Source organism: Bacillus sp. P4_E1 (genome assembly GCF_056401715.1).
On sequence record NZ_JBFUIV010000008.1, the window covers coordinates 57,672 to 115,342 of the forward strand.

Sequence of the window (57,671 nt, forward strand, 5' to 3'; positions counted from 1 at the left end):
GAATTAGTATATGGACAAACATCATAAATAAAGTAATACTCTTTATAAATCCATTTATAATGAAATACTCCCCTTCATTAAACTTATATATATTATGCAAAATAACATATACTAATCCATGTAAAATAATAATAAGGACAGGGATAAATAATACGACCACTTGTTTACTCATAAACTCGTTCGCTCCACCATTCTCGTTCCAATGCACTGCCATACGAGTTGGTAAATATGGATAAACACATAGAGTAAGTAAAAGACAAGCGAAAAATATCCCTAGCATATATTTATATTTGTTCAAATAATTCTCACCTCTCTTTTCTCTTAACGGCTTCGCCTCTTTTAGAGAAATCCCTGCAAAAATCTACCTTTTTCAACTTTAAACTTACACTTTACCTATTTTCTCTTTCAAGTTTTTTCATTGTATCGTTTAAATTTGTAGGGAAAGGTACGTCAACAACGATCTCTTCTTTCGTAATCGGATGCAAAAAATTAATCTTCATCGCATGTAACGCTTGCCCGGACATATATGTTGTTTGCCCACCATATAATACATCCCCAACTAATGGATTTCCATTATAGCTCATATGAACGCGAATTTGATGTGTTCTACCGGTTTCTAACTGTAACGTTACGAGTGTCGCATTTTGTTTTTTAAAATATTTCTCTACTTTATAGTACGTTATAGCTTGGTCTCCCTTTGGAGAAACACGGCGCCTTGTAGCATGATGTCGATCTCTTCCGATGGCCGCGTCAATTGTCCCTTGCTTCTTTTTTACTTTTCCTTCAACAAGTGCCGCATACGTTCTTTTAATTTTCCGTTCCATTAATAAACGATCCATAATTGCACCCGCAATTCTATGTTTTGCGAATACAACACCACCTGTCGTATCTTTATCTAATCTATGGATATGCCGAACCTTCGTCTCTAAACCTTGCATTTGAAAATGAAAAGCAACAAGATTGGCAAGTGTTCCCGTCCCATTTTTTTCAGAAGGATGTGTATCCATTTGCCCCTGCTTATTTACAATGAGTACGTGATCGTCTTCAAACACTACATTTAATTCACCATATTCCGGCTCTACGCCGTACTCCTCCTCCATAAACATATGAACTTGTAACTTATCTCCTTCTTTTAAAAGTTCATTCCATCTCCTTTGTTCTCCGTTAACCGTAACACCTTTTTCCATACGAAGCTGATGTAATAACTTTTTTGGTACTTCCCATTCTACTTTTAACAACGACTCAATACTTATACCATTCCACGTCGCTGGAACCGTAATTTCGCACCATTCGCCCTTTTTCTTTGTTTCCATACTATAATCACCTTATTTCTATTGATTCTCTCATTGTAACGGAAAACATAATTTGATGCACCGTCAAAAATAGAGGACAGCCTTATACTCGACTGTCCCCTCACGCTCTAAGCCTTTTCATTTCCTGCAACACTTCTTCAGCTTTTTGTTCATACAATAAATCTTTAAAGAAATCCGCCAATCGTTTATAGTCGTTGTACGTATCTAATAAGTCGTCTATTTTCTCTCCTTTCATAACTTGTTGCTTTTGCTTCATTTTTACTGGATAGCGATACCCCGATACTTCTTGTATTTTGTAATACTCATCCTCTACTTGAATGACTTTTACAAGTTCCTCTTCTTCCGCATCCATCGTATACCCGTCAAAGTCTCTAAGCAGTTCATAAATAATATGAGTCCATTCATCTTTTGGGTAAAACCCTTTTTCCAACCGATAACCGACAATGCGATACATATGCCCATCGTTTTCAGCAAACTGTACTGTATCATTTAGCTTAAACTTAAAATAACGAAACATTGCCTTCACCTACTTGTATGTAATGTTCTTATCACATACTATGCGCAAAATATGGGCCCTGCTATTCATAAAAAAAACTCATCTATAAGATGAGTTTTTTTTACGATGATTTTTCTCTTTTCTTTCGAAATGGTAGCCACCAGTTCCAATCCCCAAACAATTTCATTAAACTTGGTACGAGCATAAGACGGATAATTGTTGCATCAAGAAATATTGCTAGTGCAACCCCAAGCCCCATCTGCTTTACTGGTAAAATATCAGTAAAGGCGAACGCACCGGTAACAACAATCATAATTAAAGCGGCGGACGTAATAATTCTACTTGTCGAAACAAGTCCTTCTAACGTTGCTTGATCGTTATCTCCTGTTTCTTCATAAAGCTCATGAATACGTGAAATAAGAAATACTTCATAATCCATGCTAAGCCCAAATACGAGGCCGAAAATAAAGATTGGTAATACAAATAAAACTGAACTCTCTTCTAATCCGAAATGACCACCTTCAAATAACCAAATAACAATTCCAATTGTTGCACTTAAACTAAGTACGTTCATAATAATAGCTTTAATTGGAATGAGTATAGAGCGGAATGCGAATAATAAAATGACAAAGGTTGATCCAAATATAACAGACATACCAATTGCAACTTTATCTTTAATTTCATCTTCTAACTCTTGCTGGAACGTCGTCATACCGCCCAAATAATAAGTAACATCATTTTCTTTATAATTCTTTTTGAAATCACGAACCCATTGTTTTGCGGTTTCTGTACTTGGCTTAGTATCCAAAAAGACTTCCATTGTTGTTTTATTCCCTTTCGTATACGCTTCAAATACAGGAGCTATTTTCGCAGCTTCTGGCGACTGTAACATTCCAGCAACTTGATCTGCTTTCATTCCATTTAGCCCGTCATATACACTTTTCACCTTATATACTTGCTTATCGTCTTTTAACTTTTGAACAACAGCTTCTATCTTTTGTAAACTTTCTTTTTCTGTTATATCTTTCTTCGTCTCTACTACTAATGTAACATCAGCGTGTGTTTGGACAGTTTTATTAAAGGCTTCTTCATACTTCTCAAATGCAACTCTCGTATCACTCTTTTCAGGTAACGCTTCAACACCAGGAAACTGCAAGTTAGCTGTACGCAGCGGTAATAAACAAATAACAATAAATGTTGTAACAACAATAATCATGACGATTGGATGTTTCATTACAAACTGTGCAAATTTACGCCATACATTTGATGGCGTAGGCGCCGCCTGATTCTTTTTTAATATCCTTTTACCAATTAAAGATAATAGCGCCGGAAGAAGTGTTAGCGAAAACAAAATGCTCATAATAACGACAATCATCCCGCTAATAGCAACAGACTGAATATAATCTATCTTAAAGAAAAATAAGCCTGATAAACCGACGAATACACATAACCCTGAAAATACGATAGCACGCCCTGCCGTTTGATACGTAATCGCTATCGCTTCTTTCACTGTTCTCTTCGCAACTTCCTCTCGAAAACGATTTACAAATAACAGTGCGAAATCAATTGATAATGCGAGTCCAATCATCGGTGCAACATTTAACACGAAAATAGATAGCTCTTTATCACTACCTATAAAATATAAAATCCCCATCGTACTAATGACACTAAGCGCGCCATTTACAATCGGTAAAATAGACGCAATCAGACTACCAAATGAGAATAATAGTACGAGAAAAGCAATAGGTAATCCAATCATCTCTGCTACTTTTAAATCATTTTGCGTTCTTTCATTAATCTCTTGATTAATTTTCGGATATCCTGTCGGTGTTACTTTTAATACGCTATTACTTTCCTTCTCGATTTTCCCGGCAAATTGTAATGTCTTTTCCATTCGTTCTTTATTTGTTTTCCCGGAAAATAAAATCGTCGCATAACCGATATCATCTTGTAACATCTCTTTATTTTGCATTGGATGATGGAAAGATTCGTATTTTTCTTTCTCTTCAATTTGATTTATTATCCCCTCTATACGCTTTTGGAACTCCTCATGCGAAGTATCCTTTTCCTTCTCAAAAACGAGTAAAAGTGTATCTTGAGACTGCTTAAAATCTTTATCTAAAATTTCTTTCGTCTTTTGATAATCCCCTTCTGTTTGGAAACCATCACCGCCCAATACTCCTGGAAGTTTTGGAGCAAAAATACCGAGCACTATCGCAAGTAGTAGTAATGCTACAATTACTGTATAACGAAATTGATACAAAAAAGTTCCTAACTTCCCCCACTTATCAATTTTATGTACATTTGTCTTCACACAGTTTCACCTACTTTATATAATTCACTTGTCATTTATACTTTATCACATCTCCCCATAAACAAAAAACGTCTAGAAAAACTATAATACTAGTTTTTCTAGACGTTTTTTTATCTCTCGTTATTAAGTCCCAATCTCTCGGTAAGTAAACGATGACAATAAATTGCGATGATTAACAAAATGCCACCTGCGCAGTAACCAGCTAAAATATCAGTCGGGTAATGAACATTTAAAATAACTCTACTTAATCCAATCAATATAATTAATATGCCCATCGAAATCGTAATACCACATTTTCCAGCTATGCTTTTCAAATTGGCAGCAATGATATAGGCAAGAAAACCGAATGTTATAATAGATAGCATTGCATGTCCGCTTGGGAAGCTATACCCAAGTGCGTCAAGTGCCTCATTTAATGATGGGCGGTCTCTTTTTGCAATTTCTTTTATCCCTTTATTAACAAGGTGTGTCGTTAATATAGCCATTGGATACACAATCATAGCAGCATAATAACGCTTTTTCCAAAAAACGAGCAAACTTATAATTAGTGTCGTTATAACTCCAATTGCAGATCCTAACTTTGTAAAATATGTGAAGAATGTAATTGAGCTTTCTATTTGTAATCCTTTTACCATATCACGTACGTATGTATCCATCATTGTAACACCACCTACATGTACCCTCCAAGCGATGATGCTAAATAGAACAAACAATAAAATGATACACATTAACTCATACTGATGTAACTTTTTCTTCAATCGATTTCCTCCTACTATGAAAAAATGCGATTTCTACTTTAGAAACCGCATTTTCTTACTTATTTACCTTTTGTTTTCAGCTCTGTCCAGTAGCGATCGTAGTCTTTTAACTTATCGTCTACATCAACAAGCCATTCTGTACGATCTAATTCTTCTTTTGTTAAGAAGATCATGTGATTATCACGATATTCTTTACTATGAAGAGGATGAGCTTTTTCATTTGGATTACTGTAACCAATTGACTCGTAGTTTTTCACACTTACTTTTTCATCTAATAAGTAGTTCATAAACTTCTCTGCAAGTTCTTTATTTTTCGCACCTTTTGGAATAGCTAACGTATCAGCCCAAATTGTGCCACCTTCTTTTGGTACAACGTATCCTACATCTTTATTGTCTTTCGCAATGAATGCTGCGTCTCCAGACCAAACTGTCCCGATCCAAGCATCTTCTGTAATGAATTTTTGTTTAATATTATCTGTATCGAATGCTAATAAGTTTGGAAGTAGCTTCTGCAAATCAGCAGACGCTGTCTTTAACTGTGCATCCTCTTTCGTGCTATTAGAGAAACCGTTTTTCTTAAGTCCCATTCCTAATACTTCACGAGAATCGTTTAATAAAGTAACATGTCCTTTATATTTCTCGTTCCATAAATCATTCCAGCTTGTAGGTGTTTCTTTCACATACTTTTTATTGTATGCAATTCCTGTTACACCCCAAGTATATACTAGAGAATACTTATTCTCTGGATCAAACGCAGGTGTTTTAAAGTTAGAAACAAGGTTCTCGATGTTCGGGATATTCTTCTTATCTAAAGGCGCTAATAAGTCCATCTTCGCCATCGTTTTCACCATGTAATCAGATGGCTGAATTAAATCATATGTCGCGCCACCAGCTTGTAATTTCGCAAGCATTTCTTCATTACTTGCATATTTATCGTAGTTAATTTTCACGTTATATTTCTTTTCAAAATCTTTTAAAACTTGCTCATCAAAATTGTCAGCCCAGCTATAAATGTTTAATTCTTCTTTTTTCTCACCACAACCAGCAAGTACACCTGCAGCAAGACTGAAGCTAATTGCTATACCAGCTAATCTCTTCACTAATTTCATCGGTTTATTACCTCCTCGTTCTTTCTATATCATTCGTATTATAAAGGAAGGTGTCCTCCAGAGTTCTCTTCACCGTCTGCACCTTTATTACGGAAGATTTCCGATAGCACCATTAATCCTACAATTACAACAATTAATATTGTAGAAAGAGCATTAATTTCAGGCGATACTCCACGCTTAACCATACTATAAATGTATAATGGCAATGTTGTTGATCCTGGTCCTGATACGAAGAAACTAATTACAAAATCATCAATCGATAATGTGAATGTTAATAATGCGGCTGAAATAACTCCTGGTGCAATTGCTGGAAACGTTACATAACGAAACGTTTGCCACGGCGTTGCTCCTAAATCGTTTGCAGCCTCTTCTAAATCACGTCCCATACCAGAAAGACGTGCCGCTAAAATAACAACAACAAATGAAATACTGAATGTAATGTGTGCAATAATAATTGTTGTTTTTCCAAGTTCCATACCTAATTGACTAAATAGGATAAGTAAAGATAATCCCATTAAAATATCAGGAATTAAAATTGGTAAATATACAAGACCGTTAATGGCCCCTTCAAAACGATATTTGTAACGGTGTAATGCAATAGCAAAAATCACACCAAGAACTGTCGTCACAATTGTCGTTATAACAGCAATCGTCATACTATTTACAAACGCATCAATAACATCTTGTTTTTGAAATAAATCTGTATACCAATGGAGTGTAAAGCCCTCCCATTCCGCATTAATGCGAGAATCGTTGAAGGAATATACCATTAAAACCATCATTGGAAAATACAAAAACAATAAGATTAACCAAGAATAAGAAACTAAAAACTTCTTCATTTTTGCCTATTCCCCTCCGTTTCCATCATATTTATATACTTTCGTTGCACGATAATATAAGTAAATTAACAGAACAGAGAATAGAACAACAATCATAGATAACGCGGAACCAAACGGCCAGTCACGTGAACCTAAGAATTGGTTTTGAATTACGTTTCCGATTAATGCTACTTTCGATCCACCCATAACGTCTGATACAACAAACATTCCGATAGAAGAAACGAATACTAAAATAGAACCAGTTGTAATCCCTGACATCGTCATCGGTACTGTTACATTCCAAAATGCCTTTACTGGTGTTGCTCCTAAATCATAAGCCGCCTCTAGCTTACGCTTATCAAGCTGCTCAATTGCTGCATACACTGGTAAAATCATAAATGGTAATAAAGAATATACCATTCCGAGTATTACAGAAGGCGTATTATATAGCAGATTTAAAGGTTCACTAATAATACCTAGTTTCAATAGCAATGTGTTTACAAGTCCTTGTGAACGTAAAATAACAATCCATGCGTATGAACGAACAAGAAAGTTAATCCAAAACGGAATCGTTGCCAATAATAGAAGGATAGAACGATATTTACGATCAACAATTGTAATTGTATAGGCGAATGGATAACCGATTAATAAACATAGTACTGTCGTAATAACAGCTATCTTCACTGTTTCCCATAACGTCCCCATATATAATGGATCAAACACACGTGCTATGTTATCTAATGTAAATTTCATTTCCACTGTCCCGTATGCTCCGCGCTGCATGAAGGCAAATGCTAATACGAACAGAAGTGGAATTAGGAAGAAGAGTAACAGCCATACGACTGTAGGTAATGCGAGTAATTTCCCTTTCTTCAATTTAAGGTCACCTCGTCCTCTTGCTCCCAGCCTACATATACATTATCTCCAATGCTCCACTGCGTTGCTTCTTCAGCAGTTTGGTATGCCATTAGTAATTCCGCTGTTTTCTCCTCACGTACATATAGCTTTTCCATATTTCCAACAAATTCAATATCTTCAATATGTCCAAGATGGTATTCTTTTAAAATTGGCTCTTCAACCGAGCGAACTTTTACATTTTCAGGGCGAACTGCTACGTAGTTTTCCCCATTTTTCACGATATTATTTTCACCGATGAACGTCGCAACAAACAATGTTTTCGGCTTATTGTAAATTTCCTTAGGCGTGCCGACTTGTTCGATATGCCCTTTATTCATAACGACAATACGATCACTCATACTCATCGCTTCTTCTTGATCGTGCGTTACATATATGAACGTAATTCCTAAATTACGTTGTAAGTTTTTCAATTCACGTTGCAAATCTTTTCTTAACTTAAAGTCAAGCGCTCCAAGTGGCTCATCTAATAGTAATACACGTGGGTTGTTTACAATTGCTCTTGCAATTGCTACACGCTGCTGCTGTCCACCAGAAAGCTTCGAAGGTTTACGATTACGGAACTCAAGTAACTGCGTTAAACGCATTGCCTCTTCCGCACGTTCTTTCTGCTTTGCTGCTGATACTTTTTGCATTTTCATACCGAAACAAATATTTTTTTCAACATTCATATGTGGGAATAGTGCGTAATGTTGGAACACTAAATTCATATGACGCTTGTATGGCGGCAAATCGTTAATCTTTTCATCATCTAATAAAAGATTCCCTTTAGTTGGGGTTTCAAATCCTGCGATCATACGAAGTAAAGTCGTTTTCCCGCAACCACTCGGTCCTAAAATTGTTAAAAATTCTCCTTCTTTAATATCTAAAGAAAGAGGGGGGATAATCACTTGATTTCCAAAATGTTTTTCTACTGCTTCAACTTTAATAATCTTTTTCATTTTCCCGTCCTATCTACCTTAAATTTTAATTTTTATATTCATGAATAAATATTTATGTTCTATAGACTATTTTTTTGTTTCGATCCAAACAAAAATGGTTGTTTAGCAGCGTTCTCTTCTATTCTTTATGTAGTATGTTTGATTCATTTTCGCATGATACATATGTCGAACAGAAAAACCCCTTCAGTTGCGAAGGGGTTTTTATCATACGGCTACGCCTACTGATAAACACCATCATCATTTTAACAACTTTCGTATGAATTTTAAAGCACTTTTTGTAGAAGAGTAACGAATTTTCATGTCGAATGCTGTAGATTGGGACAAAATGCTTTTATAATGGGAAAAAGTCCGAAAACTTTGTTCACCATGATAGCTGCCTAATCCACTACTTCCAACGCCCCCAAAAGGTAAATATGGCGTTGCAAGATGATATACGACATCATTTATACATCCTCCGCCATATGAAATATTACTCGTCACTTTCTCTTGCACTTTTCTATCTTCAGAAAATACATATAGTGCTAACGGCTTTGGATGGTGCTGAATCGTTTCAATTACCTCTTCTATTTTGTCATATTCTATAATTGGTAAAATAGGTCCAAAAATTTCATCTTCCATAACAGCACTTTGCCATGTAACATTCGTTAATACTGTCGGCTCGATGTGTAATGTTTCTTTCGTATAATTCCCGCCAATCACAGGTTTACCGTCTTGTAAAAATGTACATAGACGTTCAAAATGACGCTCACTTACAATTCGCACATAATTGTCATTTTGCAAAGCATCTTTTCCATATTGCTCTGCGATTTCATGTCGTAATACCTCGATTAACTGCTCTTTCACTGAAGAATGAACGTATATATAATCAGGCGCTACACACGTCTGCCCAGCATTCAAAAACTTGCCCCAAACGATACGTCTTGCGGTTACATCTAGCTTTGCATCTTTATGTACAATACATGGGCTTTTCCCGCCAAGCTCTAACGTAAGAGGCGTTAATTTTTTCGCCGCTGCTTCCATCACAACTTTTCCAACACCAACACTACCTGTAAAGAAAATATAGTCAAACGGTTCCTTTAAAAGTGCAGTGCTTTCCTGAGCGCCGCCTTCTACTACCGATACAAGCTCTTCTGGGAATAATTCACCTAACATTCTCGTAAGCACTTTTGAAACGTTTGGCGTTAACTCTGACGGCTTTAAAACGACTGTATTGCCAGCTGCCAATGCTCCTACGAGTGGCGCAATTGCTAATTGAAACGGATAGTTCCACGGTGCGATAATAAGCGTCACACCATACGGTTCTGGCACCACTTTCCCCTTCGATCCAAAATGAGTAAGAGCTGTGCGAACACGCTTTGGTTTACTCCAAGATGAAATATGCTTCATTTGAAAAGAAATCTCTTTTAGTACATATCCAATTTCTGTTGTAAATGATTCGTGAACTGATTTATTCAAATCTAATTTCAACGCTTGAAAAATCTCACCTTCAAAACGCTGAATTCCTTCATAAAGCTTCTGCAAATTCTTCTTTCTCGTCTCTAGACTTCTCGTATGTCCTTTGTGAAAATATTCCTTTTGTTTATTTACAATAGAGGAAATACTCATGCACTCACCTTCTCCCACTATTTTTATCCAATTATTTCATTATTTATATAGACTTCATATGTAACAAATTTCTATTCTTAAAGTTACATTATATATAACTTTTCCCTTTATATAAAATTCATTGCTCACAAAAAACTACCGAAAGAAAATCTCCCGGTAGTTTTACTGTATTAACGGTATAAACGAACAGCACCTGCAGAATTATCATCAGCTTGTCCTACTACTTCAAACTTCAGACCAAGCTTCGGTAAAATACGTCCTGCATCTGGAATCTGTTGATTAATATACGTTTTCGAATCATCAAACTTCGGTACACCAGCTAAGCCATTATACGTATACGTTCCACGCGTTGGAGATACAACTTTCCAAGCTGGCGTTTTGTCGAATGAGAACGCCGCATCAGCAATCTGGAATCGTGTACTACTGTCAATTGTCGGCTTACCATTTAAAGTTCCTACAATTGCTTCTGGATGAGAATCAACTACACCAAGGAAACCGTGTCCTGGATGTAAACCAACCCAGTTATCTGAGTAAGCTGAGTCTGCATACCATACAACCATACCTGAGTTATATTCTGGACCACGAGCAAATTTCAATGCGCTATCTGATCCAGTATGGTTTCTCCACTCTACATAGTAGTTATGTTTTTTCTTCTCTGTTCCGCTAGAAACAACGAAACCATCTAATTTAAATTGTGATGTACCTTCTGCATCATCTGAGAATGCAACTTTACCATCTACTGTTAATGACGCATTATCAAGTAGGAAACCATTTAATGCTAAACCACCATCTGTAATGTACTCAAATGTTAATTTTACTTTCTTACCTTTGAATTGACTTAAATCATATGATTTGTCAATCCATTTCCCATTTGTCGTAGCTGCATTTCCACTATTTGCTTTCTCACCAATTCTTTCAATTAACGTTTGTTGACCATCTTCTGTTACAGCRTGTACTTCAAGGAAATCATACTCAGCTTCAATCTCATATAATGATTTGAAATCGAATTTCGCATTCGTTGCATTTGTCAAATCAAACAGTGGTGTTTCCATTTTTGTGTGAAGATTGTCACCTTTTGTGCTGTAGTAATACTGTTTACCAAATGCTGGCTGAATTCCTTTTACATCTTTATCTGGTAAGTTAACACGAATCATACCTGGTCGGCTAGATTTCGTAACACTTTGGTCTAAATATGTTGCTAGACCGACACCTTTATTTAATTTCTCGTAATCTACTTCTACGATATTTGCCCAGTTACCACCGATTGTTTTTTGGAAAAACTCTTTATTTTGTGGTGAGAAACTTGTTGGCGTTGTTCCTGCGATCTTACCAGCCCAGCTTCCGCCACTCATAACAGACCAAGCTTGAATTGGTTCACCATGACCGGTATAGTCTGTATCATACTCATCTGGAAGACCTAAATCATGACCATATTCATGTGCGAATACACCAACCGCGCCATCTTCTGGTTCAATTGTGTAGTCGAATGCTGCCATATTTCCGCCCCAATATGGAACTTTCGCTTGTGTACCTTCAATTGCGAATGGTTTTGGTCCAACTGTCCAGCGATGTGACCAAATTGCATCATCACCTAATTTACCACCGCCAGCTTCTTGTCCAACACCCGCATGAATAATCATTAAGTGATCGATTAAACCGTCCGGTTGATTTTGATTTCCATCACCATTTACATCGTATTGATCGAACTGATCAAACTGTGATAAATCAAGACCGCTATCTACAGCTGCTTTTAATGCATCTTTTACTAGATCACGTGGTCCTTTTGGCCCTTTATTATCATGACCTGTTGCAGCATCAGCACCGTAATCAGCAGCTTTACCAGGAACTGTTAACCATTTTGTAACTGTTCCATCAACAGTGTAACTACCACCAGATTGCTCTTCGTAATATTGTTTAAACGTTTCGATTTTGCTTCCATCATCTAACGCGAATGGCTCATTACCGAATAACATTTTTTCATAGTGTTCTTTGTTAAAATCGTTAGAATACATGTAGCCAGGTTCTTTATCAATATTGTTATGCTTGAAATCAGCATACTCTACAAGTAAAACGAGTACTTTATCCTTTCGAACTTCACCGTTATATTCTTTTTGCTTTGCTGGAGAAGTTGGTACTTTACCATTTAGACCGCCTTTAACTGGGCCTGTCGCTGCAGGTGTCCCTGTTGCCGGTTTGTCTAACTTTTCTTTCGTTTCTGCTTTCGCATCTTTCACTTTCTTTAAAAAGTCAGATGCATCTTTCGTAAGTTGGTCCCCATTTGTCGCTTCTTTCCCAGGATTTTCACCCTTCTTCTTCTCTACATACTTTTCGACAGCTTTCTTTGTTTCTGTCTCTGAAGCTGACGAATCAATTACCCCACGATTTTTTAGCGCATTTGCTAATCTCTCTTCTGGGATTAAGTGATCATCAACTGGACTTGTAGCTGTCTTGTTCTCCGGCGTTTCAGCGTATACAGACTGGCTTCCAGCACCAAACGACAAGCCTAGAACAGCTGTCAAAGCAATTGATGATAACACTTTAAATGGTTTCTTTTTCATCCCTTATTGCCTCCCCTAATATAAAATATGTATTACATACTTTATATTATTAAAAATTCAATATATTTTCAATATTTAGTTATATTATGTAATTTTTTTAATATATTTGTAAAAATTTCATAGTTAGTATACGAATATATCACAATTCAACAATGTTTTCAGAAAATATTGAAAATATTTGTCAGAAACTTTATAATCGCCATAGAGGGAATTTAATGGGGATTTTATCTTTGTTTCATCTACAAAATATTTGATAATTCACTATATAAAATACAAAATCCGATTGCATTATCATATATTCTGTAGCAGCAATTATGACCACTAATTAGGGAGGAATTACATTTGTACAAAGATAAGGCTGACTCACTAGATCAAGAATGGATTGATTTAATACTTGAAGCTCTAGATGCTGGCATTGCCCTGCAAGATATTGAACACTTTTTTCAACGTATGAAGCATACGAGCCAGGCTCAATAGCCTCGTTCTTTTTAACGAAGTTTATGTTATAATAATCACATCATAAGACGACTACATATTGATAGAAAGGTGCGCAAATATGATAGGAGAACGTATAAAACGCCTTCGTTTACAAAAAGGCATTTCATTAACAGAACTCGCCGAAAAAGCTGGTGTCGCTAAATCTTACATTAGTTCTATAGAACGGAATTTACAAAAAAACCCTTCTATTCAGTTTCTTGAAAAAATTGCAGCTGTTCTACAAATTCCAGTTGATACTTTACTTCACGATGAAACAACAACGGAAAGTCATCTAGACTCCGAATGGACACAGCTCGTTAAAGATGCGATGAGCTCTGGTGTCTCAAAAGAACAGTTTCGTGAATTTCTCGAATTTACACAATGGAAGAAAAATCAACAATAATACATATAAAAGAGTGCTTAAAACGGGCACTTCTTTTTTTCTTTATAAAAAAAAGCGGGGAATCCCCCGCTTTTTTTATTTATTATTTTTCTTCTCCATCTGTTTGGTTAGCATTGAATGTCCACTCTAAATTCAATGAATCACCTTGGAAAATATTTTGATCTTTTTCATTGTCTACGAATTCAAACTGTACCCATAGGTAATCCTCTGTGCCAGCCTCTAATCCACCCTTTTCTCCCCACTCAGGAGCAAAGATGTCTTTAGCTAAAAGATCTGGATCCACATTTTGTAAATCCGCTAAAGTTGTTTCATATACAGGCTCACTTTGCTTATCCCAGTTCCAAAGGAATTTCACTTTAATATGCTTACCGAAGTCTTCACCAGCATTATCACCTTTTGCATCTTTCACAGTATACTTTGTCGCTAATTTAACATCTTTAATTGCTAAAGTACCGTCGTTCTTTAATAAGAACTCTTTCTTAACAGAATCCCCTGGTTTTAAATCTTTAATATCTACAAGCGTTTTAGGGTTTAATGTAAGGTCTAACGTCCCAGCTGCAAATGTATTGTTTGATACTTCTTTATCGCTAAAGTAAGCGAATGTTCCTCCACCAATTAAAGATAACCCCAATGCTGCTGATGCAACTCCCATACCTAATTTCTTTTTCAGACTCACAATCAATTCCCCCTAGCTGTTTTTTGTATTTTTATCTCTTATTTCAAAATAAGAGGTGTAACTAAAACTATATTAGCTTAGCTAATATTTGTTCTTTTTTTAAAACCTTAAGTTCATTATAACGAACAAGACTATATAAATACAATATATATTTTGATTATTTTTATTTCTCAACATTTTTTCCTTTTTTTCAGAAAAGTATTGAGAAATAAAGTGAAACTTTAATCAGTGTTTTTCTGTTCATCCCCACTGATCATTAACCTTCACCAAGCGGTGCTGCCAACTAACTTCCTCGCATTCGTTAAATTTTCAGGTGAAGACCTTATACCCACGAATAGTGAAATAAGAAAAACAAAGCAAATAGATGAGTCGTAGGGCTCTCTCGCCTATTTGTCTTATCATTGTATTTATTCCTTCCGAAATGCTGCTGTATTTTACTTACTATTCCTTCTTTTCTTCTTGCTTCTTACTCTCTTCTAGTTTTTTCGCCTCTTCCTGCTTCTTACTCTCTTCTAGTTTTTTCGCCTCTTCCTGCTTCTTACTCTCTTCTAGTTTTTTCGCCTCTTCTTGTTTCTTACTCTCTTCTAGCTTTTTCGCCTCTTCTTGTTTCTTGCTCTCTTCTAACTTTTTCGCCTCTTCTTGTTTCTTGCTCTCTTCTAGCTTTTTCGCTTCTTCTTGCTTCTTACTCTCTTCTAATTTCTTTTGCTTCTCAGCCTCACTCACTTGTTTTGCTGTTTCATCTACTAATAATTTTTCAAAAGCTTGAATTTGTTTATCAATCACCTGTAAATTAACCTCTTTATCAACATACTCACAGTGCTCTTTAACTATATGAAAACCAGCATTCACATACGAGAATACTTGCTTATTAGATTCACTTTTATTTCCCTTTAACTCTTCTTTCACTTTGTTATAAGGATTTTCTATTGATGCATATACCTTTTGTAACAGTTCCCTCTCAGTAACAATTTTCTCACGTCCTTGCTTCCACATAACAAGCGCCTGTTCTAATTCTTGAGTGGAAGTGAAAGTTACTTTCGATTTCATCTCTTCATACTCATGCAAAATTACTTCCTTATGTTGCTTAGCTTGTTCTGTCAACTGATCAACTGTTTTTGGAAAAATACTTGCTGTAGAAATAGTAGCCTGCACTTTCGTCTCATGAATGAAAGCTGCCTCTGTATAAGTCATCATTTGAGAACCTAAATAAAAAGTAATAGAGCACAAACATGGCAATATAAGCATCTTTTTGAATTTGCGAGGTGCCTTCAGCATTTTAATCTCTCCTATCGAACAACTTGTTCTTTATCAAGAACTATACCTTTATTATAATAAAGTGAATTACAAAATGATATAAAAATTATGTTTCTTTTTACATTTCTCTTTTAACACAAAAAGAGACTACCACTTTTGATAGTCTCTTTTTGTTGTCATTATTATTTCGTTTCACCATCGCCTTGCTGTGCATCAAACGTCCAAGTTAATTGTAACTTATCGCCTTGGAATTCATTTTGGTCTTTTTTATTATCAACGAATTCAAATTTCACTTTGAATTTATCAGATTTACCTGCAGAAATACCTTTTTCATCCCAGAACCAAGCAGCTAAATCATTATTAACTGCTGTAAGTGTATCACCCTTCAATTTATCTAATGTAGTTTCTTTCACAATCGTCTCATGCTTATCTACATTTTTTAAGAATGTTACTTTAATATGTTTACCAAAATCATCTTTATTATCTTTCTTCGTATCTTCTACACTATAGTCTGTTTTTAATAGAACCTTTTTAATATCTAAAGAGCCTTTATTTTCTAGTTTAAATTCTTTTTCAATTGTATCACCAGGTTTTAAATTCGATACATTAACAACTGTTGATGGATTTAATGATAAATCAAGCGTACCAGCCGCAAATGTATTATTTGACACTTCTTTATCGCTAAAGAATGCAAATGTTCCTCCACCAACTAATGCTGCTCCTAATACTGCTGATGCGATACCCATTCCTAATTTTTTCTTTAAAGTCATGTCCATATCCCCTTAATATATATATATATTTGTTAACTTCCTAAACGGAAAGTATAACCAAACGAACTAGACGGATTGTTCTACTTTTTTATCTTTCTTTTCTCCGTCAATGCTACGAATAGCGCCAAAAATAGAAATTGCGGAATAGCCAAGTAAAAAGACTCCAGGAATAATGAGAAGTAATGCTGCTCCCGCTTTTGAACTCGCATAATTCAGTCCATAACCAACGTATGGAACTGTAATATCTGCATACTTTCCAATTACATTCTCTGCAAGTACTGGTGCTAAATCTGGTCCGTTGTTGTTATCCCCTTTTGTTTCATACATTACTTTTCCATTTGTATCTTTCACACCGATAATACGGTGAGTGATAATTTTGTCATCTTTCTCTTTAAACGTAATAACATCACCTTTTTTATATTTAGAACCATCTTTCGTTGGCTCTATCGCAATGATTGATCCTGTTAAAAATGTTGGTTCCATCGATCCTGAAAGAACGCTCTTAAATTGATATCCCATCACTGTTGGATCCCCGCCACTCGCTTTTGAAGAAATAACTACAAAAGCTAAACAAACCATTACCGCAAATAAAACAAATGAGATAACGTTGCTAATCACCTTCCAAATTAATTTCATCGTCTCTCTCCCTCTCCGTTGTTTTATGTTATTTGAAGTATACAATATTCATTTCCGTTCTTTAACAAGAACACAAGTAAATAATATAACGAACGATACGGAAATGCAATAAGAAAATTTACAATTATTAGTTAAATCATTTTTGAAATGCATACAAAAAAGACCGTGACAAAATCTCATCACGGTCTACTAGCAATTTATTTTTCTTCTGATTTCATCCCTTGGTTATTTCGGCGCAGCACTACATATAAAATCGCTCCAAATAATAAAATCGCACCTATTCCAACACTTATCACTTTCACATTCGATTCCTTTACTTCAGGTGCAACTGTATCTTTTTTAGGCATCGCAAAAGTAACATCTTCTTTTGAAAGAACATTTATAGTCGCAATCGTTTGATTATTCTTTATAATATCTACCGCACCAACTACTTCACCGCGATGAATTCCTTTTTGATACAAAGATTCTTTATCCACTGAATTAACCCGAAAAGCCGTTTTTATATTTTTCCCTTCATCTTTCTTTAGCATAAGCTCTGCACTTTTTTCCAGCTCAGAATCAACATCTTTATTTAAATACTTTGCCTTTTGGTGCCAACTATGTTTATCTAGTACAGTTTGCTTCGTAAATTGCCCAAAAGAATATTCCGCCATCTGCTTCAAATCTTCATAAATTTCAGGTCTTTGAGAAGCCATTACTACATTTATAATACGATTACCATCCTTCTCATTTAATAAAACGAGCGTATTGCGTGCTTCATTCGTAAATCCTGTCTTACCACCAATGCTATATGGATTTTCAAAATAAGTAGACTTATTAAAAATAGAAACTGTTTGCGTAGATGTCGTAACCGTCGTTCTTTTCGTATTCATCGCTTGTAAAATTTCAGGATACTTTTGCACACCTCTCGTAATCATGGCCATATCATATGGCGTCGTATAATGATTTGGATCATGCAATCCATTTGGCGTTACAAAATGACTATCTTTAGCCCCTAATTGCTTCGCCCTTTCATTCATCATATTGGCGAAGTTTTCAACACTTCCTCCAATACGCTCCGCAATCGCATAGGATACATCATTCGCACTCAGCACCATTAAAATCATAAGTGCAGTATTTCTATTAATAGTCTCACCAGGTTGAAACTCAATTTGATAATTACTCTTCTCTTGATCTAATGCTAATTGTGAAAACGTAAATTGATCCTCTGGCTTCGTATGCTCCATCAGTAAAATCGCCGTTAACACTTTCGTCATACTAGCAGGGAACGCACGATGATGTGCATTTTTGTCGTACAACATATCTCCTGTTTTCGCATCAATCGTAGTCGCAAACTGACTAAAAACATTCGGCCCTTCCGCAGGTGGAGGTGCCACTTGCTCCGGATTTACTCCAATATTCGTCTCAGCATATAACGTCATAGGTGTCAAAAAAAATAAACAAATAACCATAACAAAAACCGAAATTTCCTTAAAATTTACCATATGACTCTCCCTTTTCCCTTTACTTTCACATTCTATAAAATACCTCTACCAACCTATATGTAATTTGTATTAATTTGGAAGAATATTCACTTTTTTTACTATATCACACTTTTACGATTAGGAACATAAATATACAACAAAAAATAAGAAGGAATTACTCTTTCTTATCCTTCTCATCAATCAATGAGTCTATTAAATTTTGACTAGCTTCCTCAGGTGTAATCTCATCTGTCATCCCCATAAACGACCAACCTTTAGAATCGACCCACTCAACGAACTCTTGTAAAAACTCATCATGCGTCACATCCACATCAAGAATCGAACCATCAATCGAAATCGTTCTATTTCTAGACACACGCATCTTAAACGTTTTTCTTACCATTACAATTATTCTCCCTCTACTCCTGAATATTTATAAATATCTTGTACTTCTTTTATACATGATTTCTTGAAAATTGTAAAAAGGATATATTGGCCAATTTGCATATTAAAAATGAAAATCTCTTATTATATAACCCTCACACTACATTCATTTAGTCATAAATTACGGAATACATCCATATAAAAAAACAAACCAACTTATATTCTATCACACTAAATGCACTTGACTTTAGTACAATCAAATGGAATATATTAGAAAACACCTTAAAATGAGGAGGAACTCCATGGCGCGTTGTACATATTGTAAAACGAAGTGGAAAGTAAAAGATGTATGGTCGATACTCGTAACATTTGAAAAAGATTGTCCGTATTGTTTCGGAAGACAATATATGTCTAATGATACCTTTCATCATGCTAACGCCGCTTTACCTTTGCTATTCTTATGTCCTTTACTTGTTGATCTAAGTGACGAAAATCCTTTAGATAACTATCGAAAATAATATAACCGCTACATTCAAAACCTACTTTCTATTCAGTTCTCTCCTTATTAATTCTCCCTTTATTCACTACTAATATACTTGCACATGCTCCCTCTTTAAAAACTTACTATAAAAATATTGTAAAATTTCAGTTAATTATATATAATTGCTTTAGCATAATTATTAAAGATGCTATTACATAAGCATTTTTTAAGATCCCGTAGCTCAGCAGGGAGAGCGCCACCTTGACAGGGTGGAGGTCGCTGGTTCGAGGCCAGTCGGGATCATATGAGAAACCCCTTGATAGTCACGGGGCTTTCTTTATGTAGCAAATCAATATATTATTTTTATAATAAATTTTTATATACTGTTCGAGATTTGATCAATATCTCTCTTTTGGTTAACGATTAATTTTTCATATGAAAATAAACTTATGATTTTAAATCTCTTATTAGATTTGAGTCAATATTTTAGACAAAAAAGCTCACTCTTAGCTAGCTTTATTTTATTTGATTTACTGCTATTTGTAATATCGTTCACCGTGATATAGCAAAGTGCGATTCTAAACTTGTAATATTCAACATGTCTTCAAAAAGCAATAAATATATCCACTTCTTTCAACTTATATTTATTTCGATTGAAACATTGCGTAAGATTCTGTGAAACTTCCAGTTCATCAATCGCTAATATTATATTTATACCATTTCCCCTACTTCTTTTCCTCAATTTTTGAGAAAGACATAAATTATATCACTCATAGCTCTGCGTTGTTCACCAGAACTCAATTCTTCACTCTCTTCTTGGGAACTTTTTAAAGTTTTCTTTAAAAAAATAGCCTAATACAATAATTTATATATAAAAATTATTGTAACAACAAAAAACTACATAGATTAACTATGTAGTCTTTTTAAATATGAATAAGCCAATCTTATTTTTTCCCTAACTTGATTGCCCTTTTGATATTACTAAATGCGCCTTTACCATATAATAATACGCCACCGCGGTAAACACGACTCGTTAAACCAATCATCATACATATTGTTGCAATTAGAATCGCTAATGCAAGCGCAATCTCCCATACTGGGATATTGAGGAATCCAATTCGAACGAGCATAACAATAGGAGTAAAGAAAGGTATATAACTAGTAATGGTAACAACCGTGCTACTTGGATTTGACATTCCATAAAGTGCGATATATAAAGCAGCAATTAACATAAATGTTAACGGCATAACAGCTTGAGAAGATTCCTCTATACGACTAATAATAGAGCCGAGTAGACAAGATAATGAGCCATATAATAAGAATCCTAATGTGAAGAATAGAATCCCATACACCACTAAAGTAGGAGCAATAGAATTAAAATCAATACTGTTTAAAATATCATTTTCCGAATCATTAACTGATGTTTTATACCCAACAGTTACGACCAAACACCAAATTATGATTTGCGTAATACCTGCTGATAATGTTGAAAATAGCTTCGCATATAAATGTTTGGTAGGCGAAATACTTGAAACAACTAACTCCATGACACGAGAAGATTTCTCTGTTGCAACATCTGTAGCTAATTGTGCAGCATACAATAATATCATTAAATAATTTAACATGATAAAGGTATTAATTAAAATCCCTACACCCTCTGTATGTTTTCCATCTTTAACCTTATCTGATATAGTTTTGGTATGAATTTCTACTGGCGTTGTTAGCACCTTTAATTCATCTTGTGATAGATTTAATTGCTGCGCGAAATTAGAAGATTGTATTTGAGATAAAATCGTTTGAACCTTACTAACATCTTGCTGATTTGTATCTGTCTCAGTTATATACGTAGCCTTTAGTTGCTTATTATCCAATTCCTCTACAACGATTGCATATGTATAATCACCATCTTTAACACCTGATTCTGCTTTTTGTTTATCCGTACTATGTTTAACATGTATCTTACTATCGACATTTTTAAACACTTGTTGAATTGTTGTATATAATTCTTCTTTTTCTGTAACAACGACAACTTGCTCTTCCTCGTTACCTACAAAATAGTTATAAATTTTTTCAAAATTCATCATTCCTATAATTAACATAGAAATCATGATTGTAATAACAATATATGATGTAGCTTTTACCTTAGATTTATAGTTTTGTAAAAAAATCGTCCAGAAACTATTCATGCTGTGCACCTACTTTCTCAATAAAGATGTCATTTAATGTAGGTTCCTCTACTGCGAATTTTTTAACAAAACCTAATTTCGTTATCTCTTTAAATAAAACATGCGAAACTTCTTCATATGAAATTTTAAGAGTAACTGCATTTTTACGTTTTTTCATACTTTCTACACCTTTTATTTCTTTCAAATGATCAAAGTCATGATCGCCAACGATTACAACATTCTTTTTACCAAAGTCACTTTTAATTTTGGCAATGTCTCCTTGAACAACAGGTACTCCTTTGTTCATGATACAAATGTGTTGGCATAACTCTTCCACATGTTCCATACGATGTGAACTAAAAAGTATCGACGCCCCTTGTTTTTGCATATCAAGAACAGCTTCTTTTAACATTTCAACATTTACTGGATCTAAACCACTAAATGGTTCATCTAAAATTAATAGTTCAGGCTTATGTATAATCGCTGTTATCAGCTGAATTTTTTGCTGATTCCCTTTTGAAAGTTCTCCTACCTTTTTGTTCAGATACTCAGTAATATTAAAACGCTCCAGCCAATAGTGAAGTTCTTTTTCTGCATCTTTACTTTTCATGTTCTTTAATTTTGCAAAAAAGTTAACTTGTTCTTTGACAGTCATTTTCGCATAAAGCCCACGTTCTTCGGGTAAATACCCAATCTTATCCGTTACATCATAATTTATAGGCTTACCATTCCATGAAATGGTTCCGCTTGATTTCGATAAAAGGCCAAGTATCATTCGAAATGTAGTCGTTTTACCTGCTCCATTCCCGCCCAAGAATCCAAAAATTTCACCTTTTGGTATCTCGATATTCAAATTATTCACTGCAACATGTTCGTCAAATTTCTTTATTAAATCTTTAATTAGTAAACTCATTATCCACACCCTTAATTCCCAAGATGATTTATTTATACAATTGTATATCCATAGTCAACAACAATATTTTGACCTCTAATGGCATCGCTTTTATCAGACATTAAAAATAAGATAACATTTGTAACATCTGAAATTCAAACAATTTCCCTATATGATATTTTTTCAATAACTTATTTCCTTCAAAAATCATTCATTACCAACAAATGTTATATTTTTCATTATAAGGTTAGCATAAGATTTAGAATAACCAATATGCAATTTTGCATATTTTAATATTTTTATAAGGTATTTCTTTGAAAAAATTTTCGTTATGTACTTTAAAACAACTTATAGGCACATTTAAGCTGCTCAATAGATAAATCATTCGTTTCTATTTTTTCAAAAGTTCCTGCTTTCCATCTCATAACGCTCACTACTCTCTATTAAAAATTTGTTTCTTCATTTATATTATAATACTTGCTTTAACATCAGCCTTACTATTCTATATTCGTCACCATAAGGTTCCTTTATGATTAATGGCGAGTAATCATTTTTTTCTTCCTCAATCATTGTGAATACTTCTGTTTTTTCTTTTAATGTATTAGATTCGCTATTGTTAGTAGGCCTTTTGCTTGTTTCAATTTCCTTCGTCACTTCGCCAAGCTTTTGCCCGACTTCTTCTGCTTTGACAGGTTCATTCGTAACGTAGTATTCCTGGCCCTCCCATACTAACATAGGTGGCACTTGTTCTCGTTTGTTACATATTATATAAGTAACAAACGAGAACAAGTAGTAGACATGTTAATAAAAAGAAGATAGCTTTTTTATTCATATACTATTCTCCTTGCCTATCATTTTATTGGATTATATAATACACAGAATAGATAGCAAATGGATTTTATGGTAATTTTTAGTTTTATTTTCAAAAAGAAAAACCTTACAAAAGTAAGGTTCCATTTTTAAATTCTATAGTGACTGATTTATTAAAACGATCATTACGATAATCGCTATAAACATAACAACTAAACAGCCGATCATTTTATAAAATCCTCGTTTCGTTAACGTCCCACCTTGAACGTCTTTACGAATAAATAAGAATACCGCTAAAAATAAAACAAGCCCCATGCCAAAAGCGTACATCATTTGCATATGTTAATCTTCCTTTCTCTTTTACATCTTAATATCTTTTAGATAAAACAACAAACGATATAAAAACTGTACTCATCGTAAGTGCCATTAATATATTCAATAGTTCAACCGCAGATAGCGTAATTACTTTTAAGTTTAAGCCGATAGAGAAAAGAAGATAGTATGCCGTTAGTGCAAAAAAACTGAAGAACATTCCTTTATAACGAATGAGTTTCATTCGCTCATCTTTTTCTTTAAATTGCGGGTGCAAGTAGCTTAGGCAAAAACACATGATCATCATTGCAAGTACTGTATAGGTTGGAATTGGCGGCGCGGAATGTGTCATTATACCTGCTAATATCATAGTTCCACTCATAATTAAAAAGATAATTCCCATAATTACAAAGTACTTTTGTGAATAATTCATCTCTATTCCTCCCCTTCTTTTCCTTCATAAATAAATACATGTTCTATCGTTGTCTGAAATGCTTTTGCAATTTCAAATGCTAACGGAAGTGATGGATCATATTTTCCCTTTTCAATTGAATAGAAGAAACTTTTTCAAATTCAGCACGTCTATTTTGAAATGAAACATGGAACAATGTATATAGCCGTTACTATATCCCCTCTCCGTTTTTATGAAAATTTAATATCTCCATATTTGTTTTATCCTTTTAAAATGTTTCATTCTGCTCTTTATCGGGTGAAATGCGCTATTGTTTTTACGTTGTTTTTCGCCATATTTATAGAAACTAACGGTTTATGAAGCATTTTTTATGTATAGCCACTTTTTTTGTAGAAATCCTTCATTTTCCTTTCGATATTTAACACTATCGAGATAAAGTTTATGGTAAATTCATAATTTTTTATTTTTTATACTATATTCCGTTATATTGTTGTATAATATCAATGAAAGCGCTTATTATTCCAATATACATAATTCGAACTAAACTTTATCAAAACATTCTGATAGTTATACTTATATTTAAATGCAACAATTATAGGTATTAATGTAGGTATACCAAATATATCCACCCCGTTTTCCCGTGAAATTACTTTATAACATGAAAGATTAACTTGGGTGATAAGTTATTGTGAATGTTTTTTTACAAAACAGATAAGTAATAGTGTTTGGTATTATGTAAATTATTGTAATAACATAAGAGTAAAGAAAAACATTTACATTGATTATTGGTTCATCAATTATTGAAAAGAGCAAAATGCACCTTTTTGTATGGAAAAAGGATTATATGCATTGGGAGGTTTAAACAAATGACGAGGAAGAATACAACGACAAACCCTTGGGCCAAGTTCCATGGTCCGAACCTTGGTTATGTTATTGAGCAGTATGATCTTTACGTAACTGGAGCAGGTTCTGTTGATCCGGAATTACAAGAGCTTTTTGAAATTTTTGGAGCTCCTTCGTTTCAAGATGATGTCGTAACAGGGGACAACACAGCAACACATTTTTCTCCTCAAAACACAGGGAACATTGAAAAGATTCTTAAGGTCGTTCAACTTGTTGAACAGATCCGTTCTTTCGGGCATACATTGGCTCACATTAATCCGATGGAAGATGCTGCAAACGGACAATCTCTTATCGAGAAAACAATGAACGAACTGAGCGATGCTGACTTGAAAGCGATTCCAGCAAAAACAGTATGGCAAGATGCACCAGAGGGTATTCACACTGCACTTGATGTAATTCATAGATTAAAAGACGTTTATACAAAATCTTTAGCTTATGAATTCTCACATATACAAGATAGTGAAGAACGCGCGTGGTTGCATCAAATGGTGGAATCAAATTCATTGCGTCAACCATTATCAAATAAAAAACGAACTGCTCTTTTAAAACGTTTAACTGCTGTTGAAGGTTTCGAGCAATTCTTGCATAAAACATTCGTTGGTCAAAAACGTTTCTCAATAGAGGGCGTTGATATGCTTGTACCTGTACTAGATGAAATTGTTTCAGAAGGTGCTAAAGGCGGCGTTGAAGATGTCATGATTGGTATGGCTCACCGTGGTCGTCTAAGCGTACTCGCTCACGTATTAGAAAAGCCATATAATCACATGTTTGCAGAATTCAAACATGCAAAAATAGAAGGTACAGTGGCAAATGCTGGCTGGACTGGCGACGTGAAATACCATTTAGGTAGAGAACAAGTCGTTGGTAATGAAGAAGTTAGCACTCGTGTTACATTAGCAAATAACCCGAGTCATCTTGAGTTCGTTAACCCTGTTGTTGAAGGTTTCGCACGCGCAGCTCAAGAGAATCGTAAAAAATCTGGTCTTCCAGAACAAGATACTACAAAATCATTCGTAATTTTAGTTCATGGTGATGCTGCATTCCCTGGTCAAGGTGTTGTGTCTGAGACACTCAACTTAAGTAGATTGAATGCATACCAAACTGGCGGAACGATCCATGTTATCGCAAATAATGCAGTCGGCTTTACGACTGATAGCTATGATTCTCGTTCTACTAAATATTCAAGCGACCTTGCAAAAGGTTTCGATATTCCGATTGTTCACGTGAATGCTGATGATCCGGAAGCTTGTCTTGCTGCTGCAAACCTTGCGATCCAATATCGTACGCTGTTCAAAAAGGACTTCTTAATCGATTTAATCGGTTACCGCCGATATGGTCATAACGAAATGGATGATCCAGCAGTTACGCAACCACAAGTGTACAAAAAAATTAAAAATCACCCAACTGTAAGAGCAATTTATGCAGATCAATTACAATCTGCTGGCGTTCTGAATGCAGATGAGGTTGAAACAATTACTCAGTTTATACAAGAGGAATTAAAGGCTGAATACGCACAAGTGCCACCAGCTGATACGAGTGCTGCAACAATTCACGTTAAAGTTCCAGAGGTTGTTGCAAAAGGAATTCAACCGATTGACACTGGTGTTTCAATTGAATCACTTCGTGCAATTAATGAAGGACTATTGTCTTGGCCTGAAGGCTTTAACGTATATCCAAAAGTGAAGAAAATTCTTGAGCGCCGTAAAGATGCTCTTGAAGAGAACGGTAAAATTGAATGGGCACTTGCTGAATCGTTAGCATTCGCTTCTATTTTGCAAGAAGGTACGCCAATTCGTTTAACTGGTCAAGATTCACAGCGTGGTACATTCGCGCACCGTCATATCGTATTACACGATACTGATACAAACGAAACATATTCACCATTACACCGTTTACCGAACATTAACGCATCATTCTCTGTTCATAACAGTCCGTTATCAGAAGCTGCTGTTGTTGGTTACGAATATGGTTACAACGTATTTGCTCCAGAAACTCTTGTGATGTGGGAAGCTCAATACGGTGACTTCTCAAATACTGCGCAAGCATTATTTGATCAATATGTTTCAGCAGGAAGAGCAAAATGGGGTCAAAAATCTGGTTTAGTTCTTCTATTACCACACGGTTATGAAGGTCAAGGGCCAGAACACTCTAGTGCACGTCCAGAGCGTTTCTTACAATTAGCTGCTGAGAACAACTGGACAGTTGCAAACTTAACGAGCGCGGCACAATACTTCCATATTTTACGTCGTCAAGCATCTATCTTAGGAACAGAAGCTGTTCGACCGTTAGTGCTTATGACACCAAAGAGTTTATTACGTCATCCACTTACGCTTTCAACTGCTAGTCAGTTAAGCGAAGGACGTTTCCAACCTGCTTTAGAACAAGAAAACCTTGGTGCAAAACCAAACAAAGTAAAACGTCTTGTTTTAAGTACAGGTAAAATGGCAATTGACTTAGCAGCAGAAATCGAAAGTGGTAAGCATGAGTACAGCCTAGATGAAGTTCATATGGTTCGTGTCGAGCAGTTGTACCCATTCCCTGCTGAAAAAGTTCAATCTATTATTAAACGCTTTAAAAACTTAGAAGAAATCATTTGGGTTCAAGAAGAACCTCGTAATATGGGCGCATGGCATTACATGGCTCCAATTCTGTTCGAACTAGCTGGGGATAAAGTGAAAACAGGTTACATTGGACGCCCGGATCGTTCTAGCCCATCTGGTGGCGATCCATTCGCTCACAAAGCTGAGCAAGAATTAATCGTTGCACACGCTTTAGATGTGAAGTACAACTTCCGTCAAGATAAACAAGAAATTGAAGTTTTCAGCAACTGAAAGTAACAATGAGTTTTTCAGGCTTGGCTGTGGCAGATAGTCTGCCTCAGCCAGGCTAACAAATGGAGATTACCGAAGATTAAAGAAGACAAAACACACCGTTAGGCAAATAAGGGGAGGACATTTAAAATGATCGAAATTAAAGTACCTGAGCTTGCAGAATCTATTTCAGAAGGAACTATTTCACAATGGCTTATCAACGTAGGCGACAAAGTTGAGAAAGGTGGCAGCGTTGTTGAGCTTGAGACTGACAAAGTCAATGTAGAAATCATTGCAGAAGATTCAGGTATTGTATCGAAGTTACTAGGCGAACCTGGGGATACAGTTGAAGTTGGCGCTACTATCGCAATTTTAGATGCCAATGGCGCAGCAGCTGCAGTAAGCACACCAGCACCACCTGCTGAGCAACCAAAACAAGAAACTACTGAAGCACCGAAAGCAGCAGCTCCAAGTGCTGAACAAAATAAAGCGTTGCAAGGTTTACCAAATACAAATCGTCCTATCGCATCACCAGCTGCTCGCAAAATGGCTCGTGAATTAGGAATCGATTTAAACGAAGTACGTAGCACAGATCCACTTGGACGTGTGAGACCACATGATGTACAAGCTCACGCTGCAGCGCCAAAAGAAGCACCAGCTGCTCCAAAACAAAGTCCGGCTCCAGTTGCAAAAACTGAATTTGAAAAACCAGTTGAGCGTGTGAAAATGTCCCGCCGCCGTCAAACAATTGCAAAACGTCTTGTAGAAGTTCAACAAACATCTGCAATGTTAACTACATTTAACGAAGTTGATATGAGTGCAATCATGGAATTACGTAAAGAACGCAAAGATGCTTTCGAGAAAAAACATGATGTACGTCTTGGCTTTATGTCATTCTTCACAAAAGCAGTTGTTGCAGCATTAAAACAGTTCCCATTATTAAATGCTGAAATTCAAGGCGATGAGCTTATCATTAAAAAATTCTATGATATCGGTATTGCAGTAGCAGCTCCAGATGGATTAGTTGTTCCAGTTGTACGCGATGCTAACCAATTGAACTTCGCTGAAATTGAAAGCGAGATTCGTAATTTAGGTCTGAAAGCACGCGATAATAAACTTTCATTAAAAGAGCTACAAGGTGGTACATTTACAATTACAAACGGTGGCGTGTTCGGTTCTCTAATGTCGACACCAATCCTAAATAGTCCACAAGTAGGTATTCTAGGGATGCATAAAATCCAAGTACGTCCAGTTGCGATCGATAACGAGCGTATGGAAAACCGTCCAATGATGTACCTTGCACTATCTTACGATCACCGTATTGTTGATGGTAAAGAAGCAGTTAGCTTCCTTGTTGCTGTTAAAGATATGCTTGAAGATCCAAAATCATTATTATTAGAAGGTTGATAGATTATTAATCTATTAAAGGCTGTAGAATGAATCATTCTACAGCCTTTTTTCATTATGTTCATATGGGACAAATCACACTACATATACTAATAATGTATGCCTAAAGCGTAAGGGGGATAAACATGAATAACCTTCCAGTTCATGCAAAACTTAAAGCAAATAAGGATACTTTCTTCCTCCCCGATTCAAACGGGGGTGTTTACTTTCGAAATAATTCCAGTTCATTCCGTATGGATGGTGATGGAATTTATGACTGGATTGAGAAATTAATGCCTATGTTTAACGGTAATCATTCTTTGACAGAAATAACCGATGGTCTCCCTCTCCCCTATCAAAATCGTGTATTTGAAATTGGAGAGATTTTATATGAAAATGGTTTCATTCGTGATGTAAGCCAAGATGCTCCCCACGAATTAAACAGTGCATTACTCGACAGATATGCTTCGCAAATTGAGTTTTTAGAAGCTGATTCCCATTCAGGCGCTTTAAAATTCGAAACGTACCGCGCAGCAAATGTGCTTATAATTGGTTCTGGCGATATGCTTACTTCCCTAGTTTCTTCTTTATTAGAATCTGGTTTACCTACATTTCATTATCTTGTTACAGATCGTGCTGAAACAAACTACAATCGAATTCATGAATTAAGCGAACGTGCATATGCAAATGATGACAATGTACTTATTCAAGAAATAGATATTACAATTGATCGCCCTTTGCATGAAGTATTCGAGCCTTTCGACTGGATTTTATACGTTTCCCAAAATGGAGATATTGAAAGTTTAAGAGCAATCCATACTATTTGTAGAGAGTTTAAGAAAAATTTCATACCAGCTATGTGCTTATCAAGAATTGGTTTAGCTGGACCCGTCGTAACCGCAGACCGTGAAGAATGCTGGGAATCAGCTTGGCATCGTCTACACGAAACTACTTTACAAAGTGAAAATCCACCTGAACCTTTCTCACCAATTGCATCTGCAATGTTAGCAAATGTTATCGTTTTTGAGTTATTTAAACATGTCGCTGAAGATTCACATAGGCAGCCTAATCCTCAATTCTTTTTATTAAACTTGGAAACACTTGAAGGAAAGTGGCACCCTTTCATAAAACATCTTCTCGCAACCGATGAAATCTTTACAATTGATACGGTGCAAAATCTTCAAGAAAACCTTGCCCAACGTTCCGGACAATATACTTCAACTGAACTTTTTCGTTTTTTTGATACGTTAACTTCTAAAGAAGCTGGCATATTCCACATGTGGGATGAACAAGATTTACACCAATTGCCTTTATCACAGTGCAATATTCAAGTTGCAAATCCATTATCAGACGGACCTACCTCTCCCCTTCCTACTATAACTTGCGGTGGATTAACTCATAATGAAGCACGCCGCGAAGCTGGTTTAACAGGGGTTGAAACATATGTAGCTGAAATGATTCATCGTCTTATCCCCGAACATACTGATATCGGTATTGGCGCTGGAGAAACGATGACAGAAGGTGTATACCGAGCACTCCAAAAACATTTAAATAATAAGTTATACGAACGCCAATCACATATGCTAGAAGAGATTACAGAGCTTGATTTAACCGAAATTCATGATAAACATTGTAGGTTTTACTACGATGCTCTCTCTACAATTCATGAAATACCTAAAGTAGGAATGAGTGAGGAGTTACTTGGTTTTCCTGTCGTTTGGATCGGTATTAATGATAGATGGTATGGTGCGGCAAATATTAATATAACACTCGCATTAAGAAATGCTCTGCAACAGGCACTCCTTCATATTCAAAATGAAGAGATTCCTTATAAAGCTAATATGTTACCGGAATCATCCATTGTTTTATATAGTACAGATTCTGTTAGAGTAGCAATACAAGAAGAGGAAGAAATTCCAGGCGTACAGTCTTTACAAGTTGCTTTGCAAAATTTAGCGGAAAACAACTTGTATCCATTCGTTTTTGATTTAGCTATTGAGTCATTTTTAAGAGACAGCTTAGACGGTGTATATGGAGTATTAATTGCAAAGGAGGATGACCAATGACTCAAAACATACTACTTATAGGAGATGGCCTACTCACAGACTATGTACATGAGCAATTGTGTAAGCAATATTCACTCATCCGCCAGCATACAATTACAGAAGCTCTCCCTGAAAACATTCATCTTGCTCTCGTTTTACATGACGGGTCTCCTTCTTCCGTACATCATGATGCTGAGCTTATCTTTCGCTCAAATAATATTCCGTGGCTTCGCGCGTTTACTTCGTTTGGTGAAGGTATTATCGGTCCTTACGTGAAGCCTCTTACAACTGGATGTTCCCACTGCGCTGATGGACGCCGGTTTATAGCTGGCTTTGATCAAAGAGAAATGTGGGAACTACAACGAAAATATGCATTAAAAGCAGATAACGTGACGAGGCGTGATGTACGCGCCACCCAAAATGGAATGCTACAAATGTGCCAGCTCATTCATGCTGAAACAGAGAAAATATTAGCACATGGATATTCTTCTTTAGAAAACGAACTCATTTTACTGGACTTACAAACGTTACAATGTACCCGGAATTCGTTTCTTCCAGACCCTCTCTGTCCGGTATGCAGCAATTTGCCTGACGATACAGCAGATGCAGCGCAAATTTCTTTACAACCAAGTTTGAAAACGAGTACTGAAACGTATCGCTGTCGTTCCATTCATGAGCTAAACACATTTTTAACGAGAGACTATTTAGATTACCGGACTGGTATTTTAAACGGCCAAATGCAACATTCTTTATTACCGTTTGCTGATGTCATTATAAACATGCCGTTACTGTTTGGAAATGAAGGTGTCGCGGGCCGGACTCATTCATTTTCACTTAGTGAAGCAACCGCTATTTTAGAAGGATTAGAACGCTATTGCGGTATGTCGCCTCGTGGGAAAAAAACAAATGTACATGGCAGTTTTCGTGAGCTAGAAGATGTTGCACTGAATCCCCTCACACTTGGTGTACATACAAATGAACATTACAATCGTGATAGTTTTCCATTTAAGCCGTTTGATCCTGATTATGAGCAAAACTGGGTATGGGGATATTCTTTATTACAAAGCAGGCCCCTTCTAGTTCCAGAATCAATCGCTTATTATAGCCTTGGTCATAGAGATGCTTTCGTGTATGAAACATCAAATGGATGTGCCATTGGTGGTAGTTTAGAAGAAGCAATTTTTCACGGCATTTTAGAAATTGTAGAGCGTGACGCCTTTTTGCTCACTTGGTATGCCGAATTACCTCTTCCCCGTCTCGATCTTAGTTCAGCCAATGATACTGAATTGCAACTAATGTTGGAACGCTTACGCACAATTACTGGATATGAATTATACGTTTTCAACGCGACGATGGAACATGGTATTCCGAGCATATGGGTCATTGCGAAAAATACAAGGCAAGATGGTATGAATCTCGTCTGTGCTGGCGGCGCACATATGGAACCAATTCGAGCTATAAAAAATGCAATTCATGAAATAGCGGGCATGTTACTTATAACAGATGAAGAGCTTGAACAAAAAAGAGAGAAATATGAAAACTGTTTACAAGATCCATATCTTGTTTCGCAAATGGAAGACCATAGTATGCTGTATGGATTGAAAGAAGCGGAAGAACGTCTTCACTTCCTTTTACGTGATGATGCTCCGGTGCAAACGTTCCAAGAAATGAATGCATTACAATCATTTGATATGGATTTAACATCTGATCTTCATCAACTTTTAAACAGGTTACATCAATCCGGCCTTGAAGTAATTGTTGTAGATCAAACGGTCCCCCTTATAGAAAAGAACGGCTTACATTGTGTAAAAGTAATTATTCCAGGCATGTTACCGATGACGTTCGGTCACCATCTCACTCGGGTTACAGGACTGGATAGAGTGTATACCGTACCGATGACACTTGGATATTGGGCTGAGCCTTTAACGAATGAAAGTTTAAATCCACATCCGCATCCGTTTCCATAATTCATAGTGAGGGGGAAATTTGATGCAACCTGATACTTTTTTACATCATCTCCATTTTTCTATTAATGAAATTATGTCGTCCGATAAAGAGATTGACTGGGAAGACGCACCACTTCCTTATAAATTATATCGAAATTTACCAGTAATCCCTCTCTCTTTAGAAATCCCATTAACTTTGCGGAATTCTTCTACTAAACCTAACTTAGAGGAAATCGGTCATTATCTTTGGTACTCATTTGGTTTAACACAATTATGTCAGCCTACTACCAACCTAGAAAATAATAAAACAACGACTCTATTTCGAAGATTCATCCCTTCTGGGGGTGCTTTATATCCGAATGAATTATATATGTATTTAAAAATTGATCATTATCCAGACGGCATTTACCATTACGACGCCGCGCATCACCGTCTTATCTTACTTCGCGAAGGAAATTTCGATTCTTATCTTACAGAAGCACTCGGCAATCGTTGTAACGTACATTCTTGTTTTGGTGCTGCATTTGTATCCACTATGTTTTGGAAAAACTTCTTTAAATACAATAACTTTTCGTATCGTCTTCAAGGATTAGATAGCGGTGTTCTAATCGGTCAATTACTTGAATGCGCAAAACAATTTGGTTATACAAATGGTGTATATTTTCAGTTTCTAGATCGGGCAATGAATCATTTACTTGGACTGTCAGAAGGTGAAGAAAGTGTGTATGCTGTTATTCCTTTAAGTACAGAACCGAATACAGATTGGTTTCATGATGATCATCGTAAAAATAAAACTATTACTTCTCATGACTTGTTGCAACAAATCCCGCCGTTAACACATGAGCATTTCGTTCGCTCAAAATATGTAGATGAATATCCGATGATAAAAAAAATAAACGCGGCTTCTATGATTGAATCAACAGAACACTTCCAAACATTTACCTGTGAAGAACGACAACAATATAGTGCACACGCTATGCAGCTACCTAAAGTGGAACGTTTATCATATGATTTTTTACAACTTTGTAAAAAACGATATTCACCTGATTCTGACTTCATTTTAACGAAATGGGATGCAGCCGAGCTCGCTACTTTACTACAAGAAGCGAGCCTCTCCTTCCCTTATTACAACGACCTTGATGGCAAATATTTAAATGAAAACGCACGAGTCTCACTATATGGATGTTTTTATAACGTAAAAGACATAGAAAACGGCGCTTACGCTTATAACAGTAGGACACATTCCATACAGCCAATTCGGTACGGAGACCTTCGTTATTCTCTGCAATCCAGTATGACGATGGATAACGTAAACCTTTTTCAAGTACCACTTTGTCTACATGTAATCGGAAATAAAGATTACTATAAAAACAAATTAGGTTATAGAGGATATCGCATTCATCAAATGGAAGCTGGCATGCTCGTTCATAAACTCGTTTTAGCTGCGACAGCTATGGGGATGGGCGGGCACCCTTTACTTAGTTTTGATACAAATTCATGTGATCAGTTGTACGGGATAGATGCTGGAAATGAAACTTCACTCATTCAAATTCCTGTTGGGGCTTACAGGGCGCGAAATTGGCTAAAAGGGTCCTTGCATAATTAGAAGCACGCCGATTAATGGCGTGCTTTTTTTAAAGGAGTTAAATTATTAAAAGCGAAATAAATACATATTCTTATATAAAAGGAGAGTTTGAATTGAGTATTTTACAAAGATTAATCGAGCAAGCGAAAAATCCTCGCGGGACAATTGGTTCCTCTATGCTTTGCATTATGAATGCTGCGCATACGAGACTAACAAATTGGGCTTTACAAAAAATACATATACGTGAAAATGCAGTTATTTTAGATATTGGTTGTGGGGGTGGTAAAACCATACAGACTCTTTCAAAACAAACTCCGCTTGGGAAAATATACGGGATCGACTACTCCAATCAAGCTGTTGAAAACTCAAAGAAAGCAAATATGAAGGATGTCAAAGCAGCGAAAGTAATTATTCATCAAGCAAGCGTCTCCTCTATTCCATATCATCCGGACTTCTTTGATCTCATTACCGCTTTTCAAACCCACTACTTTTGGCCTGATGTTGAGAATGATATGAAAGAAGTATTTCGCGTCTTAAAACCGAATGGCTCCTTTTTACTAGTCGCTGAAACTTTCAAAATCCAATATCATATGGATAAATTTAAGACGACCGAAGAATTAGTAAACCTTTTTTATGAGACGGGATTTACAAGCGTGAAATGTTACGAAGAAAGAGGGTGCCTTTGTTTAATAGGAAATAAGTAAAAAAACAGACCTTTCAAGGTCTGCTTTTTTACTAGATTACTTTAAAAATACTCTTAATTTGTCTTGCAAATAACCAGTTTTTCGTACCGTAGTTATCATTTAGACTATCTAAATTAATAGCTTTCCCGTTAGAAAACTTTAGTTCTAACGTTGTATTTTTGTCATTTGTTTTTAAGTTGCTATTTGTAATGTCATCATACTTTAATTTTTCAATCTCAATATACTCTTCCTTCTCTTCTCCGATAACGACGTGATCTTGGAAGAAGAAGAATACTTCTACTTTCTTACCGAAACAAAATACGTTTTTCGTATAAATTAATGTCGCGTTATCAAGTCCGACACATACTTCTTTCATCTCTTCAACAACGTTTCCTAAGTCTTCTTCGTTTCTTGCATTTGATTCAGCAATCCATTCTTCGATTGTATTCATGTTAATTGCCATACTGTGCCCCCTGGTTCGTTCATTGCTTTATTAAAAAATAAATACTATATGACAATATAAGCGATACGTACTATGTTTTCAAGGGTGAACGGTATATTCAAAATAAAGTGAAACTTTATTTATTCCCCTTTCACAAAAAAAATAGCACTTAAAAAAGTGCTATTCCGCTCTCCTTGCTGCTTGTTGAATTGGATCCCAAACGCTGTTATATGGTGGTGCGTAACTTAAGTCGACATCTTCTAAATCGTGAATACTCATTTTATTGAAAAGTGCCATCGCGATAACATCAATACGTTTATCTACGCCCTCTTCTCCAATTACTTGACCGCCTAATAATTGTTTCGTATCGGCGTGATATAGTAATTTCAAGTGAAGTGGCGAAGCACTCGGGTAATAGCCCGCCATATTTGTTGAATCTACTTTGACCGTCTTATACGGGATGTTTAGCCCTTTCGCTTCTTTTTCATTTAAGCCTGTTCTTGCGAGCGTCAGATTCATAAATTTAATAATGCCTGTACCTAACGTACCTTTGAATGCTCTGCGTTTATCAACCATGTTGAGTCCGGCAAGTCGCCCTTGTTTATTCGCAGTCGTTCCGAGCGGGATATGGTCATGAATTTCCTTTATAACATGGTAATGTGTTGCACAATCACCAGCAGCATATACGTCTTTCACATTCGTTTGCATATAAGCATTTACTTCAATTGCACCTTTATGGTTTTTACGTATATTTGTCCCCTCAAGAAAATCAGTATTTGACTGTACACCGACAGATACTAAAACGAGATCAGTTTTATACGTCCCTTTATCCGTCTCCAGTTGTTCTACTCTTTCTTTTCCTTTAAACGCTTTTACATTTTCATTCGTTAAAATTTCAATATTATGTTTATCTGCTTCTTTATGTATATATTCCGCCATATCGGCATCATAAATTGTGCCAATATGATCGTTTCGCTCAATCATTCTTACTTTCTTACCAAGTTCGACGAATGTTTCTGCCATCTCTAGTCCAATTGCACCGCCGCCAATAATAGTTACAGCCTCAACTTTATTCGTTTCTAGCGTTTTTAATATGCGCTCAGCATCCGGAATTGTTTTTAAAAGATGAACGCCTTGCAAATCTCGCCCTTCCCATTCTGGCATAACAGGACGCACTCCAGTCGCAATTAATAAACGGTCATACGGAAATTCAAAAACATCTTTCGTCTCCGTATGCTCTGCGTACACCATTTTCTTTTCCGTATCTACTTTCGTTACTTCATGACGTACTTTCGCATCAATTCCATATTTATCACGAAACGTCTTTACATCGCGTGCAATTAACTTTTCAGTAGAAGCAATAACACCACTAATCACATACGGTAATCCGCACTGAGCGTATGAATAGATTTCACCTTTTTCTAACGTTACAACATTTGCAGTTTCATCGTTTCTAACAATTTGCATTGCTGCACTCATACCTGCTGCATCTCCGCCAATAATGACATAGTTCACTTTACCACTCCTTCTTTTTTACATACTCTTTACGATTTCCATATTTTATAGAAATAACACCTACTTCCATTGTAAAGAAATAGAATTCTATCTACAAATTTGGTGCACAAACCTATGCATGAATAGGTATCCGTCGTGTCTTATAAACAAGATGTTTAATATGCTATAACAGTAACTATTGAAAGTAGGTGAAACATACATGTGCGCCGGCCTTCTCGCTCAAACTCCAGAGGAACCGCAAGAACCGAAAGCCGCCATGCCACTTGATCAAGAATTTTCTATTAACGTAACATTATACAGCGCTCGTGCTTGGTTATCTAATGATGAGACTTTCGCACAAACGATTTGGAAAGGCTCTCGCTTTGCTTCAGCATCACACGCTGGCAAGTCCATCTTACCAATCGGTACTGTTAAAATTGTAAACTTATCTGATGATACAATAACAGTTACTGCCTCATCAGAAAAAGATGATACTCTCAAAATAGTCGTACCCCCTCGTTCTGAAGGTGTTTTAACATCTAGTGCATTATCTGATGTGCAAGCAAGTACATCAGGAGGAGCAAGCAAAGTCACATTCCTCTTTCACATCTTTTTCTCAAGGGATCCTGGTCCAGCTAAATAACCATAGAAAAGGTACAGCTATGCACTGTACCTTTTTCACGTGTTTATTCTCTTGATTTGATCAATTCAACATTATAAGTTTCAATATCTGTTAGCTTTCCTGTAAAATACGGATTTTCTCTATACCAAGACTGTTTTGAAAAATACGCTTGCATATCTTTCGTTTGAAAGCAACGTCGTATAATACGTCTTCGCTTTCAATTTATACCGATCAAATAAAAAGAAATACTTCCCGTCTTTCGTTAACGAAAAATCTGTTCTTTCGATTCCGTCCCCTCGTTTTTCACCTTGCCTCAAATATTCTTTCAATTCATTCACTTGAGACTCCCACGACTAAAGTCGCAAGCCCGAATCCTTATGGAATTACGGGTGGGATTCTTGAATGACTAAGCGTTCGCAGTCCATTTCTGTTTTGAACAGCCTTCAAGATGAGGGCATCTCATTGCCCCTCCTAAACCAGACCATATAGGTGCTTAGGCTGATTGACTGTTACCATCAATCACAGTTGCATAGCGAATATTCATCGCCCCAACGATATCACGATGTGTCTCAAATCCACATGGACACTTGTATTTTCTGTCTTGTGCCTTATTCTTTTCAGCACATTTTGGACAGCTTTGACTTGTATAAGCCGGATTCACATATTCAACCTGAATATCAGCTAATATCGCTTTATATTCAATAAATTTTGACAAACGATAGAATGACCAAGTGTGTAGGTTTTTTTCGTTTTTACGGCTTGTTCTTGCCGTCTGTCTTATATTCGTTAATTGTTCTAATCGAATGACAGAAATATGATTTGCAATCGCAAAATTAATGATTTCACGACTTATTTTATGATCTTTATCTTGCATCCATCTTTGTTCTTTATCATCCAATCGCCGAATCGCATTCACTTTTTTTGCTTTTCCTAATTTCTTACGAATACACCGAAACTTACGCTTCTTACATTTGTTTTGCCTACCATTTCCCAAAAAACGAATCTTATCATCATCTGTGATTGCTACCGCGGGGACCTTGAGACCTAAGTCTACTCCTAAAATCTTCGTCCCTGCTTTTTCATTTGTATGAAGCGTGACAGATATTTGGGCAATCCATTTATTCGATTTCTTTGTGATGCGAAGTGTGCCTAACTTATGTTTTAACAAATTCAAATTGCGATTGTTTTTATCGATTAATAAAGCGCGGACCTTTAAACGAGTGGACTTTCCATTTACCTTAAACGGGATTGAAATATGAGTGGCGTCAAACGAATAATTTTGATTGTTCCATATACAAACAGGCCTCTTTAAAATCGGAATGATTTTATAATGGCTTTTCTTTACTTTTGTAGCAAACAAACTTTTCGCGTCTTTGATTGCTTGATTCTTCACCGCACTTGGGATATTTGCTTCGATATCTTTTGTGCTTTTTTTCGTACTTTTCTTTGCTTCAACCATTTCTGATACAAGTGTATTTATGACTTTGATATATTCTTGGCTACTTTGTTCCAATAAACGGATTTGCTCTTTTGTTGGAATCAATTTCACTTTCACTGTTAGGGTCTGTGACATACGTTTCATCCTCTTGTTTTTTGATTTTCAACATCGTTCATTTGATACATTTCTAGCAATAGAAACAAAATGAGAACGTGTCCATAAACTTTACAACTACATGAGATGAGGAGATTTTTCTCTCAAACACTTTGAAACGTACTTCTATCATCATTGATTCTAGTTACAATGTATCATTTACTTTCGAAAAATTACAACAAAAAGACTCGAAGAAACTACCTATACTTTGGATACTTAAAGTACCACAAACCTTGCAATTTTCAGTGGCACTCCGTATCCAACCTCACTTTCATCCCATGCCTAAAGGCGATGGGCTTTCTCGTTCGGAAAGGGCTGTAATATATGTATCTGGTTTTCTACTAAGAGGCGGGATTCTTACGGTGATAGCGGTCACGATGAATGTTACGATAAGCGTAGTCCAAAAATGCATATTCCATAAGTGCATTATATCTAGTGTTTTTGCGATGATGATCATAAATGTTGCGGATACTGTTGAAAAACCTGTTGCGATAATTGCTGCTTCTTTCGTCGTATACTTTCCTTCTTTATAAACGCGGTTAGTAATGAGAAGTGCAAGCGAATAACTTCCAACAAACGAAGCAACCGCATCGATTGCTGATCGCCCAGGTGTTTTCCATAACGGTCTCATAATTGGACGACAAAACGTGCCGATAAACTCAAGCAATCCGTATCCGACTAATAACGCTAAAAATGCTGAGCCAATTGGAACGAGTAAACTTACTGATATAACTAACTTCTCATACAAAAACGGTCCAACATCTGGCGTAAAGAACCAAGCTGGTCCTACTTTCAAACAATATAATATGCCAAAAACAACACCTACTACTTTTAAAATAGAAAAACAAATGTCTACAATAGATGCATTCCATTTCTTCGTATAAAATGGATAAATCGCACCAATTACCATAACAAGCAGTGCATAATAAGGTACTACCGAAGGAACCGTAGCTCTTATCCACGATACGATATGATCAATCATAATAGACGAAGCACCGTTTATCGTAACTGGTACGAAAAACATAAACACACCTACTAAACTTGCGAGTATAAACCGAAGTATAATCCCCCTCTCTCGCCCTGTCTTAATTACATTACTTTTTAATTCAATTTCATTCAAAATTCGACACCTCATATTATCTAAATATTCTGTATAATTATATTGAATTCCTCCTTATTAATCGAAAATTAAACAAGTAATGCTCTTACTTTTTCATTGTCAGCCTCCAAAAATTATCATATAATGTTCTTCAGGAATGTTACATATACACACTTAAATCATATGATTTGTAACCATTTTATTTCCTTTTGTCAATTTATTCATTAAATTAACATACATAAAGTGAAACTTTAATCAGTGGGGGGTATTCATCTCCCACTGATTATTAGCCCGCAAATAGCGGGATAAAATAGAAGGAGAATGTAAAATTGAAAACAATAAAAATAACTATGGCAAGCGCGCTGCTTCTTGGCGCTCTCATCGCTCCATCTAGTTCTTTAGCTGTGAGTGAAACTGTAACACAAAAAAATAATGCGCAATTGGAGATTTACGAAGACGAAGACGATTACTACTATCAGTTTCCTGATGTTATGGGCTGGGCAAAGCCGTCCGTTGATTATTTAGTAAAGAAAAAAGTCTTATCTGGCTTACCAGACCGTACATTTGGACCTAATCTTGAAATCGATAGAGCTTCTGCCGCAATTATCATGGCAAAAATATTAAACTTACAAATAGACGCTTCAGCTAAGCCATCATTTAAGGACTCTCAAGACCATTGGGCTACTCCTTATATTGCTGCAGTTGAGAAAGCTGGGATTATTAAAGGAGTAGGTAATGGGAATTTCAATCCTTCTGGAAAGCTAACGAGAGCTGCTATGGCTTCTATGCTTGCTCATTCATATAACTTAGATAAAAAATCTACTGAACTATTACCTACTGTATTTCAAGATTTAAAAGGTCACTGGAGTGAAAAGTCGGCCAATCTTCTTGTTGCTCTTGGTATTTCAGCGGGTTATGGTGGTAGTCATTGGTATCCAGATAACACTATTACCCGTGCAGAAGCTGCAAGTTTAGTTGCCCGCACAGACCAATCGAAAGATAAAGAAATTAAATTAAAGCAAGTTACTATGAAACAAAATTATTTTATTTATCCTGAATCCTCTCTTCATTCAGGTATACTTGCTGAATATGCACCACAAACCGTTACTGTATTTGATGAATCTGAAAACGGATGGATTAAAATTGCTACGGATCATGGGTTAAAGTGGACACCATTACAAGAAAAACAAATGTATATTGATATAAATTTTGTTACCTTTGATAGACCGTCAAGAACAGGATACGTGGTTGGTAAGTATCCCCCTCAAACTGTAACAGTCGTTGAAGAAAATAGTATCTGGTTAAAAATTCGCACTAGCGAAGGTCTTCAATGGATGAATCCATACTTAAAAGAGGGTGAAGGAAAAGAACTAACATACATACCGAGAGAATTTTTCGCTTACGATAGCCCTAGTTTTTCTTCTAGAGTATCTGGAAAATATGCTCCACAAGGTGGCATAGAAGAATTAGCTAAGAGAGATGACGGATGGGTACAAATTCGTACAGATAAGGGGCCAAAATGGGTAAATATGTCTTATCTCTTACGTCCAAAGCTTCTCTTAAATGTTCCTGCCATTAATCAATTACCGGAACTACAAAAAGGAAGTACAGTTGTTTCACTGCAAATGCTTTTAGAATACTACACAGGACGTTCATTAAATAAAGTAGAATTTGCTAATCAAATGCCATTTGATACAACGCGACAACAGATTAATGGAGATGGAAAAATTACAGTTTGGGGTGATCCAGACATTGGATTCGTTGGTGACGTAAGAGGAATAAGATATGGTTACTCTATTAACCCAGCACCATTGAAACAATTACTCGATAAGCATGCAAGAGGTACAGATTTAACAGGACAGGATTTCTCTGTATTAGAAAGCTATGTACGTAATGGTAAACCAGTTGTAGCGTGGGTAGGGAACAGAATAACTGCTCCGCAACTAGAACACACTTGGCAAACACCTCAAGGAAAAACCGTAAATGGATACAGAAATGCACATACTATTATCATAACTGGTGTAGATGATCGTAACATTTACTATAATGACCCGTTAGAAGGTAAAAAAGACCAACCAATGGTAAAATCCCGATTTGAGCATAGTTATAATCAAATGGGTAAAAAAGCTTTAAGTATCGATTAATAAAAAAGCCTATTTTGATCGCATGATTCAAAATAGGCTTTTTCTATTATATCCCATACTCATCAACAATTACTTGAATGACACGATACGATTCTTCTGCCACTTTCTTATTACTAATCTTATTCGCATCATATGTAATTAACGCCTTCCAAAGCGCCCATCCCCTCGCCCTATTCCACGTTTCTTCATCCATTTGTAATACTTCTTTAAATACGTTTCTACTATTCTTATCCAAAAACGTCCATGCCATCGCTGCATCACAAGCAGGATCTCCTACTCCTAATATACCAAAATCAATTACGGCACAAAGTTTTCCTTCTTTAACAAGTAAGTTCCCTGGCGCTACATCTCCATGAACCCAAACTGGTTTGTGGTCCCATGTTGACCGAAGTGCTAAATCCCAAAGATGCTTTAACAATGTCTCATCAAAAACATCCTTATTATTTTCAATAGCCACTCTCGCTTCTTCATCGTATACAGATATAAGCCCGCCTCGGTAAAAATTATGTGCTCCAGCTAATGGCCCGTTACTCGCATCAATTGATTGTAATTCTATTAAAAATGCTCCTAAGTCCACCGCAAATTCATTTAAGTCACGGACATTTTGTTTCGTAACCGTTTCCCCCTCTATCCACTTATTAATAGACCAAGGCAATGGATACGCTTCAGACGGATTTCCTTTCGCAATTGGTGTAGAAATTGGTAAAGAAAGTCCCTTACTTAATATAGGAAGCCAACTATTTTCTTTCTCTACTTGTGGTGCATATGCTGCATCACTTGGCAATCTTACACTCATCTTATCCCCTAAGTGAAACGTCCTATTATCATGCCCACTAAACTTTACAGGTTTCACTCCTAAATGGGCCCATTCTGGAAATTGTTCCCCTATCAACCTTTTAACTAAATCAGTATGAATTTGATTCATTCACTTACCCCCTTCTTTTTTGAAACTTACTAAGTCCATCTGTACTCCCAACATATTCAAAACCACTTTTCTTATAAAAATCATTCAACGTAAGATTATGCCCAACACAATCTAGTTTCAAAAACTCTTTGTCATGTAGTACATTCTCTTCTACCCACTGTAAAATCCATTCTCCGATCCCATTCCCCTTATACTTCCGTTTCACCGCAAATCTATGAATATATAATGAATTAGAAACTTCCTCTTTTCCAAAAATATGTTCATCCCATTCATTTTGTTTAGGAGAAGCTGTAACCGTACCAACTATTTCATCTTCTTTCATAACAACATATGTATATTTCTCTCTTATACATTCTAGTATTTCAGCCGTAGCCTCCTCTCCTAAAAGATACTGCCACTGATCCACTTCTTTATATTGTAGCCATTGTGCTACTTCTTTTAATAAAATGATAATACTATCACTTTGATCTTCAGTAGCAATTCGAATTCTATATTCTTTACTTATATTTCTCTCCATATTGCCGTTCCCCTTTCAAATTGCTACCATACTGACATACGAGTCCTTCCATCATTTTCATCTGTAATATATTCTACATAAAATCCTTGATTCAGTGCGTTTTCATATATCATTTCAATCTCTTCTTGGTTTTTTGCATAAATTTGTATGTAATCACCATCCGCTACTAATACGACTACTTCACACTTACTCTTCTTAAATTCTTCATATGTTTCAATTTCTCCTAGTACTTTCCCTTTTGGATATGCTTTTAAGTCTACAAATAAAAGATAATATATGTTATCTTTTATTAGCTTTTTTAATTCTGATCCTTCCATGATCTCGTTATCTTCTGAAAATAATTCTGGACCTAATTCATTCCCTATTATTATATAAGCTTCCTCCCTTCCCATGACTTGCCAATCAAATGCAGTAATATCAATTGGCTTTAACACTTTCCAAAGTAAATTATCATATCCATCTAGAATATCTACTGTAATCCCTCTTTTCATATGTCTGCTCCTAGCTTATTTATTTTTGTTTCATACATTATATATCAAATATAATTACTATATTTTGTCGATACCTATGCACATCATAAAAAACCGCTCCACTACTAGTGAAACGGTTTCCTTCTGCTTACATTTACATATCTTATTCAATTGTTGCACTGCGTTTTAAAATAATTTCTAATATGTTCAGCACATCAGCCATTCATTTTCAACACTCACTTCGACTTCACAAAATAATATAAAAACCACACCGCATGATTTTGTTCATCTGCAGCTATTCTGCGCAATAACTCTTTCATAGATGCATCTGCTGCCTCATCTGAAATTTCTAAGTAAAAATCTACGGTCTTTTGCTCATCTTGTATAGCGAACTCTAATCCCTGTAAGTACGTATTAGGGCAATTTTCCGTAATCTGTGGTTTCGGCTGTCTGCCAGTTAAATTCGTATAGATTTGTACAAAATGATGAAAATGCCTTATTTCATCATTACGGATTTCAAGAATTTGTTTTTGTTCTACTTGATTTGGAGCCATGTTAGCTAATTTTGCATAGCAGCTTATAGCGCTATACTCCCCGTTTATAGCTTTTTCAATATCACTAATTAGCTTATCATTCTGTCTATACCAATCATCATAATTCGAATTATACATCGTATCCCCTCCGTTATTTCACATAACATTTTATGCATTTCGAAATAGTAGGAGCATGTATACATAAAGGGACAGCAAATACTAGTTCTTCACTCACCTTTAAAACATCGAAAAAGCCTATCTATCATTGAATTATTTCCCTATCGATTTCATCACAAAAAACCGTTTCACTACGAGTGAAACGGTTTTTATTTTTAAGCATTTACTTCCGTTTTATGTTCCTTTCCTACACTACGCTTTAAAGCTGTTCCAAGTATGATAACCATACTTACTACGCCAATCCAAACGAGCACAGTAAGGGGTGTACTCCAGCTTAACCCTTTTCCAAAGAAGAATATTTCTCTAAGCCCTTCAATCATAAATCGCATTGGCAACCATGCGTACACCCAATCTTGATAAAATGGTGACATCATTTCTGGCGCTAATGCTAATAGCGGTGCCCCAAAGAAAAGTAATAGAGCGAATATACCTATACCCTTTAGTCCAACTAATGAAAGCACCGCAGAAATCATTAAGAAGAAACAAAAAGAAGTAATGGATAAGAATAAAGCCGTATCCGTGAAATTCGGGATATTTAATCCTACCATTCCATCCGCAATCCATGTAAGACCAAATCCAATTACAAGTGTAGCAATTGCTCCTGTTACTATTTGTTTTAGTTTCAATACGAAGTTCTCTTTTCTTGTACCCACTTGCGTTTTACTTATCGCAATAAAGATAATTGCTGCGCTCGCTAAACTTGCAATCCATAACGGCTGGAATAAAGACATTGGCGAGTTACCGTTCGCACTATTTTTGCCGATTTCATTCACATTTGTCACTTTCTTCGTAATAGGTGTTACTACATTTGAAACTTGGTCTGCTGTTAATGTAGCTCCTTTTGCTTTCAATCCTTCTAATAGTTGTGTACGAACAGTATTGTTCATATTATCAACTACCCCATTTAACATTTGTCCTGCCATAGTTGATGCTGCTGTATTCATTCCTTGATTGATGAATATTTCTACCTTTGGCGAAGATGGCTGTGGTGTTCGTAATGATGCTTGTTTTGTGCTAAAGTCTTTCGGAATAACTAATGCTGCATAATATTCTTGATTATTTAAGCCTTTTTGAACTGCTTCTTTATTCTGCACTTCTACCCACTTTACCGCAGGTTCTTCCTCTGATTTTGATGTCTTTTTCATATTATCAACAATCGTTTGCCCCATATTCATCTTCGGTTGATTCGGAATTTCTACTCCTTGATCCTCATTTACAATTGCGATTGGTAAGTTTTTCGGCTTAGGTTGAACGGTTGGAAATAATGTTAATGAAAAAATAAAAACAACAAGTAGTGCAATAACTGGAGATAACAATAAAAGTTTGTTTTTAAACATTTTCTTTTCTCCTCCTTTAATTTGATTTATAATAACCAACAACGTGTTGTTTATTTATATTTGAATTATATGTTCGAGTTGAACCTTATACAATAATCAAAAATCGTGAATGTGTCGGTTATAAGACACATCCTTGAAATGTGTTGGCTAAAATTAAGGAGGGACATACTTTGCGCGATAGTAATTTAGATTTACGTGTTATTCGTACGAAAACTGCCATACGAAATGCATTAGTGGAATTAATTGAGGAAAAAGGTTTTGACGCCATAACAGTGAAAGATATTACTACGAAAGCAAACATAAATCGTGGTACATTTTATACACATTACCAAGATAAATTTGATTTAATGACAAAATGCCAAGAAGAAATTATGTATGAATTTTCTAGTATTGCTAAACAGAGATTACCGGAAGTTATTGCTGATCTTGGATCAAGCCCTTCCCCAACAATGCCATTTATACTTATCGCTTCTATTCTTGAATTTCTAAATGAAAATAGTGATTTTATGAAAGCTGTACTAAGCCCAAAAGGAGATTTATCTTTCCAAACGAAACTGAAAGACTTTATGTGGAAAACACTATTTGAAGATACGAATGGTCCTCTCATTAATAAGGAGAATTTACTTGTCCCAAGCCAATACTTAGCTTCTTATATGGCATCTGCTCATATAGGTGTCATTCAACAATGGTTAAATAATGGACAAAAAGAAACCCCTGAGGAGATTGCTCGTATTTTATCAACAATCGCAGTTCATGGACCTTTTTATGCAGCTGGTTTAAAGAAATAAGTCCGCTATATAATAAAAGATCATCCACTATAATAGCGGATGATCTTTTATTTCATTACAACACTTCAATATACCCTTCTGTTCCATGTACCCGAATTCGCTGTCCGTCTTTTATTCGTTTCGTAGCATTCTCTACTCCGACAACTGCTGGTAATCCGTATTCACGTGCAATAACTGCTCCGTGCGTCATAAGTCCGCCAACTTCGGTGACTAACCCTTTTATAGACACAAACAATGGTGTCCATCCAGGGTCAGTAAAGGCAGTAACTAATATATCTCCATCTTCTAAATTCGCATCTTCCATATTTAAAATAACGCGTGCTCTCCCCTCAATCACTCCTGAAGAAACAGGCAAACCTACAATCGCGTCAGCCGGAAGATTTTCTCGTTTATATTTACCTGTAATGATTTCTCCATCAGACGTCATTACACGTGGAGGCGTTAGTTTTTCATATAATTTGTAATCATTTTTTTGTTTATGAATAAGCTCGTAATCTAGTTTATTCGTAAGGACAACTTCGTGAAGTTCTTCAAAAGTTAGATAGTATATATCTTCTACTTCATCAATAACTTTATTTTGCACGAGTTGCTCGGCTTCTTTCAATATTGCCTGCTTATATATGAAATAGCGATTAATCATACCGTATTTTGGATATTCACGATAACCGATAAAATTCCGGATGTTACGAATCATTCGCTTCGTCTCTTCTACTTTTTGTTTACCATCCGGCAAATGCTGCAATCGATCTACTAACTCTTCTTCTTTTTGCAAAGCTTCTTGCAACCCTTCTTCAAACTTCCGTTTACTAGCGCCAGCTTCAAAGTCTCTTATATTATTTAAAATCATTGGGATAATGGTTGTTGGCTTTTCACTCCAGCGCGTTTTCGTAATGTCGATTTCTCCGCTGCATCTCATTCCGTATTTATTTAGAAAAGTTAGAATGGCATCTCGAGCTTTTTCTCCGCCTTTAAATTGAACGAATTCATCTAAAAAGTTATCATTTTCTACATGTTGTAAATACGCAATAACTTCTGGATATGGCCGAATCACATCAGCAACATCGAGTAATGCTAGCCCCATTTCAGACGTAATATTGTTTTGTACTGATTGAGAAAGCGTGTCTGCTGCATTCTTTTCGCCTAGCCATTGCTCCATTTTTTCATTGATCCATGTTGAAGCATCCATACCTGCCATAATGACAGCCATACTTTGCGGATGGAATAATATTTTCTTTAATTGCTGCATATCTTCCAAAATAAAATCAAGTACATCCACCCCTGATTTCGTTTGCATGTTTCGTTTTAACTCTTCGATTGATGCTTGATTCATCTTTATTAAATCCGTAACGATCGCTGGATTGTTTTCGATTTTTGGTTGTGAACTTGCAGGTGGTCCACTTTTACCAACACTCTTTTCTTTTTCATCATCTGGTAACAATGTAATAAAATCATCTCGCTCGACTACAGTCGTTAATGCATCTTTAATAAGCGGTTCCGAATTCCCTATCATATTTAATAAAAGTTCTCTACTAGTAGGCGAAGCCAATCTTTGTGCAACATCAACAAACAACCTTCCTCCAGCTTGAAACCTCTGTCCAAAAGATGTTAACTGAAATAAAGACATTCCTAATGGCTTCAAGGGATCGGTCATCATTTGCTGGTGACCAACCGATACATACACATGATTTTCCCCATCATTTACTTCTGGTATTGGATATAAAGTCGTGATTGGGCGACTTTGGACAATATAAAATGTATCATCCACTAAACACCATTCAATATCTTGCGGACAACCAAAATAAGCTTCAATCTGTCTTCCGATCTGTGCTAGTTGTAAAATTTGTTGTTCCGACAATGTTTGAATTTTTTGCTGAGCCGGATCAATCTGCCCTGTCTCCGTTCCGCCCTCTTTTAAAGCATAAATAGCTAATTTTTTAGTTGCTATCATCTTTCCAGTAATTTCGCCTTCTTTTACTTTATAATTATCGGCAGAGACCAGTCCTGATACTAACGCCTCACCAAGTCCAAAACTGGCATCAATTGATACTACCTTTCGGTTAGAAGTAACCGGATCAGCAGTAAATAAAATTCCCGAAGCCTCAGGGAAAACCATTTTTTGAACGACAACACATATAGAAACTTGATTATGTTCAAAATCATTTTGCATGCGGTACATAACTGCTCGCTCTGTAAATAAAGAAGCCCAGCACTTTCTTACATGCTGCAAAATCGCTTCTTCTCCGATAATATTTAAATACGTATCTTGTTGACCAGCAAACGAGGCATATGGTAAATCTTCAGCCGTAGCACTAGAACGTACGGCATACGCATGTTCATTTCCAAAACGTGAGAGATAATGAGCTACCGCTTCCACTACTTCAGAAGGGATTTCTACTGCCATAATGACTTCTCTAATCTTCTTACTAATCCCACCAATTTGGGCTCGCTCTTCCATTTTCAACTTTGTTAGCTGCTGCAACAAAGTTTGAAGCTCGTCATTTTGCTCGATGGCCTTTTCATACCCTACCGTTGTAACACAAAAACCTTCTGGCACTTGTATACCTTGAATGTTTGATAATGCCCCTAAATTCAATCCTTTTCCGCCAACGAGCGAAAGCTGCGTTTTTTCTATTTCCTGAAAATCGAGAACGAAAGAACTCATTTAACATCTCTCCTTACTGTGCATATGTTCTTGATTGTAGCAGTAGTAAATGAGAATAAACAGTCTATTTTGAACTTGATTTACATGATATAATTAAGTTAGGAAGAGATAATTATTTTTATTTCTCCCCCTCTAATTCACTTCAATTACATCAACAAACTTAAAAATTTGTTTATTATGAAATGCATCAGTACATATAATCGTCTCATTTATTGGATTAATATTAACTACTGTTATGTAATTTTTATATAGATAGCCCTCTTTATAATATGTAAGTAAAACCTCTTCTTCACCTAAATATGAAATTAACAGCTTATTTTCAATCCTTTCTTTTGCATCTTGCGTTAAAATTGGAAGCGGGACTTTTGTTTGCTCCTGTATCATTTCTTTAATACAGACGAACTGTTCTGGCATACTAGCAAACGGTTGCCACTTTACCATTTTATCAAGACATTTTTTCAAGTTTTCTAGAAATATGAATGTCCCAATCATTGTACACATGTATATGTACAATGAGCCTCTCATAAATAACACACGTCAAATTCCTCCCCCTAATACAATATTCTCCCTATTGGGGTATTACCACATCGCTATCAAGCTAAGAAATTCATTATTCCCCAAAACGAAAAAACGACCTAAATTCTCATAAATAACTGTTGTAGTAATATAAAATTTTCGTTTTGGGATACTTCAAAATATTAGCTTGATAGACATGCGATGAGACCCCCAATTAAATATAAAAAAGAGCACTGATTTTTAGTGCTCTTTTTGTAAGCATTAAATAATGAAATTTGAATACGCTTATTCTTTAGAATAGCGAATAATTATTAATTAGCCCCCTCTAGTTGTTGAACGTAATGAGCAAATTCTAAAGGCTGTTGCTTTTTTAAATAATAATCTTCTGCTACTCAATATCTATTTTGGTATTTCTTTAATCGCTCTTCCAAATCCCCTATGTATGTATCACGATGAAGTACACGCTCGTATCTTATATCCCTAGGACAATCTAAGAATACTACGTAATCATAAAATGTTTTCCATTCTTCCCTCAAAAGAAAAATGCCTTCAATGATTACAATACTTTTAGGTGTTATCTTTATCGTTCTCTGTGTAAATGTATCTTTTTCCTTGTTGTAAAATGGCAAAGATAGATACTTTTTATTTTGATACAATTTGTCGTATAAGTGTTCTTTTAGATAATTAGTATCCCATTGTAACTGATAATATTCAAACCATTCATCGTGCCCTGTATTATACCTCTTAGCTTTCTCAACAAGATGATCATCTATATGGATAATTACTATATTATCTAAGATATTTTTTAGTTGATGTACTAGTGTCGTTTTCCCAGCACCACTTAAACCATCCATCTATCGCAAGAACAAAGGGCCTATCTACATTATGCTTTTTATACTTTTCTTTTATTTGTTGCTTTAAACATTCCCATTTATCCATTCAATTCATTATCCTTTCTGCCATTTTTAAACTAAGACAACTTAATTTCCCTTTCACCATATATTCTTATGACAAAATGCTGTAGAAAGCTTAAGAATTCTTAAGAACTTTTCCCCCTTTTTCTTAAGATTTGGATGCTAGTGTATGATTATGAATTCAAACCTGTGAGGGGTTAAGTATGAAAATAGTTAACTTTCTTATTTTATGTATATAATGAACTAGAAATCAGTTGTTGCAGCCCTTCCAAATTCAAGGTTTATTGGAGACAAAATAATTGAAAGAATTAATTTGAAGAAAGTAAGATAGAAATGTTTCCCCTGCTTATGTCTTTAGTTGTTCAATACGAGAAAAAATGTGGAGGAATCATATGGAGTCAAAAATTCTTATTGTTGATGATGATAAAGAGATTAGAAATCTTATCTCTGTTTATTTGGAAAATGAAGGACTGAAAACTCAAAAGACAGAAGATGCTATGGAAGCTTTACAACTGTTAGAAGAAAAGGAGTTTGATCTTATTATTTTAGATATTATGATGCCGGATATGGATGGTATTGAAGCTTGCATGAAGATTAGGGAAGACCGCAATATGCCTATCATTATGCTATCTGCAAAATCAGAGGATATAGACAAAATTCAGGGTCTAGCCTCTGGTGCCGACGATTATTTATCAAAACCGTTTAACCCATTGGAATTAATCGCTAGGGTAAAATCCCAATTAAGAAGGTTTAAAAAATACAATACGTCAATAGATCATAATAAAAGTATCCTGGAAATTGGTGATTTAGCCGTGAATACAGATACACGTCAAGTATGGGTAAGGGGAAAGGAAACAAGGCTAACTCCAAAAGAGTTTGATATACTCGAACTACTTGCCCGTAACAAAGGGATTGTCCTGAGTGTAGCAAAAATATATGAAGCAGTTTGGAAAGATGCTTTTTATAAATCGGATAATACCGTCATGGTGCATATTACAAAAATAAGAGACAAAATTGAAGAGGATTCTAAACATCCTATTTATATTAAAACTGTTTGGGGAATTGGATATAAAATATGAAAAATGTTAGTTTTAGAAATAAGATCATTATAAAACTTCTTGGTGCTGTTGCAGTTAGTTTTTTTATTTCATTTGGTTTAACAATCCTCATTTTGGCATACGTCATAGATCCATTTTTTGTAAAACACGAAGAATTTGGTATGTTTGAATTCAATTTGGCATTGTTGTTCTTATTCGCGTTCGCAATCTTTAACTTTATAATAATTTTTTTGATATTGGTTCGAAAGAAAATAGTATATTTGAAGCTCATTTCGGATAATGTAAATGATATTGCAAATGGAAAACTGGGTTTGACAATTGGGATTAAGGGGAAGGACGAATTGACCCAACTTGCTCAAAATATCAACTATATGTCCAAGGAATTGGAAAATACATTTGAACAAGAAAGACGATTAGAACGTACAAAAAATGAACTTATAACCAATGTATCTCATGACTTACGCACACCGTTAACATCTATTATTGGCTATATAGATTTATTAAAAAGAGGGCAATACAACAGTAAAACACAATTACAGGAATACCTTGAAACCACTTATTCAAAGTCACAGAGACTGAAATATTTAATTGATGAGCTGTTTGAATATACTCGTTTATCAGGCATAGATGCTAAGTTAAACTTTAATGAAGTTGATTTATCAGGTTTGTTGGAGCAAATAGTTGGAGAATACATTCCTATATTTGAAAAGGAAAGTTTAATCGTTCAAAAATCAATAACGGAAGAAACAATACCTATTTTCATGGATGTAGAAAAAATGGTACGTGTATATGAAAATCTGTTTATGAATGCGATAAAGTACAGCATGAAACCTTCCGAATTATCCGTATGTCTTGAATTAATAGGTAACAAAGCAATTTTGAAAGTATCAAATAAAGTCGAGAAGCCGCCTGTTAGCGACCCTAATAAATTGTTTGAAAGATTTTTCAGGGGTGATAAGGCAAGAAAAAATGATCAAGGAAATGGACTGGGACTTGCTATCTCAAAAAGAATTGTTGAACTTCATCATGGTAATATACATGCAGAATATAAAGAAGGTTGGATATCCTTTATTGTTGAACATCCAATCAAATAGATTGGCTTATGGAATTACAGGTTCCATAAGCTTTTTTTTATAAAACTTAAGAATTCTTAAGGATTTTACAGGGTGTTTCCTAATTTTCATAGTTTATCATGTATGTATTCAAAGCAATGAGGTGAGTGGAGAAATTAAAAATAAAATTTTCTTTACAGCTTTCAATTGGATACATCGTGACAGCCTTATGGAAAAGGTGGATGCAACATGACTATTTTGTTAGTAGCAAATATGAATAGCAGCTTATTTTAAAGAAATGAAAAAATAAACATAGGAGGATATATATGATAAAACCAGTTGTAGATGTAAAAAACATTCAAAAATTGTACGGTAAAAAAGGTGAGAATCAATCGTACGCGTTAAAAGGTGTATCATTCTCAATTCAAGAGGGGGAGTTTGTCGGTATTATGGGGCCATCTGGTTCTGGTAAAACAACATTATTAAATGTAATTTCAACGTTAGATAAAGCGACAGGCGGCGTTGTTGAAATTGCAGGAACGGATATTACGAAAATGAAGCAAGGTGAGCTTTCTGATTTCCGTTCGCAAAAATTAGGATTCATTTTCCAAGACTTTAACTTATTAGAGAATTTATCTATTTACGAAAATATTGCACTTCCACTTTCACTTCAAGGTGTYCCATCACGAAATATTGGACAGAAAGTAGAAAAGGTAGCTGATATGTTAGGAATCTCAGCAATACTTCAAAAGTATCCATCTGAAGTATCTGGTGGACAAAAGCAGCGTTCAGCAGCAGCACGTGCGTTAGTGCATGAGCCRGCAATTATTTTAGGGGACGAGCCAACAGGAGCGCTTGATTCTAAAAATGCAACAAGTTTACTGGATGCGATGACAAACTTAAATAAAGAACAAGGTGTATCCATTATGATGGTTACGCATGATCCATATAGTGCAAGTTACTGTCAGCGTATTTTATTCATCCAAGATGGTGAGCTATATAAAGAAATTCATCGCGGTGGTACACGTGAGGAGTTCTATAAAGAAATTTTAGATGTGCTTGCAAACTTAGGCACACAAAAAGCGTAAGGAAGGAAGTTCAATCATGTTATTTAAGCTTTCCATGTCAGGCCTAAAAAGTAAGTTGCGAGATTATATTGTTTTACTTGTTGGTCTTATTGTCTCTATTTCGACTTTTTATATGTTTCAAACGCTAGCATCCAATAAAACGTTCCTTGAATCTAACTCTTCTATTAGGGATATTGTGTCTGTATTTAAAATTGGTTCCTTTTTGTTAGCAGTTATCACATTTTTCTATATTTTATATGCAAACTCTTTCTTATCAGCTCTTCGTCAAAAAGAATTTGGTATGTATATGATGTTAGGAGCAAAAAAGCATAAAGTTACCTTACTTATGTTTATCGAAACAATCATATTAGGTGCCACATCTCTTTTGATTGGAATTACAATTGGTGTAGGACTTGCAGAAGGTATCGGTCAGTTATTAATGAAACAACTCGAGTTTGCTGGTGAAGGTTATAAAGCATTTTATCTGCCATCTATGACTATTACTTGTGCCTTCTTCTTTGCACTATTTGTATTATCAGCAATTATGAATAGTATTAAATTATCGCGTATTTCTGTATTACAACTTGTACATGCAGATGCACAAACAGAACGTGTCGCCGTAAAAGGAAAAATGACCGTTGTAGTTGCATTCCTTGGTATTATTTTATTGGGTATTGGTTATGCATCATTGATTTATATTTCTCATGCAAATTCGCTAATTGTTTTGGGATTAATGGCCGTTGGATTAATCACAGCAACCGTTGGTACTTACCTTATATTTGGATCACTTCTCCCAGTTATGATAAACAAGTTAAAGAGTAATAAAAAACGTAGTGAAAAAGGCCTCAATGCTTTTACTTTTGCACAATTAAATTTCCGCATTAATGGTCTAACAAATGTGCTTGCAACAGTAGCAATCTTAGTGGCTCTTGGTGCTGGTGGAATTGCTTGTGGTATGGCATTTAAAAACAACATCCTAAAAATGACAGATCAAATGCGAATTTACGATTCAGTCATTCATAATCCAACAGCGGAAGAAAAGAAAATTTTGGGTGGTATCTTATTTCAAGAAAAACTTGAATATCATTACAAAGTTGATGATAGGTATGTTTATTATCTTAAAGAAGATTTAGAAAAAAATCGCCCTTTCTTGCAAGGTATGAAAATAGAAAAAGTTTCAGAGGGATTACCCATTGGTGCATTTTCAATAAAATGGGTTAAAGGAGAGACCGACACAAAACAATGGATCCAGGCTTTCAGAACGATCCAGCCAAATTATTTATATCCTGATTATGAAATGAAAATTGTAGATCAAAACATATACGATGGGTTGAAGGGTAAAGAAAGTACTGTGTTTATGGGGAAAACAGATGATTTTGGATCATACATAAAAGAATGGAAAAAACTTGATGAATTACAGATATCAAAATATAAAAATGTGAAAGTGGAAGAATTGGATAGTAAGTATCAAGCCTATATTGTGAGTCATGATTTTGCCAGCGGACTAATGTTTATGGGTTTTTTCGTTGGAGTTGCATTTTTAGCAATGATGGCAAGCTGCTTAATGTTTAAAATTCTATCCGGTGCATCCAAAGATAGTACACGTTATCAAATGCTTCGTAAAATCGGTGTTCGCCGGGAGTTATTAATACAATCGATTTATAAGGAGTTATTCTTTATATTTTTAGTCCCAGCAATTGTGGGTATTGTTCACGTATTAGTTGGTATGAACATGTTCAGCGTTCTTTTGGCTGATCCGTACTTTCGTATTTGGCTACCAATTATTATTTTCGTAGTGATTTACTCGATTTACTATTTGATTACAGTTCAATTGTATAAAGGAATTGTACTTCCGAAAGAAAATTAATGTAATGATATTATTTATACGGAATATCAACATAATCTGCCCCCATTTATTGAACATTCTAAATGGATTTGGAAATAATAAATGGGGTACCACCACATCGCTATCAAGATAATAAAAAGAAATGCCCCCTAGAATGAAAAAATACGCTATTCTTTCTGTAGAATCATAGGAAAGGATGGCTTTTTTTATGTCTGTTTCTGTGTATGACGAATTACAACTATTTGCTCAAGAGATTCAAAGTTTTTTATCTCCAAATACCTTACGGGATCTTGCTAGAGATGTTGGCTTTGTACAACGAAACCAGTAAGTACCAAGCAAAAGATTTAGTAGCTTTATGTGTATGGTTGAGCCAAAATGTAGCTATGACTTCTTTAACTCAGTTATCTAGCTGTTTAGAAGCATCAACAGAAGTACTCATCAGTCCTGAGGGATTGAATCAACGATTTAATAAAGCGGCCTAATTCAAAAAATGGAACCCGATAGGGTTTATTTCGCATGCAAATCTTTAAATTCTCTACACTTAGCCTTTTAAAAAAGAAATTTCCCATGTAGTATGCAAAGTCTAAGTCTATAAAACTTACCTTTGTTAAATCTTCACTTTCAGCATGATTAGGTACAGGGGCTAGTGTGGAAGCTTCACTCTTGATCGTCATCTCAGAATCTACATCCTGTCGATATGCCCGCTTGGTAAAGCCAATTCCTATATCAATCGCATACAGAGATTTCATACTTTTTTCCTCACTTTCTCTTTTTAGACTTAAATCTAGGCACTCTCTTCTTTCCCTTCTTTCATATATTTCTTTTCATTTTTCGTTTTTTCCCCGTCTATGTCCTTACTATTTTGATTTATTTCGTAATCCTTTTCATCTTTTTTCTTTTTGTTATTTTCGTTTTCTGTTAAATCTTTAATGGTAGAAATGACAACTGGTGTGGCTGTAAGCAGTTGTGGTAATGTTTGTTTTGCAACATTAGCTGCAGTTACAGAGAATTGTTTACTTGTCTCAGTTACCTTCTCCAATGTTTCCTTTATGTTTCCTCCTTGTAGTTTGTCTTTTACGCTTTTTCCTTTTGTTTGT

Annotated in this window: 51 protein-coding genes, 1 tRNA gene and 6 pseudogenes (2 of these 58 cut by a window edge); 18 read left to right on the plus strand and 40 right to left on the minus strand. The window is 35.6% G+C overall.

The window, feature by feature from the left end; translation table 11 throughout:
* From AC1DS7_RS13100 to inhA1, 11 genes are all read right to left on the minus strand, one after another.
* On the minus strand, positions 1-298 hold the 5' portion of the coding sequence (locus AC1DS7_RS13100; protein WP_215588846.1) for a DUF1648 domain-containing protein. Its footprint begins 308 nt before the window's first position; the window shows 298 of its 606 coding nt (coding positions 1-298); its start codon is at positions 296-298; the stop codon falls past the left edge of the window.
* A 91-nt stretch (positions 299-389) separates the two neighbouring features.
* A complete protein-coding gene (locus tag AC1DS7_RS13105) occupies positions 390-1,313 on the minus strand; it encodes an RluA family pseudouridine synthase (RefSeq protein ID WP_215588845.1) in 924 nt (307 codons plus the stop codon).
* A gap of 100 nt (positions 1,314-1,413) precedes the next feature.
* Complete coding sequence (locus tag AC1DS7_RS13110) at positions 1,414-1,830, minus strand: hypothetical protein (protein WP_002126125.1); 417 nt, start codon at positions 1,828-1,830, stop codon at positions 1,414-1,416.
* Between the two features lie 100 nt (positions 1,831-1,930).
* Positions 1,931-4,123 carry an MMPL family transporter gene (locus AC1DS7_RS13115; protein WP_002166118.1) on the minus strand — a complete coding sequence of 731 codons (2,193 nt, stop codon included), beginning with the start codon at positions 4,121-4,123 and terminating at the stop codon, positions 1,931-1,933.
* A gap of 110 nt (positions 4,124-4,233) precedes the next feature.
* Positions 4,234-4,881 (minus strand): phosphatase PAP2 family protein, encoded by a 648-nt coding sequence (locus tag AC1DS7_RS13120; RefSeq protein ID WP_476999027.1) that lies wholly within the window; start codon positions 4,879-4,881, stop codon positions 4,234-4,236.
* Between the two features lie 59 nt (positions 4,882-4,940).
* Positions 4,941-5,990 (minus strand): spermidine/putrescine ABC transporter substrate-binding protein PotD, encoded by a 1,050-nt coding sequence (gene potD / locus AC1DS7_RS13125; RefSeq protein ID WP_002011485.1) that lies wholly within the window; start codon positions 5,988-5,990, stop codon positions 4,941-4,943.
* Between the two features lie 38 nt (positions 5,991-6,028).
* Positions 6,029-6,829 carry a spermidine/putrescine ABC transporter permease PotC gene (potC, locus tag AC1DS7_RS13130; RefSeq protein WP_002011483.1) on the minus strand — a complete coding sequence of 267 codons (801 nt, stop codon included), beginning with the start codon at positions 6,827-6,829 and terminating at the stop codon, positions 6,029-6,031.
* Between the two features lie 6 nt (positions 6,830-6,835).
* Entirely contained in the window at positions 6,836-7,684 is an 849-nt protein-coding gene (gene potB, locus AC1DS7_RS13135; RefSeq protein ID WP_002126118.1) for a spermidine/putrescine ABC transporter permease PotB, read from the minus strand.
* A complete protein-coding gene (gene potA / locus AC1DS7_RS13140) occupies positions 7,681-8,664 on the minus strand; it encodes a spermidine/putrescine ABC transporter ATP-binding protein PotA (RefSeq protein ID WP_061675899.1) in 984 nt (327 codons plus the stop codon). The genes potB and potA overlap by 4 nt, the downstream gene beginning before the upstream one ends.
* A gap of 237 nt (positions 8,665-8,901) precedes the next feature.
* Positions 8,902-10,269 (minus strand): aldehyde dehydrogenase, encoded by a 1,368-nt coding sequence (locus AC1DS7_RS13145; RefSeq protein ID WP_476999028.1) that lies wholly within the window; start codon positions 10,267-10,269, stop codon positions 8,902-8,904.
* Between the two features lie 170 nt (positions 10,270-10,439).
* Positions 10,440-12,827, minus strand: coding sequence for a M6 family metalloprotease immune inhibitor InhA1 (gene inhA1 / locus AC1DS7_RS13150; protein WP_476999029.1), 2,388 nt, complete (start codon positions 12,825-12,827; stop codon positions 10,440-10,442).
* A gap of 342 nt (positions 12,828-13,169) precedes the next feature.
* Here inhA1 and AC1DS7_RS13155 point away from each other — a divergent pair, with 342 nt between their 5' ends.
* Positions 13,170-13,304, plus strand: coding sequence for an anti-repressor SinI family protein (locus AC1DS7_RS13155; protein ID WP_002011474.1), 135 nt, complete (start codon positions 13,170-13,172; stop codon positions 13,302-13,304).
* A 79-nt stretch (positions 13,305-13,383) separates the two neighbouring features.
* Positions 13,384-13,707: a helix-turn-helix domain-containing protein gene (locus AC1DS7_RS13160; protein ID WP_002011473.1), complete on the plus strand. Its 324-nt coding sequence runs from the start codon at positions 13,384-13,386 to the stop codon at positions 13,705-13,707.
* Positions 13,708-13,789: 82 nt separating this feature from the next.
* Here AC1DS7_RS13160 and calY read toward each other — a convergent pair whose 3' ends face one another.
* The 6 genes from calY to AC1DS7_RS13190 form a co-directional block, all read right to left on the minus strand.
* Positions 13,790-14,383: a biofilm matrix protein CalY gene (gene calY / locus AC1DS7_RS13165; RefSeq protein WP_305927219.1), complete on the minus strand. Its 594-nt coding sequence runs from the start codon at positions 14,381-14,383 to the stop codon at positions 13,790-13,792.
* A gap of 441 nt (positions 14,384-14,824) precedes the next feature.
* Entirely contained in the window at positions 14,825-15,658 is an 834-nt protein-coding gene (locus AC1DS7_RS13170) for a DUF4047 domain-containing protein (RefSeq protein WP_476999030.1), read from the minus strand.
* A 161-nt stretch (positions 15,659-15,819) separates the two neighbouring features.
* Entirely contained in the window at positions 15,820-16,407 is a 588-nt protein-coding gene (locus tag AC1DS7_RS13175; RefSeq protein WP_002030432.1) for a CalY family protein, read from the minus strand.
* 66 nt (positions 16,408-16,473) lie between these two features.
* A complete protein-coding gene (gene sipW / locus AC1DS7_RS13180; protein WP_002064334.1) occupies positions 16,474-17,043 on the minus strand; it encodes a signal peptidase I SipW in 570 nt (189 codons plus the stop codon).
* A gap of 197 nt (positions 17,044-17,240) precedes the next feature.
* On the minus strand, positions 17,241-18,527 hold the full coding sequence (locus AC1DS7_RS13185) for a D-alanyl-D-alanine carboxypeptidase family protein (protein ID WP_476999031.1): 1,287 nt from the start codon (positions 18,525-18,527) through the stop codon (positions 17,241-17,243).
* 154 nt (positions 18,528-18,681) lie between these two features.
* Positions 18,682-18,909 carry a hypothetical protein gene (locus tag AC1DS7_RS13190; protein ID WP_002086892.1) on the minus strand — a complete coding sequence of 76 codons (228 nt, stop codon included), beginning with the start codon at positions 18,907-18,909 and terminating at the stop codon, positions 18,682-18,684.
* A 283-nt stretch (positions 18,910-19,192) separates the two neighbouring features.
* Between AC1DS7_RS13190 and AC1DS7_RS13195 the strand changes: the two genes are divergently transcribed.
* Positions 19,193-19,408 (plus strand): hypothetical protein, encoded by a 216-nt coding sequence (locus tag AC1DS7_RS13195; RefSeq protein ID WP_215600967.1) that lies wholly within the window; start codon positions 19,193-19,195, stop codon positions 19,406-19,408.
* 193 nt (positions 19,409-19,601) lie between these two features.
* Positions 19,602-19,674: transfer RNA gene (locus AC1DS7_RS13200), tRNA-Val, on the plus strand.
* 641 nt (positions 19,675-20,315) lie between these two features.
* Here AC1DS7_RS13200 and AC1DS7_RS13205 read toward each other — a convergent pair.
* From AC1DS7_RS13205 to AC1DS7_RS13235, 7 genes and pseudogenes are all read right to left on the minus strand, one after another.
* A complete protein-coding gene (locus AC1DS7_RS13205) occupies positions 20,316-21,557 on the minus strand; it encodes an ABC transporter permease (RefSeq protein WP_476999032.1) in 1,242 nt (413 codons plus the stop codon).
* Positions 21,550-22,449 (minus strand): ABC transporter ATP-binding protein, encoded by a 900-nt coding sequence (locus AC1DS7_RS13210; RefSeq protein ID WP_063217401.1) that lies wholly within the window; start codon positions 22,447-22,449, stop codon positions 21,550-21,552. Before AC1DS7_RS13210 ends, AC1DS7_RS13205 begins: the two co-directional genes overlap by 8 nt.
* Positions 22,450-22,481: 32 nt before the next feature.
* Complete coding sequence (locus AC1DS7_RS13215) at positions 22,482-22,550, minus strand: hypothetical protein (RefSeq protein ID WP_131232464.1); 69 nt, start codon at positions 22,548-22,550, stop codon at positions 22,482-22,484.
* A 346-nt stretch (positions 22,551-22,896) separates the two neighbouring features.
* A pseudogene (locus AC1DS7_RS13220) lies at positions 22,897-23,260 on the minus strand (hypothetical protein).
* Positions 23,261-23,394: 134 nt separating this feature from the next.
* On the minus strand, positions 23,395-23,577 hold the full coding sequence (locus AC1DS7_RS13225) for a DUF3976 domain-containing protein (protein ID WP_002086895.1): 183 nt from the start codon (positions 23,575-23,577) through the stop codon (positions 23,395-23,397).
* Positions 23,578-23,605: 28 nt separating this feature from the next.
* Positions 23,606-23,983 (minus strand): hypothetical protein, encoded by a 378-nt coding sequence (locus tag AC1DS7_RS13230; RefSeq protein ID WP_002117153.1) that lies wholly within the window; start codon positions 23,981-23,983, stop codon positions 23,606-23,608.
* A gap of 2 nt (positions 23,984-23,985) precedes the next feature.
* Positions 23,986-24,102, minus strand: a pseudogene (locus AC1DS7_RS13235) (helix-turn-helix transcriptional regulator); the annotation flags it as partial.
* A 726-nt stretch (positions 24,103-24,828) separates the two neighbouring features.
* Here AC1DS7_RS13235 and odhA point away from each other — a divergent pair.
* The 6 genes from odhA (at position 24,829) to AC1DS7_RS13265 (ending at position 35,341) form a co-directional block, all read left to right on the plus strand.
* Positions 24,829-27,696 (plus strand): 2-oxoglutarate dehydrogenase E1 component, encoded by a 2,868-nt coding sequence (gene odhA, locus AC1DS7_RS13240; protein ID WP_476999033.1) that lies wholly within the window; start codon positions 24,829-24,831, stop codon positions 27,694-27,696.
* Positions 27,697-27,825: 129 nt separating this feature from the next.
* Positions 27,826-29,082 carry a 2-oxoglutarate dehydrogenase complex dihydrolipoyllysine-residue succinyltransferase gene (odhB, locus tag AC1DS7_RS13245; protein ID WP_215588838.1) on the plus strand — a complete coding sequence of 419 codons (1,257 nt, stop codon included), beginning with the start codon at positions 27,826-27,828 and terminating at the stop codon, positions 29,080-29,082.
* Between the two features lie 125 nt (positions 29,083-29,207).
* Positions 29,208-31,127, plus strand: coding sequence for a putative thiazole-containing bacteriocin maturation protein (locus tag AC1DS7_RS13250; protein WP_016101526.1), 1,920 nt, complete (start codon positions 29,208-29,210; stop codon positions 31,125-31,127).
* A complete protein-coding gene (locus AC1DS7_RS13255) occupies positions 31,124-33,073 on the plus strand; it encodes a TOMM precursor leader peptide-binding protein (protein ID WP_012260565.1) in 1,950 nt (649 codons plus the stop codon). The genes AC1DS7_RS13250 and AC1DS7_RS13255 overlap by 4 nt, the downstream gene beginning before the upstream one ends.
* Before the next feature lie 22 nt (positions 33,074-33,095).
* Positions 33,096-34,658, plus strand: a complete 1,563-nt coding sequence (locus AC1DS7_RS13260; RefSeq protein ID WP_002140885.1) for a SagB family peptide dehydrogenase — start codon at positions 33,096-33,098, stop codon at positions 34,656-34,658.
* A 92-nt stretch (positions 34,659-34,750) separates the two neighbouring features.
* Positions 34,751-35,341, plus strand: a complete 591-nt coding sequence (locus AC1DS7_RS13265) for a class I SAM-dependent methyltransferase (RefSeq protein WP_431179833.1) — start codon at positions 34,751-34,753, stop codon at positions 35,339-35,341.
* Positions 35,342-35,372: 31 nt separating this feature from the next.
* On the opposite strand, the gene AC1DS7_RS13270 is transcribed toward AC1DS7_RS13265, so the two are convergent.
* Positions 35,373-35,783, minus strand: coding sequence for a DUF3908 family protein (locus AC1DS7_RS13270; RefSeq protein ID WP_002030461.1), 411 nt, complete (start codon positions 35,781-35,783; stop codon positions 35,373-35,375).
* A gap of 159 nt (positions 35,784-35,942) precedes the next feature.
* The gene (locus AC1DS7_RS13275; RefSeq protein ID WP_002126016.1) at positions 35,943-37,277 is read right to left on the minus strand and encodes an FAD-dependent oxidoreductase; all 1,335 of its coding nucleotides are present in this window, start codon (positions 37,275-37,277) and stop codon (positions 35,943-35,945) included.
* Positions 37,278-37,476: 199 nt separating this feature from the next.
* Between AC1DS7_RS13275 and AC1DS7_RS13280 the strand changes: the two genes are divergently transcribed.
* A complete protein-coding gene (locus AC1DS7_RS13280; RefSeq protein ID WP_002126015.1) occupies positions 37,477-37,899 on the plus strand; it encodes a hypothetical protein in 423 nt (140 codons plus the stop codon).
* Positions 37,900-37,942: 43 nt separating this feature from the next.
* On the opposite strand, the gene AC1DS7_RS13285 is transcribed toward AC1DS7_RS13280, so the two are convergent.
* The 4 genes and pseudogenes from AC1DS7_RS13285 to AC1DS7_RS13300 all read right to left on the minus strand — a co-directional run.
* A complete protein-coding gene (locus tag AC1DS7_RS13285) occupies positions 37,943-38,053 on the minus strand; it encodes a YARHG domain-containing protein (protein ID WP_080118795.1) in 111 nt (36 codons plus the stop codon).
* A pseudogene (locus AC1DS7_RS13290) lies at positions 38,043-38,222 on the minus strand (zinc ribbon domain-containing protein); the annotation flags it as partial. The gene AC1DS7_RS13285 and the pseudogene AC1DS7_RS13290, both read right to left, overlap by 11 nt.
* 149 nt (positions 38,223-38,371) lie before the next feature.
* Positions 38,372-39,451, minus strand: coding sequence for an RNA-guided endonuclease TnpB family protein (locus tag AC1DS7_RS13295; protein ID WP_476999034.1), 1,080 nt, complete (start codon positions 39,449-39,451; stop codon positions 38,372-38,374).
* A gap of 301 nt (positions 39,452-39,752) precedes the next feature.
* A pseudogene (locus AC1DS7_RS13300) lies at positions 39,753-40,589 on the minus strand (YjiH family protein); the annotation flags it as partial.
* Between the two features lie 308 nt (positions 40,590-40,897).
* Between AC1DS7_RS13300 and AC1DS7_RS13305 the strand changes: the two are divergent.
* Positions 40,898-42,712, plus strand: coding sequence for an S-layer homology domain-containing protein (locus AC1DS7_RS13305; RefSeq protein ID WP_215588309.1), 1,815 nt, complete (start codon positions 40,898-40,900; stop codon positions 42,710-42,712).
* Between the two features lie 46 nt (positions 42,713-42,758).
* On the opposite strand, the gene AC1DS7_RS13310 is transcribed toward AC1DS7_RS13305, so the two are convergent.
* The 5 genes from AC1DS7_RS13310 to AC1DS7_RS13330 form a co-directional block, all read right to left on the minus strand.
* Positions 42,759-43,637 (minus strand): aminoglycoside phosphotransferase family protein, encoded by an 879-nt coding sequence (locus tag AC1DS7_RS13310; RefSeq protein WP_215588310.1) that lies wholly within the window; start codon positions 43,635-43,637, stop codon positions 42,759-42,761.
* Positions 43,638-43,641: 4 nt separating this feature from the next.
* Positions 43,642-44,154 (minus strand): GNAT family N-acetyltransferase, encoded by a 513-nt coding sequence (locus tag AC1DS7_RS13315; protein ID WP_215588311.1) that lies wholly within the window; start codon positions 44,152-44,154, stop codon positions 43,642-43,644.
* Positions 44,155-44,177: 23 nt separating this feature from the next.
* A complete protein-coding gene (locus tag AC1DS7_RS13320) occupies positions 44,178-44,645 on the minus strand; it encodes a DUF2691 family protein (protein WP_002084693.1) in 468 nt (155 codons plus the stop codon).
* Positions 44,646-44,860: 215 nt separating this feature from the next.
* Entirely contained in the window at positions 44,861-45,295 is a 435-nt protein-coding gene (locus AC1DS7_RS13325; protein ID WP_002142369.1) for a ferritin-like domain-containing protein, read from the minus strand.
* 194 nt (positions 45,296-45,489) lie between these two features.
* On the minus strand, positions 45,490-46,671 hold the full coding sequence (locus AC1DS7_RS13330; protein WP_215588312.1) for a YhgE/Pip domain-containing protein: 1,182 nt from the start codon (positions 46,669-46,671) through the stop codon (positions 45,490-45,492).
* A 170-nt stretch (positions 46,672-46,841) separates the two neighbouring features.
* On the opposite strand from AC1DS7_RS13330, the gene AC1DS7_RS13335 reads away from it, so the two are divergent.
* Positions 46,842-47,459, plus strand: a complete 618-nt coding sequence (locus tag AC1DS7_RS13335; protein ID WP_002084688.1) for a TetR/AcrR family transcriptional regulator — start codon at positions 46,842-46,844, stop codon at positions 47,457-47,459.
* Positions 47,460-47,514: 55 nt separating this feature from the next.
* On the opposite strand, the gene ppsA is transcribed toward AC1DS7_RS13335, so the two are convergent.
* The 3 genes from ppsA to AC1DS7_RS13350 all read right to left on the minus strand — a co-directional run bounded on the left by ppsA (position 47,515) and on the right by AC1DS7_RS13350 (position 51,491).
* Positions 47,515-50,121 carry a phosphoenolpyruvate synthase gene (ppsA, locus tag AC1DS7_RS13340; protein WP_215588313.1) on the minus strand — a complete coding sequence of 869 codons (2,607 nt, stop codon included), beginning with the start codon at positions 50,119-50,121 and terminating at the stop codon, positions 47,515-47,517.
* Positions 50,122-50,253: 132 nt separating this feature from the next.
* On the minus strand, positions 50,254-50,562 hold the full coding sequence (locus AC1DS7_RS13345; protein ID WP_215589110.1) for a YolD-like family protein: 309 nt from the start codon (positions 50,560-50,562) through the stop codon (positions 50,254-50,256).
* A gap of 467 nt (positions 50,563-51,029) precedes the next feature.
* On the minus strand, positions 51,030-51,491 hold the full coding sequence (locus AC1DS7_RS13350; RefSeq protein WP_252188806.1) for an AAA family ATPase: 462 nt from the start codon (positions 51,489-51,491) through the stop codon (positions 51,030-51,032).
* A 452-nt stretch (positions 51,492-51,943) separates the two neighbouring features.
* On the opposite strand from AC1DS7_RS13350, the gene AC1DS7_RS13355 reads away from it, so the two are divergent.
* The 5 genes and pseudogenes from AC1DS7_RS13355 to AC1DS7_RS13375 all read left to right on the plus strand — a co-directional run.
* Positions 51,944-52,630, plus strand: a complete 687-nt coding sequence (locus AC1DS7_RS13355; protein WP_201034025.1) for a response regulator transcription factor — start codon at positions 51,944-51,946, stop codon at positions 52,628-52,630.
* Positions 52,627-53,703, plus strand: coding sequence for a HAMP domain-containing sensor histidine kinase (locus AC1DS7_RS13360; RefSeq protein ID WP_201031346.1), 1,077 nt, complete (start codon positions 52,627-52,629; stop codon positions 53,701-53,703). The genes AC1DS7_RS13355 and AC1DS7_RS13360 overlap by 4 nt, the downstream gene beginning before the upstream one ends.
* Positions 53,704-53,987: 284 nt before the next feature.
* Positions 53,988-54,749 carry an ABC transporter ATP-binding protein gene (locus tag AC1DS7_RS13365; RefSeq protein WP_215588314.1) on the plus strand — a complete coding sequence of 254 codons (762 nt, stop codon included), beginning with the start codon at positions 53,988-53,990 and terminating at the stop codon, positions 54,747-54,749.
* Between the two features lie 16 nt (positions 54,750-54,765).
* Positions 54,766-56,595, plus strand: a complete 1,830-nt coding sequence (locus AC1DS7_RS13370; RefSeq protein ID WP_215588315.1) for an FtsX-like permease family protein — start codon at positions 54,766-54,768, stop codon at positions 56,593-56,595.
* Positions 56,596-56,782: 187 nt separating this feature from the next.
* Positions 56,783-57,053 (plus strand): annotated as a pseudogene (locus AC1DS7_RS13375) (IS4 family transposase); the annotation flags it as partial.
* Between the two features lie 81 nt (positions 57,054-57,134).
* On the opposite strand, the pseudogene AC1DS7_RS13380 reads toward AC1DS7_RS13375, so the two are convergent.
* Together AC1DS7_RS13380 and AC1DS7_RS13385 are read right to left on the minus strand one after the other, a co-directional pair.
* A pseudogene (locus AC1DS7_RS13380) lies at positions 57,135-57,323 on the minus strand (ParM/StbA family protein); the annotation flags it as partial.
* Positions 57,324-57,358: 35 nt separating this feature from the next.
* Positions 57,359-57,671, minus strand: the 3' portion of a protein-coding gene (locus AC1DS7_RS13385) for a peptidase U61 (protein ID WP_215588316.1). 89 nt of this gene lie beyond the right edge of the window; 313 of the gene's 402 nt are visible here — the last part of the coding sequence; the start codon falls outside the window, past its right edge; it ends in the stop codon at positions 57,359-57,361.

Bases quoted from the DNA above. Each gene is read 5' to 3' on its own strand.
- AC1DS7_RS13105 (WP_215588845.1), bottom strand. From the start codon at position 1,313: ATGGAAACAAAGAAAAAGGGCGAATGGTGCGAAATTACGGTTCCAGCG.
- AC1DS7_RS13110 (WP_002126125.1), bottom strand. From the start codon at position 1,830: ATGTTTCGTTATTTTAAGTTTAAGCTAAATGATACAGTACAGTTTGCT.
- potD (WP_002011485.1), bottom strand. From the start codon at position 5,990: ATGAAATTAGTGAAGAGATTAGCTGGTATAGCAATTAGCTTCAGTCTT.
- potC (WP_002011483.1), bottom strand. From the start codon at position 6,829: ATGAAGAAGTTTTTAGTTTCTTATTCTTGGTTAATCTTATTGTTTTTG.
- potA (WP_061675899.1), bottom strand. From the start codon at position 8,664: ATGAAAAAGATTATTAAAGTTGAAGCAGTAGAAAAACATTTTGGAAAT.
- AC1DS7_RS13145 (WP_476999028.1), bottom strand. From the start codon at position 10,269: ATGAGTATTTCCTCTATTGTAAATAAACAAAAGGAATATTTTCACAAA.
- AC1DS7_RS13160 (WP_002011473.1), top strand. From the start codon at position 13,384: ATGATAGGAGAACGTATAAAACGCCTTCGTTTACAAAAAGGCATTTCA.
- AC1DS7_RS13170 (WP_476999030.1), bottom strand. From the start codon at position 15,658: ATGCTGAAGGCACCTCGCAAATTCAAAAAGATGCTTATATTGCCATGT.
- AC1DS7_RS13175 (WP_002030432.1), bottom strand. From the start codon at position 16,407: ATGACTTTAAAGAAAAAATTAGGAATGGGTATCGCATCAGCAGTATTA.
- sipW (WP_002064334.1), bottom strand. From the start codon at position 17,043: ATGAAATTAATTTGGAAGGTGATTAGCAACGTTATCTCATTTGTTTTA.
- AC1DS7_RS13185 (WP_476999031.1), bottom strand. From the start codon at position 18,527: ATGGTAAATTTTAAGGAAATTTCGGTTTTTGTTATGGTTATTTGTTTA.
- AC1DS7_RS13190 (WP_002086892.1), bottom strand. From the start codon at position 18,909: ATGGTAAGAAAAACGTTTAAGATGCGTGTGTCTAGAAATAGAACGATT.
- AC1DS7_RS13195 (WP_215600967.1), top strand. From the start codon at position 19,193: ATGGCGCGTTGTACATATTGTAAAACGAAGTGGAAAGTAAAAGATGTA.
- AC1DS7_RS13205 (WP_476999032.1), bottom strand. From the start codon at position 21,557: ATGAATAGTTTCTGGACGATTTTTTTACAAAACTATAAATCTAAGGTA.
- AC1DS7_RS13210 (WP_063217401.1), bottom strand. From the start codon at position 22,449: ATGAGTTTACTAATTAAAGATTTAATAAAGAAATTTGACGAACATGTT.
- AC1DS7_RS13225 (WP_002086895.1), bottom strand. From the start codon at position 23,577: ATGCAAATGATGTACGCTTTTGGCATGGGGCTTGTTTTATTTTTAGCG.
- AC1DS7_RS13230 (WP_002117153.1), bottom strand. From the start codon at position 23,983: ATGAATTATTCACAAAAGTACTTTGTAATTATGGGAATTATCTTTTTA.
- odhA (WP_476999033.1), top strand. From the start codon at position 24,829: ATGACGAGGAAGAATACAACGACAAACCCTTGGGCCAAGTTCCATGGT.
- odhB (WP_215588838.1), top strand. From the start codon at position 27,826: ATGATCGAAATTAAAGTACCTGAGCTTGCAGAATCTATTTCAGAAGGA.
- AC1DS7_RS13250 (WP_016101526.1), top strand. From the start codon at position 29,208: ATGAATAACCTTCCAGTTCATGCAAAACTTAAAGCAAATAAGGATACT.
- AC1DS7_RS13255 (WP_012260565.1), top strand. From the start codon at position 31,124: ATGACTCAAAACATACTACTTATAGGAGATGGCCTACTCACAGACTAT.
- AC1DS7_RS13260 (WP_002140885.1), top strand. From the start codon at position 33,096: ATGCAACCTGATACTTTTTTACATCATCTCCATTTTTCTATTAATGAA.
- AC1DS7_RS13270 (WP_002030461.1), bottom strand. From the start codon at position 35,783: ATGGCAATTAACATGAATACAATCGAAGAATGGATTGCTGAATCAAAT.
- AC1DS7_RS13280 (WP_002126015.1), top strand. From the start codon at position 37,477: ATGTGCGCCGGCCTTCTCGCTCAAACTCCAGAGGAACCGCAAGAACCG.
- AC1DS7_RS13285 (WP_080118795.1), bottom strand. From the start codon at position 38,053: ATGCAAGCGTATTTTTCAAAACAGTCTTGGTATAGAGAAAATCCGTAT.
- AC1DS7_RS13295 (WP_476999034.1), bottom strand. From the start codon at position 39,451: ATGTCACAGACCCTAACAGTGAAAGTGAAATTGATTCCAACAAAAGAG.
- AC1DS7_RS13310 (WP_215588310.1), bottom strand. From the start codon at position 43,637: ATGAATCAAATTCATACTGATTTAGTTAAAAGGTTGATAGGGGAACAA.
- AC1DS7_RS13315 (WP_215588311.1), bottom strand. From the start codon at position 44,154: ATGGAGAGAAATATAAGTAAAGAATATAGAATTCGAATTGCTACTGAA.
- AC1DS7_RS13320 (WP_002084693.1), bottom strand. From the start codon at position 44,645: ATGAAAAGAGGGATTACAGTAGATATTCTAGATGGATATGATAATTTA.
- AC1DS7_RS13325 (WP_002142369.1), bottom strand. From the start codon at position 45,295: ATGTATAATTCGAATTATGATGATTGGTATAGACAGAATGATAAGCTA.
- AC1DS7_RS13330 (WP_215588312.1), bottom strand. From the start codon at position 46,671: ATGTTTAAAAACAAACTTTTATTGTTATCTCCAGTTATTGCACTACTT.
- ppsA (WP_215588313.1), bottom strand. From the start codon at position 50,121: ATGAGTTCTTTCGTTCTCGATTTTCAGGAAATAGAAAAAACGCAGCTT.
- AC1DS7_RS13345 (WP_215589110.1), bottom strand. From the start codon at position 50,562: ATGGTAAAGTGGCAACCGTTTGCTAGTATGCCAGAACAGTTCGTCTGT.
- AC1DS7_RS13350 (WP_252188806.1), bottom strand. From the start codon at position 51,491: ATGGATGGTTTAAGTGGTGCTGGGAAAACGACACTAGTACATCAACTA.
- AC1DS7_RS13355 (WP_201034025.1), top strand. From the start codon at position 51,944: ATGGAGTCAAAAATTCTTATTGTTGATGATGATAAAGAGATTAGAAAT.
- AC1DS7_RS13360 (WP_201031346.1), top strand. From the start codon at position 52,627: ATGAAAAATGTTAGTTTTAGAAATAAGATCATTATAAAACTTCTTGGT.
- AC1DS7_RS13370 (WP_215588315.1), top strand. From the start codon at position 54,766: ATGTTATTTAAGCTTTCCATGTCAGGCCTAAAAAGTAAGTTGCGAGAT.